50 protein-coding genes and 5 pseudogenes (1 of these 55 running past the window's edge) are annotated in these 57671 nt (G+C 62.8%); 23 read left to right on the top strand and 32 right to left on the bottom strand.

Annotation, left to right across the window (positions count from 1 at the left end; genetic code table 11):
• Positions 1-1196 precede the first annotated feature (1196 nt).
• Positions 1197-1538 carry a VanZ family protein gene (locus PSOLE_RS15585; protein ID WP_139204928.1) on the top strand — a complete coding sequence of 114 codons (342 nt, stop codon included), beginning with the start codon at positions 1197-1199 and terminating at the stop codon, positions 1536-1538.
• Between the two features lie 53 nt (positions 1539-1591).
• Here PSOLE_RS15585 and PSOLE_RS15590 read toward each other — a convergent pair whose 3' ends face one another.
• Positions 1592-2938: an O-antigen ligase family protein gene (locus PSOLE_RS15590; RefSeq protein ID WP_074857048.1), complete on the bottom strand. Its 1347-nt coding sequence runs from the start codon at positions 2936-2938 to the stop codon at positions 1592-1594.
• Between the two features lie 312 nt (positions 2939-3250).
• Here PSOLE_RS15590 and PSOLE_RS15595 point away from each other — a divergent pair, with 312 nt between their 5' ends.
• The 8 genes from PSOLE_RS15595 (at position 3251) to rfaH (ending at position 11452) form a co-directional block, all read left to right on the top strand.
• On the top strand, positions 3251-3745 hold the full coding sequence (locus tag PSOLE_RS15595) for a hypothetical protein (protein WP_074857051.1): 495 nt from the start codon (positions 3251-3253) through the stop codon (positions 3743-3745).
• Between the two features lie 98 nt (positions 3746-3843).
• Positions 3844-5007 carry an outer membrane beta-barrel protein gene (locus tag PSOLE_RS15600; RefSeq protein WP_211098117.1) on the top strand — a complete coding sequence of 388 codons (1164 nt, stop codon included), beginning with the start codon at positions 3844-3846 and terminating at the stop codon, positions 5005-5007.
• Between the two features lie 86 nt (positions 5008-5093).
• Positions 5094-5633, top strand: a complete 540-nt coding sequence (locus tag PSOLE_RS15605) for a polysaccharide biosynthesis/export family protein (protein ID WP_074857058.1) — start codon at positions 5094-5096, stop codon at positions 5631-5633.
• A gap of 148 nt (positions 5634-5781) precedes the next feature.
• Positions 5782-8019: a GumC family protein gene (locus tag PSOLE_RS15610; protein ID WP_074857061.1), complete on the top strand. Its 2238-nt coding sequence runs from the start codon at positions 5782-5784 to the stop codon at positions 8017-8019.
• Positions 8020-8029: 10 nt separating this feature from the next.
• Entirely contained in the window at positions 8030-8764 is a 735-nt protein-coding gene (locus PSOLE_RS15615) for a tyrosine-protein phosphatase (RefSeq protein WP_074857064.1), read from the top strand.
• Positions 8761-9504, top strand: a complete 744-nt coding sequence (locus PSOLE_RS24120; protein WP_074857068.1) for a hypothetical protein — start codon at positions 8761-8763, stop codon at positions 9502-9504. The genes PSOLE_RS15615 and PSOLE_RS24120 overlap by 4 nt, the downstream gene beginning before the upstream one ends.
• 12 nt (positions 9505-9516) lie before the next feature.
• Entirely contained in the window at positions 9517-10911 is a 1395-nt protein-coding gene (locus tag PSOLE_RS15625) for an undecaprenyl-phosphate glucose phosphotransferase (RefSeq protein ID WP_307692784.1), read from the top strand.
• A 19-nt stretch (positions 10912-10930) separates the two neighbouring features.
• Entirely contained in the window at positions 10931-11452 is a 522-nt protein-coding gene (gene rfaH, locus PSOLE_RS15630; RefSeq protein ID WP_074857179.1) for a transcription/translation regulatory transformer protein RfaH, read from the top strand.
• 130 nt (positions 11453-11582) lie between these two features.
• On the opposite strand, the pseudogene PSOLE_RS15635 reads toward rfaH, so the two are convergent.
• Positions 11583-11798 (bottom strand): annotated as a pseudogene (locus tag PSOLE_RS15635) (HD domain-containing phosphohydrolase); the annotation flags it as partial.
• A 101-nt stretch (positions 11799-11899) separates the two neighbouring features.
• Here PSOLE_RS15635 and PSOLE_RS15640 point away from each other — a divergent pair.
• Positions 11900-12274 (top strand): annotated as a pseudogene (locus PSOLE_RS15640) (alpha/beta fold hydrolase); the annotation flags it as partial.
• A 48-nt stretch (positions 12275-12322) separates the two neighbouring features.
• Here the strand turns inward: PSOLE_RS15640 and PSOLE_RS15645 are convergent.
• The 6 genes from PSOLE_RS15645 to glcC form a co-directional block, all read right to left on the bottom strand.
• Positions 12323-13579 carry an OprD family porin gene (locus PSOLE_RS15645; RefSeq protein ID WP_244597282.1) on the bottom strand — a complete coding sequence of 419 codons (1257 nt, stop codon included), beginning with the start codon at positions 13577-13579 and terminating at the stop codon, positions 12323-12325.
• A 150-nt stretch (positions 13580-13729) separates the two neighbouring features.
• Positions 13730-15313 (bottom strand): aldehyde dehydrogenase (NADP(+)), encoded by a 1584-nt coding sequence (locus PSOLE_RS15650; protein ID WP_074857078.1) that lies wholly within the window; start codon positions 15311-15313, stop codon positions 13730-13732.
• 445 nt (positions 15314-15758) lie between these two features.
• A complete protein-coding gene (locus PSOLE_RS15655) occupies positions 15759-16730 on the bottom strand; it encodes a GGDEF domain-containing protein (protein ID WP_074857182.1) in 972 nt (323 codons plus the stop codon).
• Positions 16731-16796: 66 nt separating this feature from the next.
• The gene (locus PSOLE_RS24270; RefSeq protein WP_169713332.1) at positions 16797-17021 is read right to left on the bottom strand and encodes a hypothetical protein; all 225 of its coding nucleotides are present in this window, start codon (positions 17019-17021) and stop codon (positions 16797-16799) included.
• A complete protein-coding gene (locus PSOLE_RS24275; RefSeq protein ID WP_169713333.1) occupies positions 17018-17326 on the bottom strand; it encodes a type IV pili methyl-accepting chemotaxis transducer N-terminal domain-containing protein in 309 nt (102 codons plus the stop codon). The genes PSOLE_RS24270 and PSOLE_RS24275 overlap by 4 nt, the downstream gene beginning before the upstream one ends.
• A gap of 331 nt (positions 17327-17657) precedes the next feature.
• The gene (gene glcC / locus PSOLE_RS15665; RefSeq protein ID WP_004423071.1) at positions 17658-18431 is read right to left on the bottom strand and encodes a transcriptional regulator GlcC; all 774 of its coding nucleotides are present in this window, start codon (positions 18429-18431) and stop codon (positions 17658-17660) included.
• Positions 18432-18671: 240 nt separating this feature from the next.
• Here glcC and glcD point away from each other — a divergent pair, with 240 nt between their 5' ends.
• The 7 genes from glcD (at position 18672) to PSOLE_RS15700 (ending at position 27788) form a co-directional block, all read left to right on the top strand.
• A complete protein-coding gene (gene glcD, locus PSOLE_RS15670; protein ID WP_004423069.1) occupies positions 18672-20171 on the top strand; it encodes a glycolate oxidase subunit GlcD in 1500 nt (499 codons plus the stop codon).
• Entirely contained in the window at positions 20171-21226 is a 1056-nt protein-coding gene (glcE, locus tag PSOLE_RS15675; protein WP_074857081.1) for a glycolate oxidase subunit GlcE, read from the top strand. The genes glcD and glcE overlap by 1 nt, the downstream gene beginning before the upstream one ends.
• Before the next feature lie 3 nt (positions 21227-21229).
• A complete protein-coding gene (gene glcF / locus PSOLE_RS15680; protein WP_074857084.1) occupies positions 21230-22447 on the top strand; it encodes a glycolate oxidase subunit GlcF in 1218 nt (405 codons plus the stop codon).
• Positions 22448-22530: 83 nt separating this feature from the next.
• Complete coding sequence (locus PSOLE_RS15685) at positions 22531-22929, top strand: heme-binding protein (protein ID WP_074857087.1); 399 nt, start codon at positions 22531-22533, stop codon at positions 22927-22929.
• Positions 22930-23300: 371 nt separating this feature from the next.
• Entirely contained in the window at positions 23301-25478 is a 2178-nt protein-coding gene (locus tag PSOLE_RS15690) for a malate synthase G (RefSeq protein WP_074857090.1), read from the top strand.
• Positions 25479-25780: 302 nt separating this feature from the next.
• Positions 25781-27481, top strand: coding sequence for an L-lactate permease (locus PSOLE_RS15695; RefSeq protein ID WP_074857093.1), 1701 nt, complete (start codon positions 25781-25783; stop codon positions 27479-27481).
• Between the two features lie 139 nt (positions 27482-27620).
• Complete coding sequence (locus tag PSOLE_RS15700) at positions 27621-27788, top strand: rubredoxin (RefSeq protein WP_003242223.1); 168 nt, start codon at positions 27621-27623, stop codon at positions 27786-27788.
• Between the two features lie 236 nt (positions 27789-28024).
• On the opposite strand, the gene PSOLE_RS15705 is transcribed toward PSOLE_RS15700, so the two are convergent.
• From PSOLE_RS15705 to PSOLE_RS15740, 8 genes and pseudogenes are all read right to left on the bottom strand, one after another.
• Positions 28025-28921 carry a peptidoglycan DD-metalloendopeptidase family protein gene (locus tag PSOLE_RS15705; protein WP_017676445.1) on the bottom strand — a complete coding sequence of 299 codons (897 nt, stop codon included), beginning with the start codon at positions 28919-28921 and terminating at the stop codon, positions 28025-28027.
• A gap of 290 nt (positions 28922-29211) precedes the next feature.
• On the bottom strand, positions 29212-30120 hold the full coding sequence (locus PSOLE_RS15710) for a response regulator (protein WP_074857096.1): 909 nt from the start codon (positions 30118-30120) through the stop codon (positions 29212-29214).
• Between the two features lie 135 nt (positions 30121-30255).
• A complete protein-coding gene (gene phoU / locus PSOLE_RS15715) occupies positions 30256-30984 on the bottom strand; it encodes a phosphate signaling complex protein PhoU (protein ID WP_074857099.1) in 729 nt (242 codons plus the stop codon).
• A 162-nt stretch (positions 30985-31146) separates the two neighbouring features.
• Complete coding sequence (pstB, locus tag PSOLE_RS15720) at positions 31147-31980, bottom strand: phosphate ABC transporter ATP-binding protein PstB (protein ID WP_074857101.1); 834 nt, start codon at positions 31978-31980, stop codon at positions 31147-31149.
• A gap of 66 nt (positions 31981-32046) precedes the next feature.
• On the bottom strand, positions 32047-33717 hold the full coding sequence (gene pstA, locus PSOLE_RS15725) for a phosphate ABC transporter permease PstA (protein ID WP_074857103.1): 1671 nt from the start codon (positions 33715-33717) through the stop codon (positions 32047-32049).
• A gap of 281 nt (positions 33718-33998) precedes the next feature.
• Positions 33999-36284: an ABC transporter permease subunit gene (locus PSOLE_RS15730; RefSeq protein WP_074857107.1), complete on the bottom strand. Its 2286-nt coding sequence runs from the start codon at positions 36282-36284 to the stop codon at positions 33999-34001.
• Positions 36285-36467: 183 nt separating this feature from the next.
• Entirely contained in the window at positions 36468-37436 is a 969-nt protein-coding gene (locus PSOLE_RS15735; RefSeq protein ID WP_074857110.1) for a PstS family phosphate ABC transporter substrate-binding protein, read from the bottom strand.
• Between the two features lie 210 nt (positions 37437-37646).
• Positions 37647-37823: pseudogene (locus PSOLE_RS15740) on the bottom strand (transposase); the annotation flags it as partial.
• Between the two features lie 200 nt (positions 37824-38023).
• Here PSOLE_RS15740 and PSOLE_RS25195 point away from each other — a divergent pair.
• A pseudogene (locus PSOLE_RS25195) lies at positions 38024-38412 on the top strand (DUF1330 domain-containing protein).
• Positions 38413-38415: 3 nt separating this feature from the next.
• Here PSOLE_RS25195 and PSOLE_RS15750 read toward each other — a convergent pair.
• Positions 38416-39198: an N-acetylmuramoyl-L-alanine amidase gene (locus PSOLE_RS15750; protein ID WP_004423043.1), complete on the bottom strand. Its 783-nt coding sequence runs from the start codon at positions 39196-39198 to the stop codon at positions 38416-38418.
• On the bottom strand, positions 39195-39785 hold the full coding sequence (locus tag PSOLE_RS15755; protein ID WP_074857113.1) for a MarC family protein: 591 nt from the start codon (positions 39783-39785) through the stop codon (positions 39195-39197). The genes PSOLE_RS15750 and PSOLE_RS15755 overlap by 4 nt, the downstream gene beginning before the upstream one ends.
• 227 nt (positions 39786-40012) lie before the next feature.
• On the opposite strand from PSOLE_RS15755, the pseudogene PSOLE_RS24740 reads away from it, so the two are divergent.
• Positions 40013-40354: pseudogene (locus PSOLE_RS24740) on the top strand (solute carrier family 23 protein); the annotation flags it as partial.
• A gap of 264 nt (positions 40355-40618) precedes the next feature.
• Here the strand turns inward: PSOLE_RS24740 and PSOLE_RS15765 are convergent.
• The 5 genes from PSOLE_RS15765 to PSOLE_RS15785 form a co-directional block, all read right to left on the bottom strand.
• Positions 40619-42496 (bottom strand): GGDEF domain-containing protein, encoded by a 1878-nt coding sequence (locus tag PSOLE_RS15765; RefSeq protein ID WP_074857119.1) that lies wholly within the window; start codon positions 42494-42496, stop codon positions 40619-40621.
• 5 nt (positions 42497-42501) lie between these two features.
• Positions 42502-43374 carry an endonuclease/exonuclease/phosphatase family protein gene (locus PSOLE_RS15770; protein WP_074857122.1) on the bottom strand — a complete coding sequence of 291 codons (873 nt, stop codon included), beginning with the start codon at positions 43372-43374 and terminating at the stop codon, positions 42502-42504.
• Between the two features lie 19 nt (positions 43375-43393).
• Entirely contained in the window at positions 43394-44020 is a 627-nt protein-coding gene (locus PSOLE_RS15775) for a thiol:disulfide interchange protein DsbA/DsbL (RefSeq protein ID WP_074857125.1), read from the bottom strand.
• Positions 44021-44540: 520 nt separating this feature from the next.
• Positions 44541-45146, bottom strand: a complete 606-nt coding sequence (locus tag PSOLE_RS15780) for a c-type cytochrome (protein ID WP_074857130.1) — start codon at positions 45144-45146, stop codon at positions 44541-44543.
• 50 nt (positions 45147-45196) lie between these two features.
• Positions 45197-45487, bottom strand: coding sequence for a c-type cytochrome (locus tag PSOLE_RS15785; RefSeq protein WP_004423033.1), 291 nt, complete (start codon positions 45485-45487; stop codon positions 45197-45199).
• Positions 45488-45730: 243 nt separating this feature from the next.
• On the opposite strand from PSOLE_RS15785, the gene yihA reads away from it, so the two are divergent.
• The gene (gene yihA, locus PSOLE_RS15790; protein WP_074857132.1) at positions 45731-46372 is read left to right on the top strand and encodes a ribosome biogenesis GTP-binding protein YihA/YsxC; all 642 of its coding nucleotides are present in this window, start codon (positions 45731-45733) and stop codon (positions 46370-46372) included.
• 446 nt (positions 46373-46818) lie between these two features.
• Here the strand turns inward: yihA and polA are convergent, their stop codons facing one another.
• On the bottom strand, positions 46819-49614 hold the full coding sequence (gene polA, locus PSOLE_RS15795) for a DNA polymerase I (protein WP_074857185.1): 2796 nt from the start codon (positions 49612-49614) through the stop codon (positions 46819-46821).
• A gap of 75 nt (positions 49615-49689) precedes the next feature.
• On the opposite strand from polA, the gene PSOLE_RS15800 reads away from it, so the two are divergent.
• Complete coding sequence (locus tag PSOLE_RS15800) at positions 49690-49974, top strand: DUF2782 domain-containing protein (RefSeq protein ID WP_004423027.1); 285 nt, start codon at positions 49690-49692, stop codon at positions 49972-49974.
• Positions 49975-49990: 16 nt separating this feature from the next.
• Positions 49991-50941: a homoserine kinase gene (locus PSOLE_RS15805; RefSeq protein ID WP_004423025.1), complete on the top strand. Its 951-nt coding sequence runs from the start codon at positions 49991-49993 to the stop codon at positions 50939-50941.
• A gap of 268 nt (positions 50942-51209) precedes the next feature.
• Here the strand turns inward: PSOLE_RS15805 and PSOLE_RS15810 are convergent, their stop codons facing one another.
• From PSOLE_RS15810 to PSOLE_RS15830, 5 genes are read right to left on the bottom strand one after another with little or no spacing between them, the layout of a single operon-like run.
• Complete coding sequence (locus PSOLE_RS15810; protein WP_074857133.1) at positions 51210-51842, bottom strand: SCO family protein; 633 nt, start codon at positions 51840-51842, stop codon at positions 51210-51212.
• 8 nt (positions 51843-51850) lie between these two features.
• Positions 51851-52750: a heme o synthase gene (cyoE, locus tag PSOLE_RS15815; RefSeq protein ID WP_074857135.1), complete on the bottom strand. Its 900-nt coding sequence runs from the start codon at positions 52748-52750 to the stop codon at positions 51851-51853.
• Between the two features lie 19 nt (positions 52751-52769).
• Positions 52770-53828, bottom strand: a complete 1059-nt coding sequence (locus PSOLE_RS15820; RefSeq protein ID WP_074857137.1) for a COX15/CtaA family protein — start codon at positions 53826-53828, stop codon at positions 52770-52772.
• A 55-nt stretch (positions 53829-53883) separates the two neighbouring features.
• Positions 53884-54462, bottom strand: a complete 579-nt coding sequence (locus tag PSOLE_RS15825; protein WP_074857139.1) for a hypothetical protein — start codon at positions 54460-54462, stop codon at positions 53884-53886.
• Positions 54437-55168, bottom strand: a complete 732-nt coding sequence (locus PSOLE_RS15830; RefSeq protein WP_074857142.1) for an SURF1 family protein — start codon at positions 55166-55168, stop codon at positions 54437-54439. Before PSOLE_RS15830 ends, PSOLE_RS15825 begins: the two co-directional genes overlap by 26 nt.
• Before the next feature lie 71 nt (positions 55169-55239).
• Here PSOLE_RS15830 and PSOLE_RS15835 point away from each other — a divergent pair, with 71 nt between their 5' ends.
• Positions 55240-55443, top strand: a complete 204-nt coding sequence (locus tag PSOLE_RS15835) for a twin transmembrane helix small protein (RefSeq protein ID WP_074857144.1) — start codon at positions 55240-55242, stop codon at positions 55441-55443.
• A gap of 6 nt (positions 55444-55449) precedes the next feature.
• On the opposite strand, the gene PSOLE_RS15840 is transcribed toward PSOLE_RS15835, so the two are convergent.
• The 3 genes in view from PSOLE_RS15840 to ctaD are tightly spaced (at most 11 nt apart) and all read right to left on the bottom strand, a layout consistent with a single transcriptional unit that may run on beyond the window.
• Entirely contained in the window at positions 55450-56346 is an 897-nt protein-coding gene (locus PSOLE_RS15840) for a cytochrome c oxidase subunit 3 (RefSeq protein WP_074857147.1), read from the bottom strand.
• A gap of 11 nt (positions 56347-56357) precedes the next feature.
• Positions 56358-56906: a cytochrome c oxidase assembly protein gene (locus PSOLE_RS15845; RefSeq protein ID WP_074677574.1), complete on the bottom strand. Its 549-nt coding sequence runs from the start codon at positions 56904-56906 to the stop codon at positions 56358-56360.
• A gap of 10 nt (positions 56907-56916) precedes the next feature.
• Positions 56917-57671: the end of a cytochrome c oxidase subunit I gene (ctaD, locus tag PSOLE_RS15850; protein WP_072423682.1), read on the bottom strand. The gene runs 829 nt beyond the window's last position; only the last 755 of its 1584 coding nucleotides appear in the window; its start codon lies off the right edge, out of view — the gene reads right to left on this strand; it ends in the stop codon at positions 56917-56919.

The raw sequence follows: 57671 nt of genomic DNA on the forward strand, positions 1-57671 counted from the left end.
GCTTTTGTGGGAGGCCCGCCCTCGGGGCGATGCTTTTGGCTTTTTGGGCAGGCTTTGCCTGCCTTTCGCGGCGGGGGCGCCGCTCCCACAAGGGTCTGCTGCTTCCACAAGGGTCTGCTGCTCCCACAAGGGCCTGCTGCTCCCACAAGGGCCTGCTGCTTCCACATGGGTTGTGCTGCTACCTCATGGGTTGTGCTGCTGCCACAGGGTTTGGGCTGCTATCACAGGGTTTGGGTTGTACCACCGGGGCCGGGGCAGGCTTTGGCTTTGGCTTTGGCTTTTGTGGGAGGCCCGCCCTCGGGGCGATGCTTTTGGCTTTTTGGGCAGGCTTTGCCTGCCTTTCGCGGCGGGGGCGCCGCTCCCACAAGGGTCTGCTGCTTCCACAAGGGCCTGCTGCTCCCACAAGGGCCTGCTGCTTCCACATGGGCCTGCTGCTTCCACATGGGTTGTGCTGCTGCCACAGGGTTTGGGTTGCTATCACAGGGTTTGGGCTGTACCACCGGGGTCGGGGCAGGCTTTGGCTTTTGCTTTGCTTTTGTGGGAGGCCCGCCCTCGGGGCGATGCTTTTGGCTTTTTGGGCAGGCTTTGCCTGCCTTTCGCGGCGGGGGCGCCGCTCCCACAAGGGTCTGCTGCTTCCACAAGGGTCTGCTGCTCCCACGAGGGTCTGCTACTCCCACAAGGGCCTGCTGCTTCCACATGGGTTGTGCTGCAACCTCATGGGTTGTGCTGCTGCCACAGGGTTTGGGTTGCTATCACAGGGTTTGGGTTGCTATCACAGGGTTTGGGTTGTACCATCGGGGCCGGGGCAGGCTTTGGCTTTTGCTTTGGCTTTTGTGGGAGGCCCGCCCTCGGGGCGATGCTTGGGGCTTTTTGGGCAGGCTTTGCCTGCCTTTCGCGGCGGGGGCGCCGCTCCCACAAGGGCCTGCTGCTCCCACAAGGGTCTGCTGCTCCCACAAGGGCCTGCTGCTTCCACAAGGGCCTGCTGCTTCCACAAGGGTCTGCTGCTTCCACAAGGGTCTGCTACTCCCACTAGGGTCTGCTACTCCCACTAGGGTCTGCTGCTTCCACAAGGGGGGCTGTTCCCAGAAGGGTGCTTCTTCCACAGGGGTGCCTCATCCACAGGCGCCCACGCCCACAAGGGATATTGTGTGATTCTCGGTTTATTTGATGCATGCAGGCGGCTGGCGTTTTTGCGCGTGCCGTTGTTTGTGTTGTGTGTGCTGGTGTTCTGCTATGGGGTGTTTCGTCCCGAGCCGCCGCCTGAGCTGTTCCAGGATTCGGACAAGCTTTGGCATGTACTGGCCTTTTTCGGCTTGAGTCTGTGTGCGCGTCTGGCTTTTCCGCGCCTTGCTGGCGGCTGGTTGTGGCCGTTGCTGCTGGTGCTGGCGCCGCTGGTGGAGTGGTTGCAGCACTGGTTGCAGGCTTCGCGCCATTTCAGCCTGGGTGATATTCAGGCCAATGTGCTGGGGGTGCTGCTGGCGTTGTTGTTGTCCGGCCTCTGGCAGTTACTGGCCCGGCGCCTGCCTGCAAGCACTTAGCCTTGCGCGACAAGGCCGCTTTGCCCGCGCCGCCTGTGCTGTTTGGCTTTGTCTCAGGACCGTTTCGAGGCTCTGACATGCTGGTTGGCCAGCACGGCAATGGCGCAGACCACCACGAAGGTGGCGGCGTTGGCCGGTATCTGCAGGTTGAAGTCGGTGCTGGAGTGCACGCCGATGGCGACGATGCCCATGGCTGCACCAAAGCCGACTCCGCTGCGGTACAGCGATTCGCGCCGCCACATGGCCTGCAAGGCCCGCCACAGCGCGAGCAGGACGAAGCCCAGCAATGGCAGCACGCCGAGCAGGCCGTACTCGATGGCAAATTGCAGGTAGTCGTTGTGGGCGTGGTCGAAGTGCAGGCGGATGTCATCGCCGGGGTATTTGGGAAATACCGATTCGAAGCTGCCGGCACCCTGCCCGGTCAGCGGTTTGTCCTTGAGTAGCGGCAGGGCATAAACGAACACGTCGTCGCGCAGCTCGTTGGCCTGCTGGACCACTTCGCCATCCACCACTACATCGTGAATCCGGGTGCTGAGCACGCGGTCCTTGAGCTTTTCCAGGCCGAAGTACTGGCTGATCACCAGAATGTCGATAACCACGATGCTGGCCAGGATCAGGCTGTTGCGCAGGCGGTGTTCGCGGTCCAGCAGGACGAATATTCCGCCAACCAGTAACAGTGCAGCGAAGAAGGCGGTATTGCCCATCCGCGAGTGGGTCATGACCAGGGCGATCACCATCACCACCAGGGCCAGGCGCAGCCGGGCTTTGGGCCCCATCAGCAGCTCCAGCACGTTGACCCAGCGGAACGGCCGGCCATCGCGCAGGGCCAGCAGCAGGCCAATGCCGCAGGCCAGGGTCAGTTCCAGGTAGCCGGCCAGGTGGTTACGGTTGACGAAGGTGCCGGTGGCGTCACCGATGTAGCTGGTTTTCGGGATCACCAGCAGCCACTCCACGCCCGATAGTGTCATGGCCGCGCCCCAGAAGGCCTGGAAAGTGCCGCTGAGTACCAGGGTCGCCAGCAGCCAGGTCAGGCGCTTGCGTGTATTGAACAGGCTGCACAGCAGCAGAAATAAAAGGCAGTAGGCCAGGCCCAGCAGCAGGTTCTCGAAGGTCGCGCCCACATCGGCTGTCAGCCCCAGCAACCACTGCGCCGCCACCCAGAGTTGCGCCAGCACCAGTAAGGCCAGCATGGGCAACGCCGCCCTGAGCGCCCTGCCCTGCATGGCTTGCGGATTGCGCAGGACACCGATGCTCCATGCCAGGGCAGTGGCCGCCACCCAGAAGATGAAGACGCCAACCGCCCAGTCGATGTTGCTGCCCAGCGGCAATGGCAGCCAGAACAGCAAAAGCAGAATCGAGACGATCAGCGTGCGTTCCAGACGGCGGGAGGTGTGCTGCATGGGAAACCGGACCTTTGGACGGAGCAGCGGAGTCTAACAACCCACCCCAAGGTTGTAAGCACCTGAGCGCGGGTGATTTTGGCAGGCCGTTTATCGACTAAATACAGGCTGAACAGGGGCTTAAGCATTGAAGGGGGAGTGACTAAACGCTATCCTCTGCGGTGTCCTGGCCGCCATGAAAGGTTCGTGCCAGGCAGTGCCAAGCCATAAAAGCTGACCGCGCGTCAGACTCAGCCGCACATGCAACATGCATCCCGCTACACCAAAGGAGTGGGAGAAGAAACCCTGCTGCATTTATCGAGGACGCCAGATATGCGCAAAACTCTTTTCGCACTCACCATGGCCGCAGCCCTGACTTCGGGCCAGGCTTTCGCTGACCAGGCCACTCTGGAATCCCTGCAGGCTGCCGGCATTGTGCTGAGCGACGAGCAGGCTGCCATCATCGCCGCCGCTGAAGGCCAGGCGCTGGTCGATGCCATCGCTGCGCTGGTCACGGCCAACCCGCAACAGGCAGCCACCATTGTCGGCGCTGCTGTGAAGGCCGCTCCGGGTCTGGCCGTAGCCATTACCGAGGCCGCCGTAAAAGCCGCTCCGGAGCAGAAAGCCGCCATCGCCGACGCCGCTATGAAAGCCGCACCGCAGCAGGCTGCCAACATCCAGGCCGCTGCCGATAAAGCGGCCGCTGCCAGCACCAGCGTCAACGCGACCGGCTCCGGCACCCAGGTCAACAACTCCAACATTCCGGGCAGCACCGGTGGCAGCGGCGGCGGCGACCCGGTTGCCAGCCCGAACACCGTCACCCCGTAACAATCCCGGCATTCACGCTGAGATACCGACACGTCAGTCCGTAAGGGCTGGCGTGCTGTGATTGGCGGCCTGCAATCAAGAAAAGGACATCCCTTTCCATGAGCAAAAAAATGCATCTGCAGACACTGGCCACCGCTGTCGCTGTCGCTGCCTCTGCCAATGCCTGGGCCGTTGAGCCACAAGCGATCGATATTGGCGGGTTCCGCTTCATCCCCACGCTGAACATCAGCGAAAACCACGACGACAACATCTTTGCCAAAGAGAACAACGAGCAGTCGTCCTGGGTAACCAGTATTACTCCGACCTTCGTGCTGAGCGCTGAAACCGCCAAGAGCGGTTATCAGATCAAGTACTCGCTGGATCGCGACATTTTCCATTCTGCGCATGCGGCCGATAACACCGACCACCATCTCACTGGTGAGGCGGCGTTCGCCTTCGATGCGCGCAACCGCCTGAAGCTGCAGGCCGGTTACCACAAGACCGAAGATACCGTTGATACCGCAGTGGACGGCGAACTCGACAAGTTCACCACCAAAAACGTCGGCGGCGTTTACAGCTATGGCGCCGAAACCGCGCGTGCCCAGGTGGACTTCGGCGCCAACCACATGCGCAAGCGCACCGACAACAGCGGCAACATCAACGCCGAGAAAGAGTACGACGCCACCACGCTCAACTCGATCTTCTACTACCGTGTAGCGCCCAAGACCAAGGCTCTGGCCGAAGTCCGCCACACCAAGTACGACTACGTGCAGCGCACCAGCACGCTGGACGCCACCAACATGGCCTATCTGGTCGGTGCAACCTGGGAAGCAACCGCGCGTACCACCGGTACCGTGAAGTTCGGTTACGAAGAGAAGGACTTTGACAGCAGCCTGCGCAAGGACCGCGAGAGCCCCATGTGGGAAGTGGGCGTGAGCTGGGCTCCGCGCACCTACTCGGTGTTCAATCTGAACGCCCGCCGCGCCTTCGACGAGGGTGATGATGGCGCGTCGGTAATCAAGTCGCAGGGCTTCGATGCCAGCTGGAAGCACTACTGGCTGGAGCGCCTGTATTCGGAAGTCAGCTACAGCATGACCGAGAAGAAGTACCAGGACATCACCCGTACCGATGATCTGCAGACCTTTGGTCTGGGTCTGACCTACGAAGCACGTCGCTGGCTGGATATCGGTGTAGGCTACAAATACTCCGAAAACGACTCCAGCCTGCGTGGCGAAAGCTACGAGCGCAACATCGTTGGCGTGAGCGTGACAGGCAGCCTCTGATGCTGCTGGCTTGAGCCCGCAGTACCCGGCACCCGGACTGGCAACAGCCCGGGTGCTTTCATGAAAGTTTGCAGAGAATTCGTTCCATGGCCATTCGTTATCTGATCAGCGCAATCATCGGCCTCGTTCTGATGAGCAGCAGCGCCGTAATGGCAGGCAGCGACGCGCAATACCGCCTCGGCTCCGGGGACACCATCCGTATCAATGTGTTTGGCGAGACTGATCTGAGTTTTGAAGAGATCCGCCTGACCGACGCCGGTACCTTTTCCTATCCGTTCATCGGTGAGGTTCGGGCAAACGGCAAGACTGCCGTTGAGATCGAAAAGCTGATTGCCGACGGTCTGCGTGGCGAGTACCTGATCGACCCCCGCGTGTCCGTCAGCGTGCTGCAGTACCGTGAGTTTTTCATCAGCGGCGAGGTGAAGGCGCCAGGCGGCTATCCCTTCCAGCCGGGGCTGACCCTGCGCCGTGCAGTAGCGCTCGCCGGTGGCCTGACCGAGCGCGCCTCAACCAAGCGCATCACCATTATTCGCGACGCCGATGGCGGTCGCACCTCGCAGGCTGCCACGCTGGATACCATCCTGATGCCGGGCGACACCATTACGATCGAGCAGGGCTTCTTCTAGTCATTGCGGCCCGTAACTGGCACCCACCCTGCCCTGCACGCCCCGGCCGCTGCCGCCGGGACGCCAGGCAGGCGGATCATGATGCCGGTTGTTGTACCGATCGAATCCTTTTGACCATTTCCGAGTTTCAGCACGCATGGCCTCTCACATGGAAAGCACAGCCCAGACCAACGACCGCAATCTGCCTGTTCTGCGGCAGGATGACAACGATGATGAAATCGATCTGCTGAAACTCTGGAACAGTCTGTGGCGGCGCAAGTGGAGCATTCTTTCGCTGGTGCTGGCGGTGATGATGGTGGCCGCGCTGGCCGTGCTGGTGGTGACGCCGATCTACCGCGCCGCGGCAACCCTGCTGATCGAGCAGAAGGCCGCCAAGGTGGTTTCCATCGAGCAGGTCTATGGCCTGGACGGCATGGGCAATGAGTACCTGCAGACCCAGTTCGAGCTGCTCAAGTCGCGCGCGCTTGCTGAGCGCGTGGTGCGCCAGCTGAACCTGACCACCCACCCGGAGTTTGACCCGCGTCAGCAGCCGGAGCCGCTGATCGATCTGAGCTGGCTGCGTTCGGCGCTGAACTTCCACAAGGTCGTGCCGGTGACCCTGCCAGGTGATCTGGAGGATGAAGAGGCTCTGAGCGAAGCCGAGATCTTCGATGCAGTGGTCAAGCAGTTCATGGAGGTGATCTCGGTATCCCAGCAGGGCAAGAGCCAGCTGGTGACCATCTCGGTGGAAATGGCCGATCCGCGCACCGCCGCGCTGGCCGCCAACGCTCTGGCCAACGGCTTCATCGAGAGCCAGCTGGAGGCGACCATGGAGATGTCGGCCACCGCTACCAACTGGATGAACAGCCGCCTCGGCGAGCTGCGTGCCAAGCTCAAGGAAGCCGAGGATCGCCTGCAGAGCTTCCGCGAGGCGGAGAACCTGGTGGATATCGATGGTGTGTCCACCATTGTTGCCGGCGAGCTGTCGCTGACGGCCGACCGCATGATCGATGCCCGCCGCCAGCGCGCCGAAGCCGAGAGCCAGTACCGTCAGGTGCAGGCCATGCGCGGCGGCGGTTGGGAGCGTCTGGCGACCATCCCTGCAGTTCTCGGCCATCCGCTGATCCAGCAGTTCAAGGCCGACGAGGCCAAGGCCAAAGCCAAGGTCGAAGAGCTGTCGCGCCGTTACGGTGCACGCCACCCGGCCATGGAAGGGGCACGCTCTGAGCTGAATGCGGCTTCCGCCAGCCTGCGCGGACAGGTCGAGCAGATCGTCGCGGGTATCGAGCGTAACTATCAGCTGGCGGTGGCCAACGAGAATTCGCTGCGTTCCTCGTTCAATGCCAACAAGGCGCAGATCCAGCAGATTTCCGCCAAGGAGTTCCGCCTGCGCGAGCTGCAACGTGAAGTGGAAGCCAACCGCGCCCTGTACGACACCTTCATGACCCGCTTGAAGGAAACCTCGGCAACCGCCGATCTGGATACCGCCAACGCCCGTATCGTTGATCCGGCCGTGGTGCCGAGCGAGCCGGTCAAGCCGAAGAAAACCCTGATCGTGCTGATCGCCGGTCTGCTGGCGCTGTTCGCCGGGGTCGGCCTGACCCTGCTGCTCGATGCGCTGAACAACACCTTCAAGAGCACCGAGGAGATCGAGGGCAAGCTCAACATTCCGGTGCTGGGCATCCTGCCGCTGCTCAAGAATAAAGAGCGCAGCGAGATCGCGCACATGTTCCAGGAGGGCCAGAACAAGCCCTTCTGCGAGGCTATCCGCACCATCCGTACCGGCGTGGTGTTGTCGGCCATGGACAACGCGCACAAGGTCATCGTCATTACCTCGTCGATTCCCGGCGAGGGCAAGAGCACCGTTTCCGCCAACCTCGCCTTTGCCCTGGGCCAGGTGGAGAAGGTGCTGCTGATCGATGCCGACCTGCGCCGCCCAACCCTGGCCAAGAACTTCGACTTCCCGGTCGGCACTCCGGGCCTGGCTAACCTGATCGCCAACACGGCCAAGCTGGAAGACTGCCTCAGGGAAGTGAACGGCATCAGCATGCTCTGCGCCGGCACCGTGCCGCCGAACCCGCTGGAGCTGCTGTCGTCGCAGCGCTTTGCCAAGGCCATGGAGTATCTCAAGAGCAAGTACGACCGCATCATCATCGACTCTCCGCCAACCCAGGCAGTCAGCGATGCGATGGTGCTTTCGACCTTTGCCGATGCGCTGATCTACGTGATCAAGTCGGACTCCACCGCGATTCCGCTGGTGGAGAAAGGCGTTGGCCAGTTGCTGCAGAACAATGCCCCGGTAACCGGCATCGTGCTCAACCAGGTTGATGTCAAGAAGGCGCAGAAGTACGGCTACAGCTATGGTGGCTACTACGACTACTACGGTTACAGCGGCAAGAGCGCCTGAGTTCTGAGCGATGATTGATCTGCACTGCCATCTGCTGCCCGGCATCGATGACGGCGCTCCCGACCTGGAGACCGCTTTGGAGCTGGCACGCATGGCAGTGGCAGAGGGCATTACCCATGTCGTGTGTACGCCACATATCCATCCGGGCCGCTACGACAACACGCCGCAGACCATTGCCGATGCCCTCGCCGTATTTACTGCGGGGCTGCGCAATGCCGGAATCCATCTGCAGGTGGCGGCCGCTGCGGAAGTGCGCTTCGACATGGAGATCATGCTGGGCGTAGCCAATGGCAGCGTGCCCTTTCTCGGCGAGTGGCAGGGGCGCAAGGTGCTACTGCTGGAGTTCCCGCATGGCGAGCTGCCTTTTGGTGCAGAACGCCTGACCAAGTGGCTGTTGCAGCACAATATCCTGCCGATGATCGCCCACCCGGAGCGCAACAAGGCCGTGATGCGTCAGCCGTCGCGGCTCAAGCCCTTTATCGAGCAGGGCTGCCTGCTGCAGGTAACGGCATCTTCGGTGGCCGGCCATTTCGGCGATGCCGCGCAGGAAGTCGCGCATGCCCTGCTGGCCGAAAAGCAGGTCACCATCCTGGCCAGCGACGCACACAACATCAAACACCGCCCCCCTGCCCTGCGTGAAGGCATGCAACATGCTGCGCGAATCGTGGGTGATCTGGCCGCACAGAAGCTGGTTGTGGATACCCCCTGGCAAATCGCCCAGACACACTTCAGCGGTTCTGTATGAAACGTCGCCGCCGTTCATCGCAAGCGGACATCAGCCCTGCCCTGTCCGTACATCACTATCGGCTGCTGGCCGGCGCTGTGCTGTTGCTGGCACTGGCGCTGGCCGTCTGCGCGGCGCGCATGGTGCCGGCGGGCATTGCCAGCTATCAGGCGCTGTCTTTCATGGCGCACTGGCGCAAGGCCGGCGAGGAGCCTTCTGCACGAGCCTACGAGATCGCCCGCACAGCGGCGCAGCGCAGTGTTACACTCTACCCGGTAGCAAATGGCCAGTATCTGCAGCAACTGGGTCTGGTGGAGCAATGGCAGGCCTTTCGCCAGCCCTTTGCCGCGCCACAGGCTGGGGCCAGCCGGCAGGCTTCGCTGCAGGCGCTGCGTCAGGCCGTGGCCGCCAGGCCGACCTGGCCTGCCGCCTGGGTCGATCTGGCATGGGCCAAACTGTATCTGCAGGAATTCGACAGCGAATTCGCCCAGGCACTGCAGCAGGCTGCCGGTCTCGGCCCGTGGCGTATCGGCATCAACCGGGGGTTGAGCCAAATAGGTTTTTACAGCTGGCCGCGGCTTGACGCGGAGCAGCGTGAACTGGTGCTCGAGTCGGCCCGGCGTACCGTAAGCCACAGCAGGCGCGAAGCACTCGCCCTGTTTGATATCGCCAAGGCCACCGGCCTGGCAGAAGATCTCTGTAGTGCACTACCAGGGAAGATTGCCGAGGAGCGCGGAATCTGCGCTGGCACAATTGAATGAATGGATCTTCAAATGTTTGGTAATGCCCATAAACCCGCCAATAACGATCTGCGCCTGTTCTTCGGCCTGCAATGGCTGACGGGCATGATCCCGCTGATCGCCCTGCTGGAAATCCTCACCCTGGACAAGACCGGTACGGTGGGCGAGCAGTACCAGTTGCTGGCGGTCTATACCTTCCTCGCTTCGTTGCCGGCCTTCTTCCTGGCCGGCGCCTACCACCGCAACCACGGCTACCTGACCGGTCTGGCACGCCTGCTGGCTGGATGGATGCTCCTGCTCGCCGGTTTCACCATGATCAGCTTCCTGACCAAGACCAGCGAACGCTTCTCCCGCGAGGTGATTCTGGTCTGGTCGGTTTCCGGCTACGCGGTGCTCGCGCTGTGCTACCTGGTCCTGCAGAGCCTGTACCGCCGGCACGCCCAGCATCTGCATAAGCAGGCCCGCTCGCTGATCATCGGCACCGGCGATCATGCGCTGGATCTGGCCGACAAGCTGGTGCGCATCCGTCGTGAACCTCTGCAGGGGCTGGTCAGCACCGACAGCGGCGAGGAACTGGACTACAACGGTATCCATACCCTGCGCGGCAGTCTGGCCCATCTGCGCCCATTGATCGCCGAGCACGACATCCGCCGCTTGTACATCGCCCTGCCGCTGAGCGAAGCGGAGAAGGTTTCCGATCTGTACATTTCCCTGCTCGATGCCAGCGTCGATATCGTCTGGGTGCCGGATTTCGGCGGCCTGACCCTGCTCAACCACTCCATGGCGGACCTCGAAGGCCTGCCCATGATCAAGTTGAACGAAAGCCCGCTGACCAGCTATCCGGCCTCGGCCATGACCAAGGCCATTCTGGATCGCACGGCCGCCGGGCTGGCCATCCTGTTGCTGAGCCCGCTGCTGATCGCCACGGCGATTGCAGTCAAGCTCTCCTCGCCCGGCCCGGTGCTGTTCAAGCAGAAGCGCCACGGCTGGAATGGCTCGGTGATCCTGGTGTGGAAATTCCGCTCCATGCGCATGCACGATGATACCCAGGTGAAGCAGGCGACCCGCTCCGATCCGCGCATCACCCGCGTTGGCGCCTTTATCCGGCGCACATCCATCGATGAACTGCCGCAGCTGTTCAATGTGTTGCAGGGCAGCATGTCGCTGGTCGGCCCGCGCCCCCATGCGATCGAGCACAACGACTACTACACCGACAAGATCAATGCCTATATGGCCCGCCACAGGATCAAGCCGGGGATCACCGGCCTGGCGCAGATCAGCGGTAGCCGTGGCGAAACCGAAACTCTGGAAAAGATGCAGCGCCGCGTGGAGCTGGATCTGGCCTATATCAACAACTGGTCGCTGTGGCTGGATATCAAGATCCTGCTGAAGACACCGCTGACCCTATTCGACAAGAACATCTATTGAGCTTCGGGGCTTGCAGGCCATGAGTCTCACCACGGATACCGCAACGGCTGAGCCGCTCAACCGCAAGCGCTGGTACCTGCTGCAGTCCAGGCCAAACCAGGCAGCCCGCGCGCTCGAACATCTGCAGCGCCAGGCTTATCCCTGCTTCCTCCCGTTGTGGCAGGTTGAGCGCGTGGTCCGGGGCCGCCGCCAGCAGACCGAAGAGCCACTGTTCCCCAATTATCTGTTCATCCAACTCGACGATGTGCATGACAACTGGATGCCGATCCGTTCCACCCGTGGCGTCAGCCGCCTGGTCAGCTTCGGCGGCCAGCCCCTGCCGGTGCCCGATGCGGTGATCGAACAACTGCGCCAGCGCATGATGCCGCCAGACAACCTGCTGCAGCCGGGCGACCGGGTACGCATCAACAACGGCAGCTTCGCCGAAATCGAGGCAATCTTCCTCGCCCACGACAAGGATGAGCGCGTACTGCTGCTGATCAACCTGCTGCAGCGTGAAAACACCCTGTCCTTCCACCTCAAAGACATCAGCAAAGTCTGAGCCAGCCCGTACACGGAAGCCTCCCAGGCTCTTGTAGAAGCGGTTCTTTGTGGGAGCGGCTCTTGTGGGAGCGGCGCCCCCGCCGCGAATGGTCAGATGCTCATGGAATGGGTGGCCAGATGACCGTGGAATCCGCAGCCAGATGCTTGGCCGAACAGCCGGACCAACGCAGCAGCGCCACCTGCCGGGCCGCATCGATCTGCGCCTGATCGCCACCACCGGCCTGCACCAACCACTGCGCCAGGCGCGCGGTACGCCGCGACTGGTCGATAGGCTGGCCCATGCTCAGGTCCCCCACCATGACCAGGGCCAGCATGGCGTCTTCGAGCGCGACGGCGTCATTCACCTACATGGGCAGCTCTCCTGTTTTTTGCCGGCCTCGGATAGACGACCGATACCGGGACACCGGCGCATTATCGACACTGAACTCCCCCAAGCACAGCGGCTACCGCGCCGAGTTCGAGCCAGATTGCAGCCGACAAGAATAGCTTTCTGTACCTGACGCCGCAGGGCATGGCCACCGACTTCGCGCAGGATCTGCCAGCCGAGCAAACGGCGATCATGACGGCCACCCAGGATCCGATCCGCGCGGCGGCCTTCGATGAGCGCACCAGCGTCGCGGCCTGAACACAGAAGCCGTCCTGGTACCTCGTCGCCAGTGACGACCGCATGATCGTGCCGGAGATGCAGCGTGACTTTGCCAAGAAGATCGGCGCACAGACCACCGAGATCGCAGCCAGCCACGTGCCGCAGCAGTCGCGCCCGGGCGATGTGGCAAAGATGATCATCCAGGCGGTGGAGAAGACGCAGGCAGCGCGTTGAACGAGGGAATGAGCACAGGGCGAGCGGTTGCTCACCCTGCCGCTCGTCTTACAGGATCGACAGCGGGTAGTTGATGATCAGACGGTTCTCGTGCAGATCCTGGCCTACATCACGGCGCACATCGGAGTTACGCCAGCGGATGCTCAGGTTCTTCAGCGTACCTTCCTGGATGGTGTAGGCCAGCTCGGATTCGCGGCCCCATTCCTCGGCGTTTTCGCGGGTTTTCACGCCATTGGTGTAGACGTCGATGTTGCTACCGCTGACGTAACGGTTCATCAGGGTCAGGCCGGGAATGCCGAGGCCGGCGAAGTTGTAGTCGTGGCGAATCTGCCAGGAGCGTTCTTCCGGGTTGTCATAGCTGTTGGTGAAGCCGTCGTTGACCAGAGTGCCGCCGCTGGCGCCGTCGATACGCATGAACTTGGTATCACCGCTGAGCTTCTGGTAAGCGACCATGAAGCTGTTGTTGCCGGTCTTGGCAGTGAGTGCGCCCTGATAGACCTTGTTGTCCAGATTGCCGGCCTTGGCCGCGCCTTCTTCCTTGCCGGTGACATAGCCGAGGTTGGCACCCAGTACCCAGTCACCGACCGCTTGGCTGTGGGTCAGCTGCACGTAGCTCTGCTGGTATACGTCTTCCAGGCGCGCGTGCCAGACGCCGACCATGGTGTTGTTGCCGTTGAAGCGGTACTCACCACCACCGAAGTTGAAGTCATCACCCTTGACGAGACCGGCAGGGGTGCCCGAGTTGAACGCCATTTCTTCGCGGCTGGCATCGTGACGCTGGCTGTTTTTCCAGAACTGGCCGCCGTACAGGGTCAGGCCGTCGATTTCGTTGGAAGTGACCTGGGCGCCCTGGAAAGTTTGCGGCAGCGAGCGACCGTCGTCTGCACGCAGGATCGGCAGTACGGCGAACCACTCACCGACCTTCAGTTCGGTCTTGGAAATCTTGGCTTTCGCCGCCACGGCGGTACGGCCGAACTGGTCAGCAGCCTGGCCGTCGTCGTGAATCGGCATCAGGTTGGTGTTGGCAGCGCCGCGGTTGCCGTCCAGCTTGATGCTGTAAAGGCCGAGCACATCCAGGCCGAAACCGACGGAGCCTTCGGTGAAGCCGGAACGGGCATCGAGAATGAAGCTCTGAGTCCAGCCTTCGGCCTGGCCCTGGAGTTCGTCCTGAATTCGCGGATCGGTGTTGTTGAGGTAATTGCGGTTGAAGTAGTAGTTGCGCAGGCCGAGGGTGACCTTGGCATCTTCGACGAAGCCTGCGGCGTGGACGCTGCCAAAAGGCAGAGCGGCGATGGCGCTGACCATGCTACAGGCGGCAAACAGTGGGGTACGGCAGAAAGTAGGTGTCATATCTTGTTGTTGTCTTCGACAGGTTAAAAAAAGCGGTGCCAAAGCACCGCGAGGGATAACGCTGCGCCGGGATGGGCGCAGCATCGTGGGGTCGGGCTGAAAGACTCAGCTCAGGGCATCACGGGTGTGCACACCGTCAACCAGACGCTGGATACCCAGCGGGTTGGCGTTCTGCAGCGCCTCGGGCAGCACTTCGTCCGGGTAGTTCTGGTAGCACACCGGACGCAGAAAGCGGTGGATCGCCAGGGTGCCGACCGAAGTGCCGCGAGCGTCGGAAGTCGCCGGGTACGGGCCGCCATGGACCATGGAGTCGCAGACTTCCACACCAGTCGGGTAGCCATTAAGCAGCACACGGCCCACTTTGACTTCCAGCAGCGGCAGCAGGTCGCGGAAGGCGCTCAGGTCTTCACGCTCGGCGATCAGGGTCGCGGTCAGCTGGCCGTGCATGCTCTGCAGCGCGCGGGTCAGCTCGTCACGATCGGCCACTTCGACGACGATGGTGGTCGGGCCGAAGACTTCCTCCTGCAGCAGGTGGTCGCCTTCGAGCAGCATGCTCACGTCAGCCTTGAATAGCTGCGGCTGCGCCTGGTTGCCGGCCTGCTCGTTGCCTGCCAGGTGGCTGACTTTTGCATGGCCTTTGAGCTGCGCCACACCGTTGGCGTAGCTGCGCAGGGTGCCGGCGTTGAGCATGGTCTGCGCCGGTTGCGCGCCGATGGCATCGGCCAGACCGGCGACGAACTCGCTGAACTCGGCGCTGCGAATGCCGATGATCAGGCCAGGATTGGTACAGAACTGGCCGCAGCCCAGCACTACGGAACCCGCCAGCTCCTTGGCCACGGTGACGCCACGCGCTTGCAGGGCGCCCGGCAGGACGATCACCGGGTTGACGCTGGACATCTCGGCGAATACCGGGATCGGCTGCGGACGGGCAGCGGCCATGTCGCACAGGGCGCGACCGCCTTTCAGCGAACCGGTGAAGCCGACAGCCTGGATGGCCGGGTGCTTGACCAGAATCTCGCCGACGCCACCGCCGAAGATCATGTTGAACACGCCCTTGGGCATGCCGGTTTTCTCGGCGGCGCGAATCACTGCGTCAGCCACGCACTCGGCAGTGGCCATGTGGCCGCTGTGCGCCTTGAACACCACCGGGCAACCGGCAGCCAGAGCCGAGGCGGTATCGCCACCCGCGGTGGAGAAGGCCAGCGGGAAGTTGCTGGCACCGAACACGGCGACCGGACCGACGCCGATCTGGTACTGACGCAGATCCGGGCGCGGCAGCGGCTGGCGATCCGGCAGGGCGCGGTCGATCCGTGCACCGTAGAAGTCACCACGACGCAGCACCTTGGCGAACAGACGCATCTGGCCACTTGTACGACTACGCTCGCCCTGGATACGGGCAGCCGGCAGTGCGGTTTCGCGGCAGACCAGGGCGACGAAGTCATCACCGAGGGCGTCGATTTCGTCGGCGATGGCCTCGAGGAACTCGGCACGACGCACAACCGACAGATTGCGGTAGGTCGGGTAAGCGGCGGCAGCAGCCTGGGCGGCCGCGTCGACTTCTTCCGGCGTGGCCTGGATGAAAGTGTACGGCAGCGCTTCACCGCTGCTGGCGTCGAGGCTTTTGTGCTCCACGGTGCCGGCAGCGCGGCGCTCACCGCCGATGTAATTGTGGCCAGTCAGACTCAGCATGGCGTTCTCCTGTCAGTAAATGGCGGGCAAGGCGCCATCGGGACAATGAATGAGGCCCGGCGGCAAAGCCGGGATGCACAACCACCTGCGCAGTTGTAGGACGTATGATAAGTGACAACATATCTATTTGTCCTCGGATACGCACGCTTGAAGCAAAGTAAGTTGCAATGCCTTGCAGACTGAACCAGGAAATCGGCCAAGCGACATGGTGCGGATTGGGCAAAAGCCCACGGACGCTATGGGAAAATTCCATGTGTGTTTGATGCGCGCGGTATGGTGCAAAAAACCGGTAGCCGGACGCTGGCCTGAACGATCACGACGCGGTGTGCGCCCCGGTATTGATGCAGTGGCTGTGGTTGCGCGGCCATGCGCTCTGCTGGCGCGGAGGCTCTCAGGCACATGCCCTCGGGCTATCGATCAGCAGCCGAGACGGGTCAACGATTGCTCAGGCCTGGACATCTGCGGCTTCGTCCAGACCCGGGCGAGCAGGCGCTCTGGCCACCTCCAGGCGGTCACGACCGCGTTGCTTGGCCTGGTAGAGCAGCTTGTCGACGGCGCTGAGGAAGTCCTGCGAACGGTCGTGGGCGCCCGGCACGATGGTGCCCACGCCGAGGCTGATGGTGAGCAGCGACGACACGGCGGAGCGCGCGTGCGCGATGCGCTGCTGACGCACCTGCTGGCGGCAGCGTTCGGCAATGTGCCGGGCGGCGGCCTCATCGGTCTCCGGCAGCACCAGCACGAACTCCTCGCCACCGAAGCGGCCGACGAAATCCCGCGGCCTTTTGACCGCGCGGCTCAGCGCCTGACCGACGCTCTTCAGGCAATCATCGCCCTGAACGTGGCCGTAATGGTCGTTGTACTGCTTGAAATGGTCGATATCCAGCAGGATCAGTGATAACGGCTGCTGACTACGCTGGGCGTTGGCCCATTCGGTGGCCAGCACCATGTCGAACATGCGCCGGTTGGCCACACCGGTGAGGCCGTCCTTGTAGGAGTACTCCTCCAGCTGCTTCTGCAGGGTCAGCAGCTGTTCCTCGGTCTTCTTGCGCTCGCTGATGTCGAACATGAAGCCGATCAGCGCGTCTACCTCGCCGTTATCGTCGCGCACCACATGCACCACGTCGCGAATCCACACGTAGTCGCCAGCGGCGGTCAGCGCACGGTAGTCGGCCTCATGATCGACACCGTTCTGCGACTGCGCGATGCAGAATTGCACCACTTTCTCGCGGTCGTCCGGGTGCATGCGCGTCGCCCAGTCTTCAGCACTGACCCAACTGGCCTGCGACCAGCCCAGCAGCGTTTCGATCTGCGGGCCGATATAGGCGAAGGTCATGGTCTTCCAGTCGATCTTCCAGGGGATCGCCCGGGTCGACTCCAGAAGAGTCTTGTACACCGCCTGATCAGTTGCTGCGCTCATGTCCACCACCTCTGCCCGCCTTGCGCTTCGTTATAGCGCAAAGGCGGGTGGAGGGTGGTGCAATCCTTACTCGTCCGCTTGCAAACCCGCATACAGACGCGTCAGCTCGTTGAGCTGGCGAAACAGCGAATCGGCGCTCACGGTGGGCACGGAGGACTGGGTGTTGTGCAGGTCGATGCCCTTGAGGGTAAAGCCCCAGTGGGCGCGGGCGCGACGCTGGGTGTTGGCGATTTCCTCGTTCGGCGTGCCGCGGGCCTCCAGCTCCTTGAGGATGGTCTCGAAATCGCTCACGGCTTTGTCCAGCTTGGCGTCCAGGTCCGGCGCAGGCACACGCCAGGACTTGGCCATGTAGAGCATTCCGGCTTGGCTTCGACCTGCTGGCGATGAACAGCCCAGGTGGCGTCGACCTTGGCCAGCGCAGCCTTGATCTCGGCAGTGGGTGCGTAACCGGCCAGGGCCTTCTGGCTGGCATCGAAGTGCTCGACGGTTTCCTGCAACTGACGCTGAGCGGCATCGACACGCACATCCGCCCCCAGCATCAGGTAATTCTTGACCATGCGCTGGCTCAGCGAACGCTGCAGGCCGGCCATGTTCATGGCTTAGGAATCGCTCAACTGCGCCAGGCCAGGCTGGGCATGCTTACCAGCGTGCTACAGGCGAGCAGAAAAATAGACAGATACTTCTTCAAAACGTCGATACTCCAAAATTCGAGGACGAGGCAATACACCATAGACCGGCGCCTACAGTGACGGGTAAACCCTTGAATGCGGGATTTTTATTGGAATGCGGAGGGGCAGTTTCGGCAGGGATGAATACCCGGCTACTGTGCAAGGGGCGCAACAATAGCTGCTAAAAAGCCATCATTCTGTGCGGACAGTCATGCTCGTCGCATACCGTATTGCTGTGTCAGGGCGGTGCACGACCCTATCAGGCCCAACCTTCAAGGCGCATGGTGGCGCGCACCAGGCGCTGCTCTTCCTGCTCGATCTCCTGCAGATTGTCGCGAATGCTGTTGATATGGTCGCGAGCGGCGCGCTGCGCCTGTTCCGGCAGGCGTTCGATTACCGCGTGATACAGCCGTGAATGCTGGCGGTCGATCTGCCGCTTCTGCGCCGGGCGGTGGTAGAGGTTGTTCACCGAGGCGAATACGGTGCTGAGCATCAGGTCGGTCAGCGATTGCAGGGTATGCACCAGCACCGGATTGTGCGAGGCCTCGCAGATGGCCAGGTGGAAGGCATGATCGAGGCGTGCGTGTTCGCGCGGGTCGACCGGGCTGTCCTGGGCATGGGCGGCGAGCATTTCCTCGTAACGTCGGGTCAGCAGGACGAAATCCGCCTCGGTGCCACGCAGCGCCGCCAGGCGCGCCGATTCGCCTTCGAGCAGGCCGCGTACTTCCAGCAGGTCATACAGGGTGCGCGGCTGCGAGTTGAACAGATGCATCAGCGGGCTGGCGTCGCGCTCGCCACTGAGCTTGGCCACCCGTGAGTCGCGACCCTGGGCGGTGTCGATGATGCCGCGACCGCGCAACACCTTGAGGCCTTCGCGCAGCGCAGAACGGGAGATGCCCAGCTTTTCGCACAGGCGCCGTTCCGACGGCAGTGGCTGGCCCACCTTGAGTACGCCGTCGACGATCAGCCGCTCGATGCGCTCGGCCACCACGTCACTCACCTGGCGTCGTGCAGCACCCTGATTCGTATTCATTTTCAGCCCTCCAATAACTGGTCGTACCAGTTTTCGCAGGCACATTCACTTGCGTTCGAAGCCAGTGCCCAGGCCTTAAAGCATAAGTCTTTTGTCTGGATCGCGGTGAAAGACTGACGAAAGAAACTGGTCATACCAGCACAAGCAAAGATGGACGGAAAAATACAGACGGCCTAAAGATGCAGACCAAGGTCTGCAGCATGACCGCCAATAACAACATCGTCCACGATTGAGCCTGCCATGAGCATTCTGTACGACGAGCGCGTCGACGGCGCGCTACCCAAGGTCGACAAGGCCGCCTTGCTGGCCGAGCTGCGCCAGCGCCTGCCCGACCTTGACATCCTGCATACCCAGGAAGACCTCAAGCCTTACGAGTGCGATGGCCTCTCCGCCTATCGCACCACACCCATGCTGGTGGTACTGCCAGAGCGCATCGAGCAGGTGCAGCAGTTGCTCAAGCTCTGCCATGCCCGTGGCGTACCGGTGGTGGCGCGCGGCGCCGGTACCGGTCTGTCCGGCGGCGCACTGCCGCTGGAGCAGGGCATCCTGCTGGTGATGGCGCGCTTCAACCAGATTCTCGAGATCAACCGCGAAGGCCGCTTCGCCCGCGTGCAGCCCGGCGTGCGCAACCTGGCGATCTCCCAGGCCGCCGCGCCCTTCGACCTGTATTACGCCCCCGACCCGTCCTCGCAGATCGCCTGCTCCATCGGCGGCAACGTCGCCGAAAATGCCGGTGGCGTGCACTGCCTGAAGTACGGCCTGACCGTGCATAACCTGCTCAAGGTCGACATCCTCACCGTCGAAGGCGAGTTCATGACCCTCGGCAGCGATGCCCTGGATGCACCGGGTTTCGACCTGCTGGCGCTGTTCACCGGCTCCGAGGGCATGCTTGGCATCGTCACCGAGGTGACGGTCAAGCTGCTGCCCAAGCCGCAGGTGGCCAAGGTGCTGCTGGCGGCCTTCGACTCGGTGGAAAAGGCCGGCCGCGCCGTGGGTGACATCATCGCGGCCGGTATCATCCCCGGCGGCCTGGAGATGATGGACAACCTGGCGATCCGTGCCGCCGAAGACTTCATCCACGCCGGCTACCCGGTGGAGGCCGAAGCCATTCTGCTCTGCGAGCTGGACGGCGTGGAGGCCGATGTGGCCGACGACTGCGAGCGCGTGCGTGAGGTGCTGGAAAAGGCCGGCGCCACCGAAGTGCGCCTGGCCCGCGACGAGGCCGAGCGGGTGAAATTCTGGGCCGGGCGCAAGAACGCCTTCCCCGCGGTCGGGCGCATCTCGCCGGACTACTACTGCATGGACGGCACCATCCCGCGTCGCGAGCTACCCGGCGTACTGCGCGGCATCGCCGAGCTGTCCGAAGAGTACGGCCTGCGCGTGGCCAACGTGTTCCACGCCGGCGACGGCAACATGCACCCGCTGATCCTCTTCGATGCCAACGTACCCGGCGAGCTGGAACGCGCCGAGGCCATCGGCGGCAAGATCCTCGAACTTTGCGTCAAGGTCGGTGGCAGCATCACCGGCGAGCACGGCGTTGGCCGCGAGAAGATCAACCAGATGTGCGCGCAGTTCAACAGCGACGAGATTACCCTGTTCCACGCGGTGAAGGCAGCGTTCGACCCAAGCGGCCTGCTCAACCCGGGCAAGAACATCCCCACCCTGCACCGCTGCGCCGAGTTCGGCGCCATGCATGTGCATCACGGCCAACTGCCCTTCCCGGAACTGGAGCGCTTCTGATGTCGCATGATTTCGATGCCAGCGCCGCGTTGCTGGAACAAGTCAACTACGCGCTGAACAGTGCCACCCCGCTGCGCATCCAGGGCAGCGGCAGCAAGGCCCATCTGGGTCGTGTCACCACGGGCGAAGTGCTGGATACCCGCCTGCATCGCGGCATCGTCAGCTATGACCCCACCGAGCTGGTACTCACCGCCCGCGCCGGGACGCCGCTCAGCGAGATCGAGGCAGCGCTGGAAGCCAACAACCAGATGCTGCCGTGCGAGCCGCCGCACCTGGGCGATGGCGCCACATTGGGCGGCATGGTCGCCACCGGGCTGTCCGGCCCGCGCCGGCCCTGGGCCGGTTCGGTGCGCGACCAGGTGCTCGGCACTCGCGTGATCACCGGCCAGGGCAAGCTGCTGCGCTTCGGCGGCGAGGTGATGAAGAACGTCGCCGGCTACGACCTGTCGCGCCTGATGGCCGGCAGCTTCGGCTGCCTCGGCCTGCTCGCCGAGGTGTCGATCAAGGTGCTGCCCAAACCGCGCCAGGTACTCAGCCTGCGCCTGCAAATGGACGCCCTGCATGCCCTGAACAAGCTCGCCGAATGGGGTCAGCAGCCGCTGCCGATCAGCGCCGCCAGCCACGACGGCGCGGCGCTGCACCTGCGCCTGGAGGGTGGCGAAGGCTCGGTTCAGGCCGCGCGCCAACGCCTTGGTGGCGAAGAGATCGACAACGGCTACTGGCATGAACTGCGCGAACAGCGCCTACCGTTCTTCGCTGGCGAGGGCACCCTGTGGCGCCTGTCGCTGCCGGCCAACAGTGGTCTGCTCGACCTGCCCGGTCGCCAGATGATCGACTGGGGCGGCGCGCAACGCTGGCTGATAACCGACGCCGATGGCGAGCTGATCCAGCGCGTGACGGCCAAGCTCGGCGGCCACGCCACCTGCTTCGCTGCCGGCCAGGCGCAACCTTTCCAGCCGCTGGCCGCACCGCTGCTGCGCTACCAGCGCCAGCTGAAGAACCAGCTCGACCCCCAGGGTATTTTCAACCCTGGCCGCATGTACGCCGAGGTATAAGACGTGCAGACCAATTTGAGTGAACAGGCCAAACGCCTGCCGCGCGCCGAGGAAGCCGAACGCATCTTGCGCTCCTGCGTGCACTGTGGCTTCTGTAATGCCACCTGCCCGACCTATCAGTTGCTCGGCGACGAGCTCGACGGCCCGCGCGGGCGTATCTACCTGATCAAGCAGATGCTCGAAGGCAACGAAGTCACGGCCAAGACCCAGGAGCACCTGGATCGCTGTCTGACCTGTCGCAACTGCGAGACCACCTGCCCGTCCGGCGTGCAGTACCACAACCTGCTGGATATCGGCCGCGAAGTGGTCGAGCAGGCGGTGCCGCGGCCACTGAACGAACGCCTGCTGCGTCAGGGCCTGCGCGCCGTGGTGCCACGACCGGCGCTGTTCAAGACGCTGACCCAGACTGGCCTGGCCCTGCGCCCGCTGCTGCCGGCCGCGCTCAAGGCCAAGCTGCCACGCGAAATACGCCCGGCCAAACCACGCCCGACGCAGCAACACACGCGCCGCGTGTTGATGCTCGAAGGTTGCGTGCAGCCGGGGCTGTCGCCCAACACCAACGCCGCCACCGCGCGCGTGCTCGATCGCCTAGGCATCAGTGTCACGCCAATCCGCGAGGCCGGCTGCTGCGGCGCCGTCGACTATCACCTCAACGCTCAGGAGGCCGGCCTGCAACGCGCCCGGCAGAACATCGACGCCTGGTGGCCGGCCATCGAGGCCGGCACCGAAGCCATCGTGCAGACCGCCAGCGGCTGCGGCGCCTTCGTCAAGGACTACGGCCATCTGCTCGCCAGCGACCCAGCCTATGCGAGCAAGGCGGCGCGGGTCAGTGCCCTGGCCAAGGATTTGGTCGAGGTGCTGCAAAGCGAGCCACTGGAGCAGTTGCAGGTACGTGCCGAGCAGCGCCTGGCCTTCCATTGCCCCTGCACCCTGCAGCATGCACAGAAGCTCGGCGGCGCTGTTGAAGGCGTGCTGACGCGCCTCGGTTTCGGCCTCACTGCCGTGCCGGACAGCCATCTGTGCTGCGGCTCGGCCGGCACCTATTCGCTGACCCAGCCGGTGTTGTCACGCCAGCTGCGCGACAACAAGCTCAATGCCCTGGAAAGCGGCAAACCGGACGCCATCGTCACCGCCAATATCGGTTGCCAGACCCATCTGGACGGCGCCGGACGTACGCCGGTAAGGCACTGGATCGAAATAGTCGAAGAGGCCATGCACTGATCGCCGTAGCCCAATTCGGGACAACGAACGCCGCAAATCCCGGATTGCATCCGGGCTATGAAACCACGTATATGAGGTATGCCATGCAACATAAAGCCGTACTCAGCCAGAACGAAGTCGCCCAGATCCTTCAGGCAGCCCGCAGCGAAGCGCAGCAACAGGGCTGGGCTGTAGCCATCGCCGTGGTCGACGACGGCGGTCACCCGCTGGCCCTGGAACGCCTCGACGGCTGCGCGCCGATCGGCGCCTACATCGCCACCGAGAAAGCGCGCAGCGCCGCCATCGGCCGCCGCGAAACCAAGGGCTATGAGGATATGGTCAACGGCGGTCGCACCGCCTTCGTCAGCGCGCCACTGATCACCTCGCTGGAGGGCGGTGTACCCGTGCTGGTGGACGGCCAGGTGGTGGGTGCCGTCGGCGTCTCCGGGGTCAAGGCCGAGCAGGATGCGCAAGTAGCCAAAGCCGGGATCGCGGCCCTTTAAACATGCGGCGCAGCCGCCAACTGATGCCCTTCTCCCTCTGGGAGAAGGTGTCACGAAGTGACGGATGAGGGCCGTGCAGTGCGCAGCCGCCAACTGATGCCCTTCTCCCTCTGGGAGAAGGTGTCACGAAGTGACGGATGAGGGGCATTGGCGACGCAGCCGCCAACTGATGCCCTGCTCTCTCAGGGAGAAGGTGGCACGAAGTGACAGATGAGGGCAGTGCGGCGCAAAGCCTGTAGGAGCCGCGCCTCGCGGCGAATTGTGAGCTGTAACCGCAGTAAGGCCGCAATCTTTCGCCCCGGGGCGCGGCTCCAACAACACATTGATTGACCCGCTCCACCATGGGCGGATGCAGACAGGAGAACAGAAAAATGACCGAACGCGTGCAATGTCAGCGCCTGCAGGTAGCCGCCGAGCTCAAGCAGTTCATCGAAAACGACGTGCTGCCCGGCAGCGGGATCGAGGCGGCAGCCTTCTGGAGCGGTTTCGACGCGCTGGTGCACGACCTGGCCCCGCGCAACCGCGCCCTGCTGGCCGAGCGTGACCGTCTGCAGACCGAGCTGGATAACTGGCATCGCGCCAACCCCGGCCCGATCACCGACATGGCCGCCTACCGCGCCTTCCTCGGCTCCATCGGTTACCTGCTGCCGCAGCCGGAGCAGGTTAAGGCCAGCACCGCCAACGTCGACAGCGAAATCGCCACCCAGGCTGGCCCACAGCTGGTAGTGCCGGTGATGAACGCACGCTACGCACTGAACGCTGCCAACGCCCGCTGGGGCTCGTTGTACGACGCCCTGTATGGCACCGACGCGATCAGCGAAGAGGGTGGTGCGAGCAAGGGCCCGGGCTACAACGAAGTACGCGGCGCCAAGGTGATCGCCTTCGCCCGCGCCTTCCTCGACCAGGCGGCGCCGCTGGCCAAGGGCTCGCACGCCGACGCCAGTGCCTATGCCGTGGTCGCCGGCCAGTTGCAGGTGACCCTGAGCAGCGGCGCGCAGACCTCCCTGGCGCAACCGGAGAAGTTCGTCGGCTACCAAGGTGAGGCCGCCACGCCGAGCGCGGTGCTGCTGAAAAACAACGGTTTGCACTTCGAGATTCAGATCGACGCCAGCAGCCCCATTGGCAGCACCGACGCCGCCGGCGTGAAAGACGTGCTGATGGAAGCGGCGCTGTCGACCATCATGGACTGCGAGGACTCCGTGGCAGCCGTCGACGCCGCCGACAAGGTGGTGGTCTACCGCAACTGGCTGGGCCTGATGAAGGGCGATCTGGTCGAGGAACTGGAAAAAGGCGGCAAGCGCATCACCCGCCGCCTCAACCCGGATCGCACCTACACCGCCGCCAATGGCAGCGAACTGACCCTGCATGGCCGCTCGCTGCTGTTCGTGCGCAACGTCGGCCACCTGATGAGCAACCCGGCGATCCTCGATGGTGAAGGCCATGAGATTCCCGAGGGCATCCTCGATGCGGTGGTCACCAGCCTAATCGCCCTGCACGACCTGCAGCGTCGCGGCAACTCGCGTACCGGCAGCGTCTATATCGTCAAGCCGAAGATGCACGGCCCGTTCGAAGTGGCCTTCGCCAACGAGCTGTTCGGTCGCGTCGAACAGCTGCTGGGCATGCCGAACAATACCCTGAAGATGGGCATCATGGACGAGGAGCGACGCACCAGCGTCAACCTCAAGGCGTGCATCGAGGCGGCCAGCGCGCGCGTGGCCTTCATCAACACTGGCTTCCTCGACCGCACCGGCGACGAGATACACAGCGCCATGGAAGCCGGCGCGATGCTGCGCAAGGGCGACATGAAATCCAGCGCCTGGATCCAGGCCTACGAACGCAACAACGTGCTGGTCGGCCTGGCCTGCGGCCTGCGTGGCAAGGCGCAGATCGGCAAGGGCATGTGGGCCATGCCGGACCTGATGGCAGCCATGCTCGAGCAGAAGATCGGCCACCCGAAAGCCGGTGCCAACACCGCCTGGGTACCGTCGCCGACCGCGGCCGTGCTGCACGCCCTGCACTACCACCAGGTGGATGTGCAGGCGGTGCAGAGCGAGCTGGAACTGATCGACCTGGCCAGCCAGCGCGACAGCCTGCTGAACGATCTGCTCAGCGTGCCGGTCAGTGCCGACCGCCCATGGAGCGCCAGCGACATCCAGCAGGAGCTGGACAACAACTGCCAGGGCATCCTCGGTTACGTGGTGCGCTGGGTCGAGCAGGGCGTCGGCTGTTCCAAGGTGCCGGATATCCACAACGTCGGCCTGATGGAAGACCGCGCCACCCTGCGCATCTCCGCCCAGCACATCGCCAACTGGCTGCACCACGGCGTGGTCAGCGAGGCTCAGGTGCGCGAGACCCTGCAGCGCATGGCGCAGGTGGTCGACGGGCAGAATGCCGGCGATCCGGCCTACCGCCCGATGGCAGCGAACTTCGAGCAGTCCCATGCCTTCCGCGCCGCCAGCGACCTGGTATTCAAGGGCCGCGAGCAGCCGTCCGGCTATACCGAGCCGCTGCTGCATGCCTGGCGTTTGCGCTTCAAAGAAGAGGTCTGAGCAGCCCACCGATCATGTAGAAGCGGCGCCCCGCCGCGGAGCTGGAGAAAAGCTTCGCCCCGGGGCGGGGCTCCTACACAGGGGGTTAACAACCGTGGATGGCGCTTGACGCCTCCACGGAGCAGTAACAAGCCCTGACGGTTTCTGACCGTCGGGGCTTTCGAGCATGAGCGCGACGATGGGTGATCCCTGCCGTCGCAGCTCGCGGAAAGGTCGGTGCCGTGGCGCCCGGCCCTTCCAGATGCGTGGCGCCGGGTATCCCCGGAAAACTGTGGTTCACAAGAAAAAGAAGGAACCAACCCATGAGTCAAACGCTGCTGTCCATCCTGGCCTTCGTGCCACTGGTGCTGGCGGGTGTACTGCTGATCGGCTTTCGCTGGCCGGCCAAGTACGCGATGCCGCTGGTGTTCGTCCTCACCGCCCTGATCGGCCTGTTGGCCTGGGACATGTCCCTCAACCGGGTCATCGCCTCCAGCCTGCAGGGGCTGATCCTCACCGCCGCGATCCTGTGGATCATCTTCGGCGCCATCCTGCTGCTCAACACCCTCAAGCATTCGGGAGGCATCAGCGCGATCCGCCGCGGCTTCTCCAACATCACTCCGGATCGCCGGATACAGGCGCTGATCGTCGCTTGGCTGTTCGGCTGCTTCATCGAGGGCGCCTCCGGCTTCGGCACCCCGGCCGCGGTGGCCGCGCCGCTGCTGGTGGCGCTGGGCTTCCCGGCCCTGGCCGCGGTGGTGCTGGGCATGCTGGTGCAATCGACGCCGGTGTCCTTCGGCGCGGTGGGCACGCCGATCCTGGTGGGCGTCGGCGCCGGCCTGGACAAGAGCGGCATCAGCGCCCAGCTGGTGGCCAACGGCAGCGACTGGGAGACCTTCTTCCACCTGATCTACTCGCGGGTGGCGATGACCCACGGCCTAATCGGCCTGCTGATGCCGCTGATCATGGTGATGATCATGACGCGCTTCTTCGGCAAGAATCAGAGCTGGAAGGAAGGCCTGGCGGTGGCGCCGTTCGCCATCTTCACCGCCTTCGCCTTCTCCCTGCCGTACATGGCCGCCGGGGTGTTCCTCGGCCCGGAATTCCCCTCGATGATCGGCGCCCTGGTCGGTCTGGCCATCGTCGTGCCGGCGGCCAAGGCCGGTTTCCTGCTGCCCAAGGAGAGCTGGGATTTCGCCGACGCCAAAGACTGGCCAAGCGAGTGGATGGGCAAGATCGAGATGAAAATCGAGGAGGTGGCCGGCAAGGCGCCGATCTCGGTGCCCATGGCCTGGGCGCCCTACCTGCTGCTGGCGGTGTTCCTGGTGATCTCGCGTACCTTCCCCGAGGTGAAAGCGGCGCTGATGAGCTTTACCTTCGGCTGGAAGGACATCCTCGGTGAGACCGGCGTGTCCGGCACCATCGAACCGCTGTACCTGCCGGGTGGCATCCTGTGCATGGTAGTGCTGATCACCTTCTTCCTCCATCGCATGCGCTTCTCCGAACTCAAGGCGGCAGTGGGCGAGTCGAGCAAGACCCTGCTCGGCGCCGGCTTCGTGTTGATCTTCACCATCCCTATGGTGCGTATCCTGATCAACTCGGGGGTCAACGGCAGCGACCTGGTGTCGATGCCGGTGGCGATGGCACAACTGGTGGCCGACAGCGTCGGCGGCGTGTATCCGTTCTTCGCCCCGGCGGTCGGCGCCCTGGGCGCCTTCATCGCCGGTTCCAACACCGTGTCCAACCTGATGCTGTCGCAGTTCCAGCTCAACGCTGCCGAGCTGATCGGCGTGTCCGGGGCGATGATGGTGGCCGTGCAGTCGGTCGGTGCGGCGGCGGGCAATATGATCGCCATCCACAACGTGGTAGCGGCCTCAGCGACCGTTGGGCTGCTCGGACGCGAAGGCATCACCCTGCGCAAGACCATCCTGCCGACGCTCTACTACCTCACTGCAGCCGGCCTGATCGCGCTGGTGGCGATGTACGGCATGGCGCTGACCGACCCGCTGATGGCCGCTCGCTGACTGATGACGGGCCGTGCACTGCGCGGCCCGACTTTGGTTGGTCCCTGGCTGGTGGCGAATGCCACCGGCCGACTTGGCGCGTCAGTACAATTGCGGTAGCTTGCGTCGCGCAACACCGTGAGATTGGCCTGAGGTTTTTATGAAAAAGTGGCAATGCGTGGTCTGTGGACTGATTTACGACGAGAGCCAGGGCTGGCCGGATGACGGCATCGCTCCCGGCACCCGCTGGGAAGACGTGCCGGAAGACTGGCTATGCCCTGACTGCGGCGTCGGCAAGATGGATTTCGAGATGATCGAAATCGGCTGATCACGCCTGGTTTTCACAAAACGGCGACCCTCGGGTTAATGCCAGTCAGTTAAGCCGTTGCACTCGATCTTTGTAGGAGCCGGCTTGCCGGCGATCCGCCATAAAAAGCATCGCCAGCAAGCTGGCTCCTACGAAAAGCGCCCCCTCTACTGCAAGTAGGAGGGGGTGGTGACTAACTTATCTGATCAGCATTAACCCTCGGGTCGCCGTTTTTTGCTTGATATTCTGCCGCCAGACTATTCGCCGCCGACGGCGAAGTTCGGCAGGCTGTTGACCGGCTGACGGAAGTTGAAGGGAATGGACTCGACGGCCAGACCGACGTTGCGCTGCACCACGAAATGCAGGTGCGGGCCGGTGCTGTTGCCGGTGTTGCCGGAGCGCGCCAACAGGCTGCCGGTCTCCACCCGCTGGCCTTCACGCACGCTGACCGAGCCCTTCATCAGGTGCAGGTAAACGCCCATGGTGCCGTCGTCATGCAGGATGCGCACGAAGTTGCCGGCCGGGTTGTTGCCGCGACCGCTCTGCTGGTTCTCGGTCTTGACCACCACACCACCGCGCGCGGCGACGATGGGCGTGCCCTCGGGCATGGCGATGTCCACCGCATAGCGGCCCTTGGGCGTGAAATGACTGTAGGTGCCGTTGGCGCCCTGGGTCTGACGGAACGGACCGCCACGCCAGGGCAGCGGATAACGATGGATGCTCGGCTGCAGGCGCGGATCACCGAGGGCGTAGCGCAACCTGGGTTTGTAGCGCAGCGGCTTGGAGGCGTCCTGCGCGGTGAGGGTAGCCAGGCGGATATTGCTGCGCGGTGGCAGCACCCAGCGAATCGGTTTGTCCGGCGCGCCAATGGCGTTCTGTACCTGTTCCAGCCGCAGTTCGATTTCCACCGGGGCGTACAGGTCATTGCGAATCAGCAGGGTCTCGCCGGCTTCGTGCTTCTTGGTTTCTAGCTTCACCTGGTTGTCCAGGCGCTCGACCATGCGGTCGTTGAACACGAACACCTGCGCGCCGGGCGCAGCCTGATCGCTATAGGTGACCACGCCGTTCTTGTCGACGTACTTGTAGATGGTCAGCGCAGCGGCCTGGCCGCAAAAGACCAGCAGACTGCAGAGAATAATCAGACGCCCTAGCATAACGACTCGGATCTTATGGCTTTTTGATATCCGGGTTAGCAAGACTAGCAGCGCAGCACGGAGTGCGCGAGACACCGACCGTCAGGCTGTGAACCGGCTCACCGCCATTGGTCGGCATAGCGCCCTGGATTGCACCCGGGCTACGGGTTGGCAAGCCCAGCAGCGTGTCAGCGAGGAAGATAACGGCGTACGCCGAGGCAATGCGTAGCAGAAGATGGTGCGGGGACATCGCCGGGCGACCCGCGCCACCCAGAGCCTCCGAGCAGATACAGATGATCGCTGTCGTGACACTACGCGCCGGGGCTGAAATGCTTCTGCGCGGTGCCACGGGCGATCAGCCGCGACAGGTAGTCGAGCTTCTGCGGATCGCGGTCGACGAAGCGAAAGGTCAGTTGCAGCCATTCGCTGTCGGGTTTGGGTTCGAATGCCGCCACCGCGTGCAGGTAGCCATTGAGCCGTGCGGTTTCCGCTGCTTCGCCCTGTTCCAGGTCGAGCACTGCACTCTCCAGCACCTGCGGCAGCTGCTTGGTGCGCTTGACCACCAGCAGTGCCTCCTTGAGGCTCAGCGCCTTGATCACGCAGGCCATGCTGCCCGCCGGTAAACGCAGCTGACCCTGGCCACGACCGGCCGGCGACTTGCTTGCGGCGGCCGGGGCAGGTGCGACACTCGGTGCCGCAGGGACGGCAGCTGCCGGCGTTGCTGCACTGGTCTTTACCACCTCGGCCTTGCCACCGGTGAGTGCAGCCAGCGAGTCGTTGGCGAATCCACCCGTGCTCAGCATCTTCGACGGCGCACTGGACATCAGCGCCTGCAGCTTGCCAGCGCGTTGCAGGGCCTTCTTCACCTTGGTCACCAGTTGCTCATTGGAGAAAGGCTTGCCGATGTAGTCGGAAACACCGGCCTGGATCGCCTGCACCACGTTCTCCTTGTCGCCACGGCTGGTGACCATGATGAAGGGCGTGGTTTTCAGGTTGTCCTGCTCGCGGCACCAGGTCAACAGTTCGAGGCCGGACATCTCCGGCATTTCCCAGTCACAGAGGATCAGGTCGACCACCTGACGGCTCAACATCTGCTGGGCCTTGCGGCCATTGATCGCTTCCTCGATCTGTACGCCGGGGAAATTATCGCGCAGCCCTTTCTTGACCAGATCACGGATAAAGGTTGCGTCATCCACCACCAGCACACTGACTTTGCTCATCGACCACTCCTGCACGAATAGCGGTAAGCATAGTCATGGCCAGTGGCCTAAGGCCAACGGAAAACGCCGGACGTGCAACAAATCGCGCAAGCGAAACGGCCCGGGCAAGCCCGGGCCGTCAGCACGAAGCAGGCGTCAGTCCCTGGACTTGCCCTCGACCTCTTCACGCATACGAGTCAGGCCGATGTGGCGCACATCGGTGCCACGCACCAGGTAGATCACCAGTTCGGCGATGTTGCGCGCATGATCGCCAATGCGTTCCAGCGAGCGCAGCGCCCAGATCACATTGAGCACGCGGGAGATCGAACGCGGATCTTCCATCATGTAGGTGACCAGTTCACGCAGCGCGGTCTTGTACTCGCGGTCGACGGTCTTGTCGTGCTGGGCCACGGCCAGGGCCAGGTCGGCGTCGAAACGGGCGAAAGCGTCGAGAGCCTCCTGCACCATCTTGCGTACCTGATCGCCGATGTGACGAACCTCGACGTAGCCCTTGGGCGACTCACCTTCTTCCGTAAGGAGGATGGCGCGCTTGGCGATCTTGGTCGACTCGTCGCCGATACGCTCGAGGTCGATCACCGACTTGGAGATGCTGATGATCAAGCGCAGGTCGGAGGCCGCCGGCTGGCGGCGGGCGAGGATGCGGATGCACTCCTCATCGATGTTGCGCTCCATCTGGTTGATCTGGTCGTCGATCTCGCGCACCTGCTGGGCCAGGCCGGAGTCGGCCTCGATCAGCGCGGTGACGGCATCGTTGACCTGCTTTTCCACCAGGCCGCCCATGGCCAGCAGGTGGCTGCGCACTTCTTCCAGCTCGGCGTTGAATTGCTGGGAGATGTGCTGGGTAAGGTTGTCTTTGTTGATCATGTTTCGCTCCGCGAAAGCTGCCGGCTTGGATGGCCATGGTGCGAACGGCGCACCCTACACGTTGAGTTTCAGCACTAAGGCCCTTGGAAAATGCTCTCTGGCGCGAAGGGCGCGCGCTGACAGTACGGCGCCCGACAAAGCCAGGGAGTATTTGCCATGGCCTTAGCCGTAACGACCGGTGATGTAGTCTTCTGTCTGCTTCTTGGCCGGGTTGGTGAACAGCGTGTCGGTGTCGCCGAACTCGATCAGCTTGCCCATGTACATGAACGCGGTGTAGTCGGAAACGCGCGCCGCCTGCTGCATGTTGTGGGTGACGATGACGATGGTGTACTTGCTCTTGAGCTCGTAGATCAGCTCTTCGACCTTCAGCGTGGAGATCGGGTCGAGGGCCGAGCAAGGCTCGTCGAGCAGCAGCACTTCCGGCTGCACGGCCACGGTACGGGCGATGACCAGGCGCTGTTGCTGACCGCCGGAGAGGCCGAGGGCCGAGTCGTGCAGACGGTCTTTGACCTCGTCCCACAGCGCGGCGCTCTTCAGTGCCCATTCCACCGCCTCGTCGAGTACGCGCTTGCTGTTGATGCCCTGGATACGCAGGCCATACACCACGTTCTCGTAGATGCTCTTGGGGAAGGGGTTGGGCTTCTGGAACACCATGCCGACGCGGCGACGCAGCTCGGCGACGTCCTCGCCCTTGCGGTAGATATTGCGCCCGTCGATGTTGATCTCGCCTTCCACACGGCAACCGTCGACCAGATCGTTCATGCGGTTGAAGGTGCGCAGCAGGGTCGACTTGCCGCAGCCGGACGGGCCGATGAAGGCGGTCACGCGCTGCTTGGGGATGTCCATCTTGACGTCGAACAGTGCCTGTTTCTGGCCGTAGTACAGGTTCAAACCCGGCACTTCGATGGCCGTGGTCTCGTTGGCCAGGTTGAGGCTCTGCTTGTCGCGGCCGAGGGCGGCCATATCGATACCGTGGGTATGGATTTCGTGTTGCATAAACTCACTCCGTTCGTAGCTACAAGCTGCAAGCTGCGCACCAGCGGTGCGCGACTCGTAGCTGCGTTAGTGATCCAGCGCCTTGTACTTCTCGCGCAGGTGGTTACGGATATAGACCGCGGTCAGGTTGAGCAGGGCGATAACGATCACCAGCAGCAGCGCAGTGGCGTAAACCAGCGGGCGCGCGGCCTCGACGTTGGGGCTCTGGAAGCCGACGTCGTAGATGTGGAAGCCCAGGTGCATGATCTTCTGATCCAGGTGCAGGTAAGGGTAGTTGCCATTGAGCGGCAGACTCGGCGCCAGCTTGACCACACCCACCAGCATCAGCGGCGCTACCTCACCAGCGGCACGCGCCACGGCGAGAATCAGGCCGGTCATCATCGCCGGACTGGCCATCGGGATCACCACCTTCCACAGCGTCTCCGCTTTGGTGGCGCCAAGCGCCAGCGAACCTTCGCGTACTGCACGCGGAATCCGCGCCAGGCCTTCCTCGGTGGCGACGATCACCACCGGCAGGGTCAGGATCGCCAGGGTCAGCGAAGCCCACATCAGGCCCGGGGTGCCGAAGGTCGGCGCCGGTGCGGACTCGGGGAAGAACAGGCTGTCGATCGAGCCGCCCAGCACGTAGACGAAGAAGCCCAGGCCGAACACCCCGTAGACGATAGAAGGAACGCCGGCCAGGTTGTTCACCGCGATGCGGATGATTCGGGTCAACGGACCCTGGTGGGCATATTCACGCAGGTAAACCGCAGCGATCACGCCGAACGGGGTGACGATCACCGCCATCAGCATGACCATCAGCACCGTGCCGAAGATCGCCGGGAAAATGCCACCTTCGGTGTTGGCTTCACGCGGTTCGTCGCTGACGAACTCCCACAGCTTGAGGCCATAGAAGCCGACCTTGTCCAGCGGGCCCATGGCATTGGGACGGAAGGCCCGCACCACCTTGCCAAGAACGATATCGCTCTCGCGGCCGTCACTGACACGCACGGTCATGCTGTCGCGGTTGAACTGCTGATAGAGCTCGACAATCTGCGCTTCCAGCACTTTGTAGTCGGCATCCAGTACGGCACGGCGCTGATCCAGGCCGGCCTGGGCAGCGGCATCCAGCTTGCCCTGCAACTCCAGCTTGCGCCCCTCCAGACGGATGCGCTCCATGCTGTGGTTGATCCGGCCAATGTCCTTTTTCTCCAGGCGCGAGAGCTGGGCATGCAATTGATCGACGCGCTCGATGCGCTTCTGCAGTTCGGCCCAGGCCGCTTCGCCTTCGGCGACTATCTGGCCGTTCTCTTTGACGTTGACCAGGTAGCCATACATGTTGCCCCACTCGCGGCGCTCCACCACCATAAGCTCGGCAGGAGTACGCGGGTTGCTCAGCCATTCACCGATCACCCAGCTGAAGTCGGCGCCGAACAGCTCGCGGTTGCCCACCTTGAGCAGTTGACGGGTCATGAATTCGCCGCCCTCTTCGGCCACCGGCATACCGCTGGCGGCCAGACGCGCACGGGGCACTTCCTCGGTCTGGGTGATCTCACCCGCCATCACCTTGGGCGCTTGCCCAGGGATGCTGTAATCAGCCTCGATGACATTGGCCGGCCAGAAATGGCCCAGACCGCGGGAGGCGATGACCATCAGCAGGCCAAGGGTCATGATGATGGCGATGGCCACCGCGCCACCGCTCATCCACACGCCCGGGGCGCCACTCTTGTACCAGGACTTCAGGTTGTTCTGTTTCACGGCATCACACCTTGAATGAAATCATTCTTTACCTCCCCTTTCCCGCTTGCGGGAGAGGGGCCGGGGGAGAGGGCTCGTGATTTCACACAACCCTCTCCCGCCCTTCGGGCACCCTCTCCCTTAAAGGGCGAGGAGTATCTTGCTCCCCTCTCCCGCTTGCGGGAGAGGGGCTGGGGGAGAGGGCTTAGGCACGCGCCTGCACCACCCTCTCCCGCCCCTTCGGGGCACCCTCTCCCATGAATGGGAGAGGGTCATCAGTTGGCCTGCTGCACAGGCATGTTTTACAGACTCGAATATCGGGTACGCAGACGCTGACGAATCAACTCGGCCAGGGTGTTCATCACGAAGGTGAACATCAGCAGTACCAGCGCGGCGAGGAACAGCACGCGGTAGTGAGTGCCACCGACCTCCGACTCGGGCATTTCCACAGCGACGTTGGCCGCCAGGGTGCGCATGCCTTCGAAGATGTTGATGTCCATGATCGGCGTGTTGCCGGTAGCCATCAGCACGATCATGGTCTCACCCACCGCGCGGCCCATGCCGATCATCAGTGCCGAGAAGATGCCGGGGCTGGCAGTGAGGATCACCACGCGGGTCAGGGTCTGCCAGGGCGTGGCGCCCAGGGCCAGGGAACCGAAGGTGAGACTCTTGGGCACGCTGAACACGGCGTCTTCGGCAATCGAGTAGATGTTCGGGATCACCGCGAAGCCCATGGCCAGGCCTACCACCAGAGCGTTGCGCTGGTCGAAGGGAATGCCCAGGTCATTGGTCAGCCACATCCGCATGTTGCCGTCGAACAGCCAGTTCTCGACATGACCGCTCATGCTGAAGGAAATCCAGCCCACGGCGATCACCACCGGGATCAGCAGCGCTGCCTCCCAGCCTTCCGGCACGCGATGGCGAATGCTCTCGGGCAGCTTGGTCCACAGAAAGCCGGTCAGCAGAATGCCGATGGGTGTCAGCAACAACAGGCTGAAGATGCCGGGTAAGTGGTTCTCCAGGAACGGTGCGAGGAACAGACCGGCAAAGAAGCCGAGAATCACCGTCGGCAGCGCCTCCATCAGCTCGATCACCGGCTTGACCTTGGTACGCATGCGCGGCGCCATGAAGTAGGCGGTGTAGATCGCCGCAGCCACGGCCAGCGGAGCGGCCAGCAGCATGGCGTAGAAGGCCGCCTTGAGGGTGCCGAAGGCCAGCGGCGAGAGGCTCAGCTTGGATTCGAAATCGGTGTTGGCCGAAGTCGACTGCCAGACGTAGTCCGGCTCCGGATAGCTTTCGTACCAGACCTTGCCCCACAGCGCGCTCCAGGACACTTCCGGGTGCGGGTTGTCGACCACGAAGCGTTGCAGCTTGCCGTCCGACTCCACCAGCACGCGACTGGCGCGCGGCGACAGGGCGGCGATGGCACTGCCCTCGGCTACTGGCTGCTTGAGCAGGGTGCGATGCGCGGTGCTATGGAAGATGCCCAACTGGCCGTCGGCGTCCAGCGCCATGAAGCCCTTGCGACGCTCCTCGGGAATAATCTGGGTGACGGCGCTGTTACCCAGCTGGAAGCTGCGTACCGGCTGGAAAGTGGACTTGCCATCACCGTCGCGCACCATGAACCACTGCTGGATGCCACCCTTGGCGTCGCCCAGCATGATGGAGATGCCGCCCAGCAGGCTGGTAGCGCTGGTCACACGGTTGGACGCATCCTTGAGCAGTTCGTAGCGACCATTGAGGCTACGTTTGCGCAGGTCGAAGACATCGGCGCTGGAATCGCCGTTGAACACGTACAGCCACATCTGCCGCGGGTCGAGAATCAGTTGGCTGATCGGTTCGCCGATCTGCGGCAGGTTGATGCGCTCTTCGCTGACGTTCACTTCACCGGTGAACAGGTTTTCTTCACGGCCGAGGCTGATCAGGTGCAGTTCGTTGCCGGTGGAACCGGCCAGCATCAGCGTGCCGCCGTTGAGGTTGACGGCAACATGCTCGAGCGGACGACCCTGCGGGTCGATCTCGATTGGCGCCTCGCCGTAGGGATAGTCGATCTGCGGCGCGATGGCACGCACGTTGTTCGGGTAGGTGATCTTGTAATTGTGCTGGATCACCAGCGCCTTGCCGTTGGACAGACCGAGTACCACACGGCGGCTACCGGGCTGATCCTGGCCGACGGAAGCGACGCTGACGCCAGCCGGCAGCGGCAGTTGCGTGCGCTGCAGTGCTTCGCCGCTCTTGAGTTCGAAAAACTGTATGACTCCGGCATTGTCCAGGCGCATGGCGACCTGGTTCTGCTCTTCGACCGCCAGCAGCAGCGGCGTGTGCGCCTCGGCCAGCCAGGCCGGTTGTTGCACCTTGCGCGCCTGCAGCTCGGCCCCTTGGAACATGGGCAGCACAACGTGGGCAAGGTAGAAGAAGATCAGGGTGATGGCACCGAGCACCGCCAACCCGCCAATGGAGACGTACCAACGCGCCATACGGTCCTTGAGGGCACGCAGGCGGCGCTTGCGTTGCAGGGCGGGGGTGTTGAAATCGATCCCCAGGGGATTCTGTGAGCGATTCACGGATTCGTTTGCCAAGTCATTCATGCGAGAAGTCTCTGCGCGGGCTCAAGGCAGCGCATAGGGCTGTCCAGGCTTGTCAATCTAGCGAGCTTGTATGACAGAAAGGTTACAGTCGCCTGACATGACGAAGCCCACCACTCTCTGGACTGGTGGGCGCTATCGACCGTCAGATGCGAATCAGCCGGCCGACATCGTCAGGCGCTGTAATTACAGGCCCAGTTCCTTCATGGTCTTCTCGACCACTTTCGACGGCAGCGGGATGTAACCATCCTTGACCACCACTTCCTGACCCTGCTTGGACAGCACCAGCTTGATGAACTCGGCATCCAGCGGGCTCAGCGGCTGGTTCGGCGCCTTGTTGACGTAGACGTAGAAGAAGCGAGCCAGCGGGAACTTGCCAGCCACGGCGTTCTCTTCCGAAGCTTCGAAGGCTTCGCCGCCTTTCTTCGACAGCGGTACGGCACGGACGCTGGAGGTCTTGTAGCCGATACCCGAGTAACCGATGGCGTTCAGGGTGCTGGAGATCGACTGGACCACGGAAGCCGAACCCGGCTGCTCGTTGACGTTGGCCTTGAAGTCACCTTTGCACAGGGCTTCTTCCTTGAAGTAACCGTAGGTGCCGGATACCGAGTTACGACCGAACAGCTGGATCGGCTTGCTCGCCCACTCGCCGGTCAGACCAACGTCACCCCAGGTTTTGATGTCCTTGTCGCCACCGCACAGGCGGGTGCTGGAGAAGATCGCATCGACCTGCTCGATCGACAGCGACTTGATCGGGTTGTCCTTGTGTACGAACACAGCCAGGGCGTCGATCGCTACCGGTACAGCGGTCGGCTTGTAGCCGTACTTCTCTTCGAAGGCCTGGATTTCGCTGTCCTTCATCGGACGGCTCATCGGGCCCATGTTGGCGGTGCCTTCAGTCATGGCGGGCGGCGCGGTGGAAGAACCGGCAGCCTGGATCTGGATGTTGACGTTGGGGTAGTTCTTCTTGAACTCTTCTGCCCACAGGGTCATCAGGTTGGCCAGCGAGTCGGAACCGACGCTGGACAGGTTGCCCGATACACCGGAAGTCTTTTCATAGGTCGGCAGAGCCGGGTCAACGGCGGCTACAGCAGATACGGCGCTTACGCCAGCGGCGGCGAAAGTCAGGGCCGCCATCAAACGCTTCAGTTTCATGCCTTGCTCCTAGCAGGATAGTGTTGGATGGAACGGGCCCAAGTATCTGCAGGCCACGTGAACACTGTATGAAACGAATATGACAGTTAAATGAACGTCGACAGGTTCGAGGGCGGCAGAGAGAAAGCACTTCGGATGGTCTGGGAGAAGTGTGAGTGATACCGGACTGGCAAGTTTGTGTGCGTATTGCTCACAGACTTAGCACTATCCGACCTTATTCCAGTTCCCGAACGCTTCGGGTAGATCTCTCCAGGGACATCCCGTGCGCATGCGGTACAGCATGCCCTCCACGGTCATTCGTAGATCACGCTTGTTGTAGATGGCCTTGTGCAGCAGAATTTTCCGCAGCTTCGACCAATGCTCATCACTGAGCAATAATCGGGGCATTGCAAACTCGTATCGATGTTGGATCAGAGCTTCAACGATACGAGTTTGCTCTTATATATCAAATGATTAGCGCGAAACGGCAACAGCCCCTAGCGCAGCACCATGCTGAGCAGATGATCGGCTATCAGGCGGATCGATTGCACTTGCCGCACTCGGCTTCAGGCGTGAGGTTCAGGGAAAACGCCAGCCGAGGAACTTGCATGCCGAGCATCAACCCCAACCGCGAGAATCTGCTGGAGTTCGCCCAGCGATACACCGATCCTGATGCTCAATCTGCTGCGTTTCAACAGCCAAGCTGCTTACAACACCAGGCAGCCTCCATGCGCCCTGCAGCGGGCGCGAAGCCTATGCGCGCTACAGCCGCACCGCGCTGAGCAAGGTCCGCGGGGTGGGTGGTGAGGTGCAGGTGATGGCAGACGCCCACCTGGCTTTGATCGCACCGAAGCAAGAGCAGTGGGATCTGCTTCTGCTGGTGCGCTATCCTTCGTCAGCAGCCTTTTTGAGCATGCTCGTGGACCCCGATACCAGGCCGCCACCGTTCAGCGCAGCGCTGGCCGACTCTCGGCTGATCGGCACCACGCCTAGCTGAGCTCTATCCTGCCGCCTGCAGATTGAGCACCAGTAACCGCGCTGCAGTTTCGGCGTCCGGCTGGCCGTCGTAGTTGGCCGGGCGATACTTCATCTGGAAGGCGGCAATGACATTGCGCGTCGCCTCATCCAGCTCACCGTGCTGCGGCACCGTGTAACCGTTTTGCGCCAACTGCTCCTGGAACCACTGCACGCTGGGCAGGCTGGTGCTGAACAGCGCCTGTTGGCGCGCCACGGCGTCCTCGTTCGGCCAGGGCGCCAGGCCCTCGTCGGCCAGACGCTTCCAGGGGAACAATGGGCCCGGATCGACCTTGCGCTGCGGCGCCACATCGCTGTGCGCGATGATCGAGCCCAGCGGTAGCTGGTGACGCTTGACGATGTCCTTGAGCAGCACGATCAGGGTATCGATCTGCTGCGGCGCGAAGGGTTGCCAGTAGCGCCCCGCCGGCGTCTGGTAGTAGCCCTGGTTGACCAGCTCGATGCCGATCGTGGTGCTGTTGAGCCAGGTGCGCCCCTTCCATTCGCTGACACCGACGTGCCAGGCGCGACGGTTCTCGTCCACCAGGCGGTAGACGGTCGGCGGTGCATCACCGATCAGGTAGTGGCTGCTCACCTCGGTCTGCGTCAGCAGATCGAGCGAGCGTTGCAGGTCAGCAGAGGTGTAGTGCAGCACGACGTATTGCACACGGCTGTTCTGACCGGTCGCGGTGTGACTGTCATCGATACGTAGACCACCGGTACAACCGGCAAGCAGAACAAGAACTAGGGCAAGGCAAAGAGACTTCATGCGTGACCGAATACGCTCTGCAGGTTGTCCAGCAGCAGGTCGACGCTGAGCATGATCAACAGCATGCCCATCAATCGTTCTACCGCCATCAACCCGCGATTACCAAGAAAACGCTGCAGGAACGAAGCCTGCAACAGAATGAATGCCGTCGCCGCCCAGGCCAGGATGACCGCCAGGTAGAGCTCCCAGAGCGGCCCGGTGTGGGTGTTGCGCAGGGTCATCAGCACCGCAAGCGCTGAAGGTCCGGCGACCGCCGGCGTGGCCAACGGCACCAGTATCGGCTCGCCATCCGGCACGTCGCCGAGCAGGCCCTGCGGGCTGGGGAAAATCAGGCGCATGGCGATGACGAACAGGATGATAGCGCCGGCAATCGCGGTTGCCTCGCGTGACAGACCGAGGCTGGTGAGGAATTTGTCACCAAAGGTGAGGAACAGCAGCAACAGACCAAGGGCGAACAGCAGTTCGCGCGCGGCGACCCACAACCGTCTGCGCGGCTCGACGTTCTTCAGCGCGGCAATGTAGATGGCGATATTGCCGAAAGGGTCGGTGACCAAAAAGATCAGCACGGCGATGCTGAAGATGTCCATGGGCGTCTCCGGTGTCTAGTGCGCATAGTCTAGGGCCTGAAGGGGTCCCCTCGCGAGCCGGGGCACGGTCAGATTCGAACATTTTTAGCGCGCGTGGAAATTTTATGACCGGTAGCGCTGTAATGGTTCCAGGAAACAACACCCGAAGAAATGCATACAAAATAGCATCCAATATTTCAACAAAATATCTGCATTGACCGCACAAGAACAACAGCAAATAGCTTTCCATGACCTCCACCACCCAGCGCCCCGAGGACGAAAACCTTGGCCTCGGCTCCAATCTGCTCTACGGCCTGCAGCACGTACTGACCATGTACGGCGGCATCGTCGCAGTGCCCCTGATCGTCGGCCAGGCGGCCGGTCTGTCGCCTGCCGATATCAGCCTGCTGATCGCCGCCTCGCTTTTCGTCGGCAGCGCCACCATCTCGCGCCTGTCGATCCTGCTGACCATGGTGATCGGCACGCTGGTCGCCCTGGCATTCGGCATGGCCGACTTTTCCAAGGTCAGTGAAGGGCCGGTGTTGGCCTTCCCGACTCCGTTGCATTTCGGCGTGCCGGTGTTCGAGGTGCGCCGGCATCGTGCTGTTCGCCACCGAGCGCAGCCTGCGCTACCGCAACATCGCCGCCCTGCACGATGGCGACCACTTCATCGGCGGCAAGCTGTACGACGCTCAGGGCAATGAGGTGCCGTTGCAGGACGAGGACGATCACGCACCACGGGCACGAACCGCTGGAGCAACCAGCAGGGACCCGGCCGAGGCAACATCCTAGAAGGAGTGAGTGGTTCGTACGGGAGCCGCGGCGCCTGCCGCTGCGGCTCGACGGAGACGCGATCAGGCAGCCTGCTCGACGCGGTTACGCCCCGCGCCCTTGGCGCGATATAGCGCCTGGTCGGCACGTTCGAAGGTGACCTCGGTCGCCTCGCCATTGCGAAACTCGGCGATACCGGCGGAGAAGGTGATGGTCACCGGCTCACCCTTGAAGTGGAACGGGCAAGCCTCGATTGCTGCGCGCAGGGTTTCCAGAAGCTGGACACCTCCCTCCAGCGGCGTTGCAGGAATCAGCAGAACGAACTCCTCGCCACCAAAACGGGCGATGAAGTCGGTCTTGCGCAAACGCTTGCTGAGCTCCCCGGCGATGATCTTCAGCACTCGATCACCTGCCAGGTGGCCGTAGCCGTCGTTGATCCGCTTGAAGTGATCGACATCCAGCACCGCCAACAACAGCTGGCCGCCATAGCGTTGGCGACGAGCAACTTCCAGGTCGAGACGCTCGCTCCAGGCGGCACGGTTGGGCAGCCCTGTCAGGGGGTCCAGCAAGGACTTCTGTCGCTGCTCCTCGATATGCTCGCGAAATTGCTGCGCTTCCTGCTCCATCTCGGCGACACGCTTGACCAGGCCCTGTAGCCGCTCGGCCACGTCATCGCTAGCACTGTCGCGCTGACGCTGATGGCTGCTGACACTTTGCAAGAGTCCTTCCAGGCGCTGTTCCAGAGCCTGCTTGAGTGATTCCAGATCGGCAGCTTCCTGCACGCTGTTCTGCAGATCGCTGACCAGATCCCGCAGTTGCTGGTTGAAACTGCGCGCATTCTCCACTGACGCGCTGTAGCCCTCGTGCGCCTCGCTGAGGGTTTTGATGAAGGCAGCCAGGCGCTCGTTGAGTTGCTTGAGATAGCCGGCGAACTCGCGCTGGCCGCTATCGGTGACGGCAAGCACCAGTACGGCCAGATCATCCAGCACCGGCACCAGCTCGTACCAGTTGAGATTGCCCTCCAGTCGCAGGCGCAGCGCTTCACCCTGCGGCAGATGGCGCGCCGGCAGTTCGAGCTCGTCGAGCAGATTACGCAGACTGCTGGCGATATGCGGCGCCACCGCACTGTATCCGGGTTCGCTGCTGGGCAACGAAAACGGGCTGTCACCGGCTTGCTCCTGCCGTACCAGCCCCGGCGGCAGCGGCAGGCTGTCGAGCACAGGCGAAGCGTCTTGGACCTGATGCCGGGCCGGCACACTGGCCACCTTGGAGACACTGGGAGGTGGCTCGTTCGCCACTGCTACGGCCGTTGGCGTTGGCGTTGGCGTTGGCGTTGGCGTTGGCGTTGGCGTTGGCGTCAACTCTACTGCGAGCTCCTCGGCAACGCCAGTGGCCTCAGTGACACTGCCCGGCGCCTGCGCAGTGCTTTCGCTGGTCTCACCGCGCGAACCGAACAGACGCAGGAGCAGGCCCGGTTGCTCCTGCACCGGAGCCTGCAGAACGGTCAGCGCCTGCCCCTGCAGGTTGCTCAGCTGGCTGAGCAGCGCCGGCAGCAGATACTGATGAGTGGTGGCGTCCTCTAGCTGTTTGCCCAGCGATTTGAGCGCCTTGCGCACCTCTCGGGGCGGCCGCAGGCGCTGCAGTTGCTCAATCAAGCTCGCCAACGCAGCCGCAGCCTCGCCGGCACGTTGCTGACGGCGCTGCTCGGAATCCAGCACGGCCTTTTCCAGGCGCGGAATGAGATTGCCCAATGCTGCGTCCATATCGTCGCGACGAAGGATTTCGCGCATTTCCTGCATGCATTGATCGACTGCCTTGTCCGCACCCTCGGCGGCCAGGCTGCTGCGCACCAGACCACGGCGCAGCAGATCCAGGCGCGACTCCCAGCGGCGCTCGAGCTTTTCCTGCTGCTCCAGGCTACTCAGGTATTTGTCTTTCCAGCGTTGCGCGTCATCGCTCATACGGCTTACTCGGGAGATGGCGTTTTCAGCATAGGCAGTTGCGCAGCATTCTGTGCTGCCGGCAAGCGAATTTCCACGGCTACCGGCAGGTGATCGGAAATTGGCTGGCTGAGTACGTCGACACGCCCCAGTTCAAGTTCGGAACTGAGCAGGATATGGTCAAGACAGCGCTGCGGTCGCCAACTCGGGAAGGTCGCCTCAACCTGCGGCGCGAGCAGGCCAAGATCACGCAGCGGCGAATTTTCCAGCAGGTCGACGGCATGGGTATTCATGTCGCCCATCAGCACCAGATGGCGAAACTCGCTGACCCGCTCACGGATATAGGCCAGTTGCCGGGTGCGGGTACGAGCGCCCAGGGCCAGGTGCATCATCACCACCCCCAGTGCGTGCTCGCCCTCTCCCAGCCGCAGGAAGATCGCACCACGCCCAGGCGGACCGGGGAGTGGATGATCTTCCAGCAGGGTAGGCCGCAAGCGGCTTAGCACGCCATTGCTGTGCTGGGCGAAGCGCCCGAGATTGCGATTGAGCTGTTGATACCAGTAGGGAAAGGCGCCCTGCTGGGCCAGGTACTCGACCTGATTGATGTAGCCCGAGCGCAGGCTGCCACCATCGACCTCCTGCAACGCCACCAGATCGAAGTCGGCGAGCAGATCACCGATGCGCTGCAGGTTGCCGGCACGCCCGGCATGAGGCAACAGGTGCTGCCAGCTGCGGGTCAGGTAGTGGTGGTAACGCTGGGTGTTGATGCCGACCTGGACGTTGAAACTGAGCAGACGCAGGAGGCCGTCGGCTGGCCAGTCGGCCTGCGACGAACAGTGCGGGTTGACCTGTGGATCGCACAGGCCAATCGCACGTGTCTTTCGCCAGCGGCGCAGCATGCTTCGCGCCTGTGGCCGCTTAGAGCGCGGCACGCTCCTTGGCGATCAGGTAATCAGCGACCTCGAGGGTCTGCTGCGGGCCACCGGCCGAGCCCAGGTCGAAGCGATACTTGCCACCGACGACCATCACCGGCACGCCAGTGATCTGATAGGCCATGGCCAGTTTCTTGGCCTTTTCCATCTGGCCTTTGACGGCGAAGGAGTTGAAGGTCTTGAGGAAGGCATCACGATCAACGCCCTGGGTGGCGACGAAGTCAGCGAACTCTTCAGCCGAGGCCAGCTTCTTCTTCTCCTGGTGGATGGCGTTAAACACGGCGTCATGCACCTTGTGCTCGACCTTCATGCTTTCCAGGGTGATGAACGCCTGGCCATGCACGTTCCAGATGCCACCGAACAGCGCCGGCACGCGGACGAAATTGACGTCGTCCGGCAGCTTCTCGACCCAGGGGTTGAGAGTCGCTTCGAACTGATAGCAGTGCGGGCAGCCGTACCAGAACAGCGCCACCACTTCGACCTTGCCAGGCTTGGACACCGGCACCGGGCTCTTCAGCTCGACATACTGCTGGCCGGCTACCGGTTCGGCATGGGCACTAAGGCCGAACAGGCCGCTGATCGCCAGAGCGGCGCCAAAAATCAGGTTACGCATGGGGGTATTCCTCAACTGGATAAGCGTCGCCCTAAGTGGCGATTTGAGACTATGACTCGCTACCGCTGGGCCGGTTCCGCCCATTGTAGCCATGGCACATACGAAAAAGGGCGGCCGCAGCCTAATGCCAGTCAGTTAAGCCGTTGCACTCGATTTTTGTAGGAGCCGGCTTGCCGGCGATCCGCCATAAAAAGCATCGCCAGCAAGCTGGCTCCTACGAAAAGCGCCCCCTCTACTGCAAGTAGGAGGGGATGGTGACGAACTTATCTGATCAGCATTAGGCCGTGGCCACCCTTTGTCTTACCAACTGCAACAAGCCCTTGGTCTTTTGAGAATTTCGCGAGCTAGAGCCCTGCAAGGAAGAAACAGGAGAGGAACGGTCGGAGTCGCGGGCGACTGTACTTTTGTACATTCGCATGACTCGCTCCGTTCGCCCCTCCGGATCCGCCCTGAAGGGGTTTAGCCGCAAGCGGCTTCCGATCCTGTTTCTGACGCCGCAGGGCCGACGCGCAGCAAATTATCAGTGCAGACCCTGGATGAAGCTGGACACGGCTTCAATATCCTTGTTGCTCAGCTTGGCCGCAATGGACCGCATGATCATCGCGTCGCCATCGTTGGTGCGGTTGCCTTCACGGAAATCGGTCAGTTGCTTGGCGGTGTACTGCGCATGCTGACCACCCAGGTGCGGGTAACCAGCGGCGGCAAGACCGGCACCGTTAGGCGCATGGCAACCAATGCAGGCCGGCATCCCTTCTTCCAGTTTGCCGCCACGGAACAGCGCCTCACCACGCTCGACCAGCTTGGGATCGGCAGCACCAACGCTCATCTTCTGACTGGCGAAGTAAGCGGCGATGTCAGCCATGTCCTGATCGCTGAGGTTATCCAGCATGCCGGTCATCTCGATCACCGGACGGGCACCGGACTTGATGTCGTGCAGCTGCTTGAGCAAGTAACGCTCGCCCTGACCGGCCAGCTTGGGGAAGTTTGGTGCAGGGCTGTTGCCATCGGCGCCATGGCAGGCAGCACAGACAGCGACTTTGCCCTGACCGGCTTCGGCATCGCCAGCAGCCTGTGCCACGCCAGTGAGGCCCAGGGTCAACAGCAGACTCACGAGTACTTTGTTCATCAGCTAATCCAATTACGGCTAAGAGAGAAAGGGTTATCGAGCGGGCTTACTCACTCGGTCATCAGCTTGATGACCGCCTGGTAATCCTCGGCCGAGCAGTCCATGCACAGGCCGCGCGGCGGCATGGCATTCAAACCATTGGTGACACTCTGCACCAGTGTATCCATGCCCTTGGCCAGACGCGGCTCCCATGCGGCCTTGTCGCCCTTCTGGGGCGCCGTGGGAATCTGGCCGTTGTGACATACACCACAGGAACGGTCATACACAGCTTGCGGATCCTGAGCAGCATAGCCGTTGAACGACAACATCATAACGGCAGCAGCAAGCAGCATTTTCTTCATCAGATCAACCTCATCAGGGTTGGGAGCGTCCTGCTTTCTATCGAGCAGAGATGTAATCGCTCCCGGCAATTGGGTTCCTGCGGGTGGGACAAAGCGCACACAAAATCTGCGGCATTATATACTGGCAATACTGAAACGGAAACGACGCTCCCTGCCGCTCCCTCTGGAGTGCAGCAGGTGCGCGGAAATGTCGCAAGCCCTCGAACCACTGAACAGGAATCGAGGCATCCACCGGATACCCCCATGCTCCCGAAAAATCCCATCATCGGTCTGTGCCAGCAGGCCAGCTTCCTCATCAGTGCCGCCAAGGTCGACCAGTGCCCCGAGGACAGCGGCCTGGAGGTGGCATTCGCCGGCCGCTCCAACGCTGGCAAGTCGAGCGCGCTCAACACCCTTACCCACGCCAGCCTGGCGCGCACCTCGAAAACACCGGGACGTACGCAGTTGCTCAACTTCTTCCGCCTGGACGACGAGCGTCGCCTGGTCGACCTGCCCGGTTACGGTTATGCCAAGGTACCGATCCCGCTCAAACAGCACTGGCAGAAACATCTGGAAGCGTATCTGGGCAGCCGCGAGAGTTTGAGCGGTCTGGTGTTGATGATGGATATCCGCCATCCGCTGACCGAGTTCGACTGTATGATGCTGGACTGGTCGGTAGCCAGTGGCATGCCGCTGCATATCCTGCTGACCAAGGCCGACAAACTGGCTTTCGGCGCAGCGAAGACCACTTTGCTTAAGGTGCGCCAGGAAATTCACAAGCAGTGGGGCGAGGGCATCAGCATCCAGTTGTTCTCGGCGCCTAAGCGTATGGGCGTGGAAGAAGCGCAGATGGTACTGGCCGGTTGGTTGGATCTATTGCCGCAAGAGGATGAGGAACAGGAGTAGGGTGCGACGCACACCCGGCATGCACGGTCTGCTCCCTCTCCCATTTATGGGAGAGGGCTGGGGAGAGGGTGGTTCAGGCGACGCTCGGCATCGCCGGATAAACCCTCTCCCGCCCTTCGGGCACCCTCTCCCATAAATGGGAGAGGGTCATCAGAATGCCGCTAGCGGCAGCTTTTTTTTGGGCAAAAAAAACCCCGAGCTTCGTATGGGGAGGGAGAAGTTCGGGGTTCAAGGTCTGAACCGCTAGGGCGGGGTTCAGATGTCTGCCAACACTTAACACAACAAAGGAGCATTGAAGGGCTTAACGGCCATTCATGAACTCTGACCGGGTGGGTTTACAGAAAGTTCATCGCCGCCTTAAAACCATTTGCAATAAGAAAGCGCCTTTTGATTCCCTGAAACCCAAAAGCTAAAGCGGCCGCGGCTTTACGCCGCGGCGACGGGGCTTAATGCGCTTCGTCCCAGTTGGCGCCGACACCGACTTCCACCAACAGCGGTACGTCCAAGTCGGCGGCACCACTCATCAGGCTCTTGAGTTTGGCGCTGACCTCGTCGATCAGTTCCTCACGCACTTCCAGTACCAGTTCGTCGTGCACCTGCAGGATGATGCGGGCGTCGATGCCGCTGTCCTGCAGCCAACCATCCACGGCGATCATGGCGCGCTTGATGATGTCCGCCGCCGTGCCCTGCATCGGTGCGTTGATCGCCGCGCGCTCGGCGCCCTTGCGCATGGCCTGGTTCTGCGCGTGGATTTCCGGCAGGTACAGGCGCCGGCCGTAGACCGTCTCCACATAGCCCTGCTCGGCAGCCTGCGCGCGGGTGCTTTCCATGTAGGTCAGCACCCCCGGGTAACGGGCGAAGTAGCGGTCGATGTAGGCCTGCGCCTCCTTGCGTTCGACATCGATCTGCTTGGCCAGGCCGAAGGCGCTCATGCCGTAGATCAGGCCGAAGTTGATGGCCTTGGCCTTGCGCCGCTGGTCGCTGCTCACCTCTTCCAGTGCCACACCAAACACCTCGGCAGCAGTGGCCCTGTGCACGTCCAGGTCATGGTGGAAGGCATCGAGCAGACCTTTGTCCTTGGCCAGATGAGCCATGATGCGCAGCTCGATCTGCGAGTAGTCCGCCGCCATCAGCTTGTAGCCCTTGGGCGCCACGAAAGCCTGGCGGATGCGCCGGCCTTCGGCGGTGCGGATCGGGATGTTCTGCAGGTTCGGGTCGCTCGACGACAGGCGGCCAGTAGCGGCGACCGCCTGGTGATAGCTGGTATGGATACGCCCCGTGCGCGGGTTGATCTGCTCCGGCAACTTGTCGGTGTAGGTGCTCTTGAGCTTGCTCAAGCTGCGGTACTGCATCAGCACCTTGGGCAGCTCGAAATCTTGCTCGGCCAGTTCCGCCAGTACCGCTTCGGCGGTGGAGGGCTGGCCCTTGGCAGTCTTGCTGATCACCGGGTAGCCGAGTTTTTCGTAGAGGATCACGCCGAGTTGCTTGGGTGAGGCCAGATTGAATTCCTCACCGGCGATCTCGAACGCCTTGCGCTCCAGCTCCACCAGTTTTTCGCCCAGCTCGACACTTTGCTCGCCAAGCAGCTTGGCGTCGACCAGTGCGCCGTTGCGCTCGATACGCGCCAGCACCGGCACCAGCGGGATCTCGATTTCGCGCAGCACCTTGGCCAAGGAGGGCACGGCTTCAAGTCGGCGCCACAGCTCCTGATGCAGACGCAAGGTCACGTCGGCATCTTCGGCGGCGTAGGGGCCGGCCTGCTCCAGAGCGATCTGGTCGAAGGTCAGTTGCTTGGCGCCCTTGCCGGCGATATCCTCGAAACGAATGGTGCTGTGGTTCAGGTACTTCAGCGCCAGGCTGTCCATGTCGTGGCGGGTGGCGGTGGAGTCCAGCACATAGGATTCGAGCATGGTGTCAAAGGCCACACCCTGCACCATAATCGGTGTGCTGGCATTGGCCAGGACGTTGATGTCGTACTTGGCGTGCTGGCCGACCTTGGCCTTGGCCGGATCCTCGAGAATCGGCTTAAGCGCCTTGAGCACCGCATCGCGGTCGAGCTGCAGCGGCACGCCCATGTAGGAGTGCGCCAGCGGGATATAGGCCGCTTCACCGGCCTTGACCGCGAAGGACAGGCCGACCAGTTGCGCCTGCTGGGCGTCGATGCTGGTGGTCTCACTGTCGAAGGCGATCAGCTCTGCCTGCTCCAGTTTCTTCAGCCAGGCATCGAACTGCGCCTGTTCCAGCACAAGCTGGTAATCACCGGTGCTTGCCGGTGCGGGTTCAGCGGCCTCTTCGGCGGCTGCGTCAGTCGGTTCGGCGAACAGATCTTCAGCCGGCGCAGCAGTCTTGGCCGCCAGTGACTTGTTCTGCCGCAGCAGGTCGTCCAGCCAGTTCTTGAATTCCAGTTCGCCGTAAAGCTCCACCAGCGCGGCCTGATCCGGCTCGCCGGGATGCAGCGAGTCGATCTCGATATTCAGCGGCACGTCGGTCTTGATGGTCGCCAGTTGATACGACAGGTAGGCCATCTCGCGGTGTTCTTCGAGCTTGGCCGGCAGGTTCTTAGCGCCGCGGATCGGCAGCTCAGGGACCTTGTCGAGGTTGGCGTAGAGCATATCGAGACCGCCGCCAATGCCGACCAGCAGACCGAGGGCGGTCTTCTCGCCGACGCCGGGCACGCCGGGGATGTTGTCGACCTTGTCGCCCATCAGGGCCAGATAGTCGATGATCAGCTCAGGGCCGACACCGAATTTCTCTTTCACGCCACCTTCGTCATAGACGCTTCCGGTCATGGTGTTGACCAGCGTAACGTGCGGGCAGACCAGCTGCGCCATGTCCTTGTCGCCGGTGGAGATCACCACGTCGCGCTTTTCCCCCGCCGCCTGGCGCGCCAGGGTGCCGATCACGTCGTCAGCTTCAACGCCTTCGACGCACAGCAGCGGCAACCCCAGGGCGCGCACGCTGGCATGCAGCGGCTCGACCTGGACGCGCAACTCGTCCGGCATGGACGGGCGATTGGCCTTGTACTCGGCGAACAGCTCGTCGCGAAAGGTGCCGCCCTTGGCGTCGAAGACCACGGCGAAGGGGCTGTTCGGGTACTGCTTGCGCAGGCTCCTGAGCATGTTCAGCACGCCTTTTACCGCTCCGGTGGGCATGCCCTTGGAAGTGGTCAGCGGCGGCAGGGCGTGGAAGGCGCGGTACAGGTACGAGGAACCGTCGACCAGAACGAGGGGGGCTTGGCTCATGCGCGGGATCAACCTTTTCGGCGGGCGCAGCGGTAGAATGGCTGCATCGGTGAAAAACAAAGGAGCAAGATTATCATGGGTACGCTTAATCGCCTGTTGCTGGTCGGCCTTATGGCCTGTCTTCCGCTTGCCGCTCACGCCGAAGATCCGGTTTCCGCCGATCCCGACGTGACCATTCGCCAGGATGGCGACCGCACCATTCAGGAATACCGGGTCAATGGCTTCCTCTACGCCATCAAGGTGATCCCGAAGAACGGTAAACCCTACTTTCTCGTTCGCGCCGATGGCAGCGACGGCAACTTCGTACGTTCGGACGATCCGGACATGCTGATCCCGTCCTGGGAAATCTTTAGCTGGTAAGTCATTAAGGTCTGATATGTCGGTATTCACCCCCCTGGAGCGTCATGAGCTCGAAGTCTTCCTGGCGCCCTATGGGCTTGGTCGGTTGCGCGATTTCCAGGGCATTGCTGCGGGCAGCGAAAACAGCAATTTCTTCGTCAGCCTGGAGCAGGGTGAGTACGTTCTGACCCTGGTCGAACGCGGCCCAGTGGCCGACCTGCCGTTCTTCATCGAGCTGCTCGACGTACTGCACGATGCCGGCCTGCCGGTGCCCTATGCCCTGCGCACGCAGGATGGCGAGGCGCTGCGCCGCCTGGCGGAGAAACCGGCGCTGCTGCAGCCCCGGCTGTCCGGCAAACATGTGCGCGAGGCCAACGCGCATCACTGTCAGGAAGTGGGTAGCCTGCTGGCCCGCATCCACCTGGCGACTCGCGAACAGCCGGTGGAACGTCGCAGCGACCGCGGCCTGGACTGGATGCTCGCCGAAGGCCCGAGTCAGGCGCTGAAGCTTGATGAACAGGCGTTACCGCTACTGCGTGATGCGCTGGCCGAGATCGCCGAGCTGAAACCGCGCATCCTCGCCCTGCCGCGTGCCAACCTGCATGCCGACCTGTTCCGCGACAACGTGCTGTTCGACGGCAACCACCTGGCCGGGGTGATCGACTTCTACAACGCCTGCTCCGGGCCGATGCTCTACGACCTGGCCATCACCCTCAATGACTGGTGCTCGCACGAAGACGGCAGCCTCGATGGCGCTCGTGCCCGCGCGCTGCTCGGCGCTTATGCGGCGCTGCGGCCCTTCAGCGCTGCCGAGGCCCAGCTGTGGCCGACCATGCTGCGCGTGGCTTGCGTGCGTTTCTGGCTGTCGCGCCTGATCGCCGCCGAGTCGTTCGCCGGGCAGGAAGTGCTGATTCATGATCCGGGCGAATTCCAGCGGCGCCTGGCACAACGTCAGCAGATCAACCTGCCACTGCCGTTCGCGCTGTAGGGTCTGTTGCCGTTTCGTGGGCGGGTTGACCACCTGTCACGCCGTTTGAGACGCCCGCTGTGCCTGCAGCGGCGTCACCCACCGTCGGCGCAACGCCATCCATCGCCTGGTGGGTTACGCGGCGCGCCAAGTACAGCTGCGTATACGCGTCCGAGGCATTGCGCCGCTAACCCACCCTACGCGCCGGCGTCCGTAGCCAGGATGAAATCCGGGAAATGCTGTGCCATGCAACCTGGGTGATGGTGGTGCGTAGGCGCCCCCCAGCGGATCAGCTACCCGAAACCAGTCCGGGAAGTTGCTCAGCCAGCTTGGCGTTGTTGACCGGTGCGCGGATGAAACCGCGCTGGGTGCCATCCGGGCCGATGATCACCAGGTTGCCGCTGTGGTCGACGGTGTAGTTTTCCTTGCTGGTGTCCGCCGGAATGTAGGGAATGCTCACCGAGTTGGCGAACTTCTGCAGGGTTTCCTCTTCGCCGGTCAGCCCCTTGAAGCCGGCATTGAAGAAGCCCAGGTACTTGCTCAGCTGCTCCGGCGTATCGCGATGCGGATCGACGCTGACCATCACCACCTCGAGTCGCGCGCGGGTTTCTTCCGGCAGTTGGGTCTGCAACTGGCGCAGTTGGGCGAGGGTGGCCGGGCAGATATCCGGGCAGAAGGTGTAGCCGAAGAACAACAGCTTCCAGTCGCCCTTGAGCTGATCAACCGCGACTTCCTTGCCATCCTGATCGACCAACTTCAGAGCTGGCAGGCTGCGGTTCTGCGGCAGCAGGACGATGCCGGCGTCGAGCAGCGCGGCCGGGTCGCCCTGGCCCTTGCTGCTCAGTACCTTGTTGACGGTCAGCCCCAGCACCAGGGCGACGATGGCGACAAGAACGAAAACCGTTGTATGGGTACGCGTCATGAAAAACCTTAGATATTCAGCAGCAGGTAATGGTCCGCCAGCAGCGCGATAAACAGCAGGAACAGATACCAGATACTGTACTTGAAGGTGTTGATCGCCGCGTGCGGTTTGCTGTCACGGTACAGCACCCAGGCCCAATGCAGGAAGCGCCCGCCCAGCAGCACGGCGCAGGCCAGGTACAGCGGCCCGCTCATGTGGATGGCGTAGGGCAGCAGGGTTACCGCGAACATCACCAGGGTGTAGAGCAGGATGTGCACCTTGGTGTAGTGCTCGCCGTGGGTCACCGGCAGCATGGGGATGTCGGCCTTGGCGTATTCGGCCTTGCGGTGGATGGCCAGGGCCCAGAAGTGCGGCGGCGTCCAGGCGAAGATGATCAGCACCAGCAGCAGCGGCTCGGCACTCAGGTGTCCGGTGACGGCGACCCAGCCCAGCAGCGGCGGCGCGGCGCCAGCCAGGCCACCGATAACGATGTTCTGCGGCGTGGCACGCTTGAGAAAGCCGGTGTAGATCACCGCATAGCCGAGCAATGAGGCCAGGGTCAGCCAGGCAGCCAACTCATTGGTGAACACCATCAGCAGGCTCATGCCGGCGATGGCCAGCAGCAGCGCGAAGGTCAACGCCGCCACCGGCGAGACACGCCCGGCGGTGACCGGACGTTTGTGCGTGCGCGCCATGATCGAGTCGATGCGCCGATCCACCACATGGTTGACCGCCGCCGCCGCGCCGGCGCACAGACCGATGCCGAGGTTGCCGAACAGCAGCACGGTCCAGGGCACACCGGCACGGGTAGCGAGGAACATACCGACCAGCGAGGTGATCAGCATCAGCATCACCACCCGCGGTTTGGTCAGCTCCAGATAATCACGCCAGGTGGCAGGTTCGGCATGGGCTTGCAGGATGGTCGCCATGGCATTTCTCCCTGATTCGTTATTTACCGGCCTGCAGCAGGCCGTTGGAAGCCAGAGCCGCGTGGGCATCGGTGAGCGTGTGCACGGCATGCCTGCGCTCACCTGCCGTGCGCAGGCGATAGTTGATCAGCACCATGCTCAGCAGCAGGGCCGCACCGCCGGCGTTGTGCGCCACCGCCACCAGCAGCGGCAGGTGGAAGATCACGTTGCTGATACCCAGGCCCACCTGCACGGCCAGCGCCAGCAGCAGCAGGCCAGCCAGGCGCGACAGCCCGGCCACATGCAGCCGCCAGGCCAGCACCAGCAGCGCCAGCGTGACCAGCAGCGCGCCGATGCGGTGGCTCATGTGAATGGCGGTGCGCGCGTCACTGTCGAGCTGCCCGCCCAGGTAGTTGGGGCCGATGTGCTGGGTCAGGTGAAAGCCCTTGCCAAAATCCATCGCCGGCCACCACTCACCGTGACAGGTGGGCAGGTCGACGCAGGCCACGGCCGCATAGTTGGAGCTGACCCAGCCGCCGAGGGCGATCTGCCCGATAACCAATAGCAGACACGCTGCCGCCAATGTGCGCAGGCGTGCCGGCAACTGCAGCGGGGCGAAGCGTCCGGACAGGCGCAGCGTGAGCAAGGTCAGCAGGCTGAGCGTGGCGAAACCGCCGAGCAGGTGCGCGGTGACCACCTGCGGCCACAGTTGCAGGGTGACGGTCCACATGCCGAATGCGCCCTGCAGGATCACCAGCGCCAGAATCGCCAGCGGCAGCTTGAGCGGCTGGGCTGGCTCGGCGCGGCGGCGCACGGCCTGGGCCGCGATGACGAGAATCACCAGGCCCAGGGCGCCGGCGAAGTAGCGATGGATCATCTCGTACCAGCCCTTGGCGACTTCCACCGGGGCATCGGGGAAGCGTGCCTCGGCGATGGCCTGCTTGTGCTCGCTCATCGGCACGCCGAGAAAGCCATAACAGCCGGGCCAGTCCGGGCAGCCCAGGCCGGCATGGGTCAGTCGAGTGTAGGCACCTAGCAGCACCACCACCACGGTCAGGAGGGTGGCGAACAAGGCTAGACGGTAACCGGGCTTGTGCATGTCTACTCCTTGGGCACTGGGCCTGACGCTCTGTCGATATGGACAGAGCGCGGCGTCAACCGATCAGGGAAATTTTCAGCAGGTAGCGCAGATCATCGAGAATGGCCTTGCCCTTGCTGCCGGCCGGGTAGCGCAGCACCAGATTGCCGTGCGGGTCGACCAGCCACAGTTGTGCGCCCGGCGCGGCCTCGGCGGCCCTGGCATAGGCTTGCAGATCCAGCTGATAGCGACCGAGTTGCGGGTACTCGCGCTTGAGTGTGGCGTCGTAGTCGGCGTTCAGCGGTTCGGCCAGTGCCAAGCCGTGGCTGGCGCGGGCGGTCTCGCGGTTGAGGCCGATCTGAATCTGCCGCGCCAGGTACACCAGCTGCTGGCAGTCCGCCTCGCATGCACCCGGCGCCGTGACCAGAATCTGCCAGCGGGGTGCCACCTCACCCTGCACGCCTAGGTCGGCCAGGCTGCGCCCGTCACCGATCAGTACGCCGTGGTAGCTGCGCGTTTCCGGCACCCAGAAGCGCCACTGATACATGGCACTGGCGAGAAACATCGGGCCGATGGCGATGGCCAGAATCAGCAGAAGCTGCAGGCGACCGCGCCCCTTGCGCGGCGTTTCAGGCATGGCGATGGCTGGGTTCATGACGATGCTCCCGTGCATTGTGAATTCCGAGGTAGATGAACAGGCCCAGCAGTGCGGCCGCCAGGGCGAACCACTGCACTGCATAGCCGAGATGTTTGCTCGGGCTCATGGCCACCACCGGCCAGTCGACGCGGTAGCTGGCCGGGCCCGGCTGCAGGCGCGTTTCGAAAGACAGGCCGCCACGGCCCAACTGCTGCCAGAGGCTGTCGGCCTCGACCCGAGTGATCAGCCGTGGCCAGCCTTCGGAGGCTGTACCTGTGCCCAGGTTCATTCCAGCGGCGGGTGCCACGTAGACCCAGGCAGTGAGCTGCAGCATGCCTTCGGGGGTCTCGAAACGTGGCGGCGTACGCCGGTCCGGCCAGGGTAGCCAGCCACGGTTGAGCAATACCCAGAGTCCGCTGGGCTGGTCATAGAAGGGTTGCAGCAACTCGACACCGGCCTGGCCATCGCGGATACGGCTGTCGAGCAGCAGGCTGTGTTCGCTGTCGAGAAAACCACGCAGCTGGACGCGGCGATAGGCGGGGTCACGCAGGGGTTCGAGCTGCTCGAGGCTGATCGGCTCGGCCTGCCGCCGAGCCTCGAAGCTGGCCAGTAGTTGGCGCTTCTCCTCGCCGCGCTGCAATTGCCAGAAACCCAGCCAGAGCAGGCCCGGCAGCAACAGGGCGACCAGCAGGCTGGGCAGCCAACCGGGGCGGAAGGCGTTCATGGCTGCCTGCCGTTGTGGTTGGGGTTGCTGGCTATACTGCAGTGCATCACGTCAATCCCCCGGAGTCTCGCATGCTCAAGGCCGCGATCGTCCTCATGCTGTTGGCCACTCTCGTCAGCCTGTTCAGCGGCCTGTTCTTCCTGGTCAGGGATGAAGGCCATGGTTCCCGCGTGGTCGGCGCCCTGACTGTCCGTGTCGGCCTGACCGCCATCACCGTTGCCCTGATCGCCTGGGGCTTCTACTCAGGGCAACTGGTGTCCCACGTCACCTGGTAGCCCCCACTACAGTACGTAGACGAAGACGAACAATCCCAGCCAGACCACATCGACGAAGTGCCAATACCAGGCGGCCGCCTCGAAACCGAAGTGCTGATCAGCACTGAAATGCCCACGCATGATGCGCACCAGCATCACGATCAGGATGATGGTGCCCAAGGTCACATGCGCGCCGTGGAAGCCCGTAAGCATGAAGAAGGTCGCGCCATAGATGCCTGAGCCCAGGGTCAGCCCCAGCTCGGTGTAGGCCTCGATGTATTCCTCGACCTGAAAGAACAGGAACGCCAGGGCGAGCACGATGGTCGCGGCCAGCCAGGCCTTGAGCGGGCCACGGTGGTTCTTCTTCAGGGCATGGTGGGCGAAGGTGATGGTGACGCTCGATGACACCAGCAAGATGGTGTTGACCAGCGGCAGATGCCAGGGGTCGATCACTGCGCTGGGCGGCGGGAACAACTTGGAGTCAGGGTTCTGCAGCAACGGCCAGCTGTATTCGAAGCCTTCCCAGAGCATGTTGGACACGCCCTTGTCACCCTCGCCGCCGAGCCAGGGTCCGGCCCACATGCGGATATAGAACAGGGCGCCGAAGAAGGCGGCGAAGAACATCACCTCGGAGAAGATGAACCAGCTCATGCCCCAGCGAAAGGAGCGGTCCATCTGCGCGCTGTACAGGCCGCTGCGACTCTCCTTGATGACGTTGCCGAACCAGCCGAACAGCATCCAGGCCAGAATCAGCCCGCCAACGAAAAAGATCAGCGGCCCGTTGGAACCGTCGCGGCCTGCCGACAGATCGTTGAACCAGGTGCCGACACCGTAGAAGCTGACCAGCAGGCCGATGGTGGCGACGATAGGCCACTTGCTCTGCGCCGGTACGTAATAGTTCTCGTGACTTTCGTGACTCGACATTGTTGTTCTCCTTATGGAGCCTGTGCCACTGGCGGTTTGCGCGCGGTGATATCGAACAGGGTGTAGCCCAACGTCAGGTGCTTCACGTCCTTGGGCAAGTCTCTGTCGACGATGAAGCGCACCGGCATTTCGATGCGCTCGCCCGGTTGCAACACCTGCTGGGTAAAGCAGAAACACTCGGTCTTGTGAAAGAAGGCCGCCGCCTTCGAAGGCGATACGCTGGGAATCGCCTGCGCGCTCATCGGCTGGTCACTGGGGTTGTAGGCGACGAACAGCATGTCGCGCGCCTCACCCGGGTGAACCAGTATCTCGTCGGCCTGCGGGCCGAACTCCCAGACCATGCCGGCGGCGTTGGTGGCGAGGAACTGCACGCGCACCTGGCGCTGCTCATCCACCAGTTGCTCGCCCTGGTAGGCCCCGGCCGTCTTGCCGTTGATGCCGAAAACCCGGCACATGGCGTCGTAGAACGGCGGCAGGACGAAGATGCCGAAGCAGAACATCACCACCACCACGAGCAGCAGACGGGTAACCAGGCGACGAGTCGCGATGACCTCGCTCACGGCAGACCTCCTATTTCACTTCCGGTGGCGTACTGAAGGTGTGGTAGGGCGCCGGTGACGGCACCGTCCACTCCAGGCCTTCGGCCCCGTCCCAGGGTTTGGCCGGGGCCGGCTTGCCGCCGCGGATGCACTTGATGACGATGAACAGGAACAGCAGCTGGGTGGCCCCGAACATGAACGCGCCGATGCTGGAGACCATGTTGAAGTTGGCGAACATCATGTTGTAGTCGGGGATACGCCGCGGCATGCCGGCCAAGCCGACGAAGTGCATCGGGAAGAACGCCAGGTTCATGCCGATGAAGCTCATCCAGAAATGCAGCTTGGCCAGGGTTTCGTCATACATGTGGCCGGTCCACTTGGGCAGCCAGTAGTAAGCCGAGGCGAAGATGCCGAAGATCGCACCGGGCACCAGTACATAGTGGAAGTGCGCCACCACGAAGTAGGTGTCGTGGTACTGGAAGTCCGCCGGGGCGATGGCCAGCATCAACCCGGAAAAACCACCGATGGTGAACAGGATGACGAAGGCCACCGAGAACAGCATCGGCGCCTCGAAGGTCATCGAGCCCTGCCACATGGTGCTGGCCCAGTTGAACACCTTCACCCCGGTGGGCACGGCGATCAGCATGGTGGCGTACATGAAGAACAGCTCGCCGGTCAGCGGGATGCCGACGGTGAACATGTGGTGCGCCCAGACGATGAACGACAGGAAGGCGATCGCCGCCGTGGCGTAGACCATCGAGGTGTAGCCGAACAGCGGCTTGCGCG

Source organism: Pseudomonas oleovorans subsp. oleovorans (genome assembly GCF_002197815.1).
GTDB lineage: Bacteria > Pseudomonadota > Gammaproteobacteria > Pseudomonadales > Pseudomonadaceae > Aquipseudomonas > Aquipseudomonas oleovorans.

Coding starts and splice junctions, on each gene's coding strand:
- PSOLE_RS15590 (WP_074857048.1), bottom strand. CDS start 2,938: ATGCAGCACACCTCCCGCCGTCTGGAACGCACGCTGATCGTCTCGATT.
- PSOLE_RS15595 (WP_074857051.1), top strand. CDS start 3,251: ATGCGCAAAACTCTTTTCGCACTCACCATGGCCGCAGCCCTGACTTCG.
- PSOLE_RS15600 (WP_211098117.1), top strand. CDS start 3,844: ATGAGCAAAAAAATGCATCTGCAGACACTGGCCACCGCTGTCGCTGTC.
- PSOLE_RS15605 (WP_074857058.1), top strand. CDS start 5,094: ATGGCCATTCGTTATCTGATCAGCGCAATCATCGGCCTCGTTCTGATG.
- PSOLE_RS15610 (WP_074857061.1), top strand. CDS start 5,782: ATGGAAAGCACAGCCCAGACCAACGACCGCAATCTGCCTGTTCTGCGG.
- PSOLE_RS15615 (WP_074857064.1), top strand. CDS start 8,030: ATGATTGATCTGCACTGCCATCTGCTGCCCGGCATCGATGACGGCGCT.
- PSOLE_RS24120 (WP_074857068.1), top strand. CDS start 8,761: ATGAAACGTCGCCGCCGTTCATCGCAAGCGGACATCAGCCCTGCCCTG.
- PSOLE_RS15625 (WP_307692784.1), top strand. CDS start 9,517: ATGTTTGGTAATGCCCATAAACCCGCCAATAACGATCTGCGCCTGTTC.
- rfaH (WP_074857179.1), top strand. CDS start 10,931: ATGAGTCTCACCACGGATACCGCAACGGCTGAGCCGCTCAACCGCAAG.
- PSOLE_RS15645 (WP_244597282.1), bottom strand. CDS start 13,579: ATGGTCAGCGCCATCGCCGCTCTGCCTTTTGGCAGCGTCCACGCCGCA.
- PSOLE_RS15650 (WP_074857078.1), bottom strand. CDS start 15,313: ATGCTGAGTCTGACTGGCCACAATTACATCGGCGGTGAGCGCCGCGCT.
- PSOLE_RS15655 (WP_074857182.1), bottom strand. CDS start 16,730: ATGAGCGCAGCAACTGATCAGGCGGTGTACAAGACTCTTCTGGAGTCG.
- PSOLE_RS24275 (WP_169713333.1), bottom strand. CDS start 17,326: ATGAACATGGCCGGCCTGCAGCGTTCGCTGAGCCAGCGCATGGTCAAG.
- glcC (WP_004423071.1), bottom strand. CDS start 18,431: ATGAATACGAATCAGGGTGCTGCACGACGCCAGGTGAGTGACGTGGTG.
- glcD (WP_004423069.1), top strand. CDS start 18,672: ATGAGCATTCTGTACGACGAGCGCGTCGACGGCGCGCTACCCAAGGTC.
- glcE (WP_074857081.1), top strand. CDS start 20,171: ATGTCGCATGATTTCGATGCCAGCGCCGCGTTGCTGGAACAAGTCAAC.
- PSOLE_RS15685 (WP_074857087.1), top strand. CDS start 22,531: ATGCAACATAAAGCCGTACTCAGCCAGAACGAAGTCGCCCAGATCCTT.
- PSOLE_RS15690 (WP_074857090.1), top strand. CDS start 23,301: ATGACCGAACGCGTGCAATGTCAGCGCCTGCAGGTAGCCGCCGAGCTC.
- PSOLE_RS15695 (WP_074857093.1), top strand. CDS start 25,781: ATGAGTCAAACGCTGCTGTCCATCCTGGCCTTCGTGCCACTGGTGCTG.
- PSOLE_RS15700 (WP_003242223.1), top strand. CDS start 27,621: ATGAAAAAGTGGCAATGCGTGGTCTGTGGACTGATTTACGACGAGAGC.
- PSOLE_RS15705 (WP_017676445.1), bottom strand. CDS start 28,921: ATGCTAGGGCGTCTGATTATTCTCTGCAGTCTGCTGGTCTTTTGCGGC.
- PSOLE_RS15710 (WP_074857096.1), bottom strand. CDS start 30,120: ATGAGCAAAGTCAGTGTGCTGGTGGTGGATGACGCAACCTTTATCCGT.
- phoU (WP_074857099.1), bottom strand. CDS start 30,984: ATGATCAACAAAGACAACCTTACCCAGCACATCTCCCAGCAATTCAAC.
- pstB (WP_074857101.1), bottom strand. CDS start 31,980: ATGCAACACGAAATCCATACCCACGGTATCGATATGGCCGCCCTCGGC.
- PSOLE_RS15730 (WP_074857107.1), bottom strand. CDS start 36,284: ATGAATGACTTGGCAAACGAATCCGTGAATCGCTCACAGAATCCCCTG.
- PSOLE_RS15735 (WP_074857110.1), bottom strand. CDS start 37,436: ATGAAACTGAAGCGTTTGATGGCGGCCCTGACTTTCGCCGCCGCTGGC.
- PSOLE_RS15750 (WP_004423043.1), bottom strand. CDS start 39,198: ATGAAGTCTCTTTGCCTTGCCCTAGTTCTTGTTCTGCTTGCCGGTTGT.
- PSOLE_RS15755 (WP_074857113.1), bottom strand. CDS start 39,785: ATGGACATCTTCAGCATCGCCGTGCTGATCTTTTTGGTCACCGACCCT.
- PSOLE_RS15765 (WP_074857119.1), bottom strand. CDS start 42,496: ATGAGCGATGACGCGCAACGCTGGAAAGACAAATACCTGAGTAGCCTG.
- PSOLE_RS15770 (WP_074857122.1), bottom strand. CDS start 43,374: ATGCTGCGCCGCTGGCGAAAGACACGTGCGATTGGCCTGTGCGATCCA.
- PSOLE_RS15775 (WP_074857125.1), bottom strand. CDS start 44,020: ATGCGTAACCTGATTTTTGGCGCCGCTCTGGCGATCAGCGGCCTGTTC.
- PSOLE_RS15780 (WP_074857130.1), bottom strand. CDS start 45,146: ATGAACAAAGTACTCGTGAGTCTGCTGTTGACCCTGGGCCTCACTGGC.
- PSOLE_RS15785 (WP_004423033.1), bottom strand. CDS start 45,487: ATGAAGAAAATGCTGCTTGCTGCTGCCGTTATGATGTTGTCGTTCAAC.
- yihA (WP_074857132.1), top strand. CDS start 45,731: ATGCTCCCGAAAAATCCCATCATCGGTCTGTGCCAGCAGGCCAGCTTC.
- polA (WP_074857185.1), bottom strand. CDS start 49,614: ATGAGCCAAGCCCCCCTCGTTCTGGTCGACGGTTCCTCGTACCTGTAC.
- PSOLE_RS15800 (WP_004423027.1), top strand. CDS start 49,690: ATGGGTACGCTTAATCGCCTGTTGCTGGTCGGCCTTATGGCCTGTCTT.
- PSOLE_RS15805 (WP_004423025.1), top strand. CDS start 49,991: ATGTCGGTATTCACCCCCCTGGAGCGTCATGAGCTCGAAGTCTTCCTG.
- PSOLE_RS15810 (WP_074857133.1), bottom strand. CDS start 51,842: ATGACGCGTACCCATACAACGGTTTTCGTTCTTGTCGCCATCGTCGCC.
- cyoE (WP_074857135.1), bottom strand. CDS start 52,750: ATGGCGACCATCCTGCAAGCCCATGCCGAACCTGCCACCTGGCGTGAT.
- PSOLE_RS15820 (WP_074857137.1), bottom strand. CDS start 53,828: ATGCACAAGCCCGGTTACCGTCTAGCCTTGTTCGCCACCCTCCTGACC.
- PSOLE_RS15825 (WP_074857139.1), bottom strand. CDS start 54,462: ATGAACCCAGCCATCGCCATGCCTGAAACGCCGCGCAAGGGGCGCGGT.
- PSOLE_RS15830 (WP_074857142.1), bottom strand. CDS start 55,168: ATGAACGCCTTCCGCCCCGGTTGGCTGCCCAGCCTGCTGGTCGCCCTG.
- PSOLE_RS15835 (WP_074857144.1), top strand. CDS start 55,240: ATGCTCAAGGCCGCGATCGTCCTCATGCTGTTGGCCACTCTCGTCAGC.
- PSOLE_RS15840 (WP_074857147.1), bottom strand. CDS start 56,346: ATGTCGAGTCACGAAAGTCACGAGAACTATTACGTACCGGCGCAGAGC.